This is a genomic window from Cellulomonas fimi (assembly GCF_028583725.1).
Classification (GTDB): domain Bacteria; phylum Actinomycetota; class Actinomycetes; order Actinomycetales; family Cellulomonadaceae; genus Cellulomonas; species Cellulomonas fimi_B.
Map to the genome: position 1 here is coordinate 2,585,781 of NZ_CP110680.1, position 57,671 is coordinate 2,643,451.

The 57,671-nt window shown below is 74.5% G+C and carries 54 protein-coding genes, 1 pseudogene and 1 riboswitch (2 of these 56 cut by a window edge); of the genes and pseudogenes, 11 read left to right on the forward strand and 44 right to left on the reverse strand.

Going from position 1 to position 57,671, the window contains the following annotated elements; genetic code table 11:
• From OOT42_RS11695 to argC, 11 genes are all read right to left on the reverse strand, one after another.
• A protein-coding gene (locus OOT42_RS11695; protein ID WP_273651385.1) for a DNA-3-methyladenine glycosylase crosses the window boundary here: on the reverse strand, positions 1-42 show its 5' portion. 660 nt of this gene lie to the left of the window's left edge; the window shows 42 of its 702 coding nt (coding positions 1-42); the start codon lies at positions 40-42; its stop codon lies beyond the left edge, outside the window.
• Between the two features lie 76 nt (positions 43-118).
• Positions 119-691: a uridine kinase family protein gene (locus OOT42_RS11700; RefSeq protein WP_273651386.1), complete on the reverse strand. Its 573-nt coding sequence runs from the start codon at positions 689-691 to the stop codon at positions 119-121.
• Positions 692-729: 38 nt separating this feature from the next.
• A complete protein-coding gene (locus OOT42_RS11705) occupies positions 730-2,010 on the reverse strand; it encodes a methyl-accepting chemotaxis protein (RefSeq protein WP_273651387.1) in 1,281 nt (426 codons plus the stop codon).
• 105 nt (positions 2,011-2,115) lie between these two features.
• Entirely contained in the window at positions 2,116-3,543 is a 1,428-nt protein-coding gene (gene argH / locus OOT42_RS11710) for an argininosuccinate lyase (protein ID WP_273651388.1), read from the reverse strand.
• Entirely contained in the window at positions 3,536-4,777 is a 1,242-nt protein-coding gene (locus OOT42_RS11715; RefSeq protein ID WP_273651389.1) for an argininosuccinate synthase, read from the reverse strand. Before OOT42_RS11715 ends, argH begins: the two co-directional genes overlap by 8 nt.
• Before the next feature lie 42 nt (positions 4,778-4,819).
• Complete coding sequence (locus OOT42_RS11720; protein ID WP_273651390.1) at positions 4,820-5,404, reverse strand: arginine repressor; 585 nt, start codon at positions 5,402-5,404, stop codon at positions 4,820-4,822.
• Positions 5,383-6,315, reverse strand: coding sequence for an ornithine carbamoyltransferase (gene argF / locus OOT42_RS11725; protein WP_273651391.1), 933 nt, complete (start codon positions 6,313-6,315; stop codon positions 5,383-5,385). Before argF ends, OOT42_RS11720 begins: the two co-directional genes overlap by 22 nt.
• Positions 6,312-7,619 (reverse strand): acetylornithine transaminase, encoded by a 1,308-nt coding sequence (locus tag OOT42_RS11730; protein ID WP_273651392.1) that lies wholly within the window; start codon positions 7,617-7,619, stop codon positions 6,312-6,314. Before OOT42_RS11730 ends, argF begins: the two co-directional genes overlap by 4 nt.
• Positions 7,616-8,602 (reverse strand): acetylglutamate kinase, encoded by a 987-nt coding sequence (argB, locus tag OOT42_RS11735; protein ID WP_273651393.1) that lies wholly within the window; start codon positions 8,600-8,602, stop codon positions 7,616-7,618. Before argB ends, OOT42_RS11730 begins: the two co-directional genes overlap by 4 nt.
• Positions 8,599-9,816, reverse strand: a complete 1,218-nt coding sequence (gene argJ, locus OOT42_RS11740) for a bifunctional glutamate N-acetyltransferase/amino-acid acetyltransferase ArgJ (RefSeq protein WP_273651394.1) — start codon at positions 9,814-9,816, stop codon at positions 8,599-8,601. The genes argB and argJ overlap by 4 nt, the downstream gene beginning before the upstream one ends.
• A gap of 49 nt (positions 9,817-9,865) precedes the next feature.
• On the reverse strand, positions 9,866-10,930 hold the full coding sequence (gene argC / locus OOT42_RS11745; RefSeq protein ID WP_273651395.1) for an N-acetyl-gamma-glutamyl-phosphate reductase: 1,065 nt from the start codon (positions 10,928-10,930) through the stop codon (positions 9,866-9,868).
• An 82-nt stretch (positions 10,931-11,012) separates the two neighbouring features.
• On the opposite strand from argC, the gene OOT42_RS11750 reads away from it, so the two are divergent.
• The 3 genes from OOT42_RS11750 to OOT42_RS11760 are packed head-to-tail and all read left to right on the forward strand — an operon-like array spanning position 11,013 to position 14,130.
• Positions 11,013-11,996 carry a quinone oxidoreductase family protein gene (locus OOT42_RS11750; protein ID WP_273651396.1) on the forward strand — a complete coding sequence of 328 codons (984 nt, stop codon included), beginning with the start codon at positions 11,013-11,015 and terminating at the stop codon, positions 11,994-11,996.
• Entirely contained in the window at positions 11,993-12,772 is a 780-nt protein-coding gene (locus OOT42_RS11755; protein ID WP_273651397.1) for a DsbA family oxidoreductase, read from the forward strand. Before OOT42_RS11750 ends, OOT42_RS11755 begins: the two co-directional genes overlap by 4 nt.
• A 47-nt stretch (positions 12,773-12,819) precedes the next feature.
• Positions 12,820-14,130 carry a TrpB-like pyridoxal phosphate-dependent enzyme gene (locus tag OOT42_RS11760; RefSeq protein ID WP_273651398.1) on the forward strand — a complete coding sequence of 437 codons (1,311 nt, stop codon included), beginning with the start codon at positions 12,820-12,822 and terminating at the stop codon, positions 14,128-14,130.
• Between the two features lie 46 nt (positions 14,131-14,176).
• Here the strand turns inward: OOT42_RS11760 and thiD are convergent, their stop codons facing one another.
• The 12 genes and pseudogenes from thiD to infC all read right to left on the reverse strand — a co-directional run.
• Entirely contained in the window at positions 14,177-15,673 is a 1,497-nt protein-coding gene (gene thiD, locus OOT42_RS11765; protein ID WP_273651399.1) for a bifunctional hydroxymethylpyrimidine kinase/phosphomethylpyrimidine kinase, read from the reverse strand.
• Positions 15,670-16,419 (reverse strand): thiamine phosphate synthase, encoded by a 750-nt coding sequence (thiE, locus tag OOT42_RS11770; RefSeq protein WP_273651400.1) that lies wholly within the window; start codon positions 16,417-16,419, stop codon positions 15,670-15,672. Before thiE ends, thiD begins: the two co-directional genes overlap by 4 nt.
• Entirely contained in the window at positions 16,416-17,279 is an 864-nt protein-coding gene (gene thiM / locus OOT42_RS11775) for a hydroxyethylthiazole kinase (protein ID WP_273651401.1), read from the reverse strand. The genes thiE and thiM overlap by 4 nt, the downstream gene beginning before the upstream one ends.
• A riboswitch (TPP riboswitch) is annotated at positions 17,273-17,384 on the reverse strand. Its footprint overlaps the gene before it by 7 nt.
• A gap of 94 nt (positions 17,385-17,478) precedes the next feature.
• Complete coding sequence (locus OOT42_RS11780; RefSeq protein WP_273651402.1) at positions 17,479-17,700, reverse strand: hypothetical protein; 222 nt, start codon at positions 17,698-17,700, stop codon at positions 17,479-17,481.
• A 113-nt stretch (positions 17,701-17,813) separates the two neighbouring features.
• Positions 17,814-22,775: an ExeM/NucH family extracellular endonuclease gene (locus OOT42_RS11785; RefSeq protein WP_273651403.1), complete on the reverse strand. Its 4,962-nt coding sequence runs from the start codon at positions 22,773-22,775 to the stop codon at positions 17,814-17,816.
• A 234-nt stretch (positions 22,776-23,009) separates the two neighbouring features.
• On the reverse strand, positions 23,010-25,571 hold the full coding sequence (gene pheT, locus OOT42_RS11790) for a phenylalanine--tRNA ligase subunit beta (protein ID WP_273651404.1): 2,562 nt from the start codon (positions 25,569-25,571) through the stop codon (positions 23,010-23,012).
• A complete protein-coding gene (gene pheS / locus OOT42_RS11795) occupies positions 25,571-26,617 on the reverse strand; it encodes a phenylalanine--tRNA ligase subunit alpha (protein ID WP_273651405.1) in 1,047 nt (348 codons plus the stop codon). Before pheS ends, pheT begins: the two co-directional genes overlap by 1 nt.
• A 307-nt stretch (positions 26,618-26,924) precedes the next feature.
• Entirely contained in the window at positions 26,925-27,572 is a 648-nt protein-coding gene (thpR, locus tag OOT42_RS11800) for an RNA 2',3'-cyclic phosphodiesterase (RefSeq protein ID WP_273651406.1), read from the reverse strand.
• Between the two features lie 47 nt (positions 27,573-27,619).
• Positions 27,620-28,444: a TrmH family RNA methyltransferase gene (locus OOT42_RS11805; protein WP_273651407.1), complete on the reverse strand. Its 825-nt coding sequence runs from the start codon at positions 28,442-28,444 to the stop codon at positions 27,620-27,622.
• Positions 28,445-28,488: 44 nt separating this feature from the next.
• Positions 28,489-28,872 carry a 50S ribosomal protein L20 gene (gene rplT, locus OOT42_RS11810; protein WP_273651408.1) on the reverse strand — a complete coding sequence of 128 codons (384 nt, stop codon included), beginning with the start codon at positions 28,870-28,872 and terminating at the stop codon, positions 28,489-28,491.
• Positions 28,873-28,936: 64 nt separating this feature from the next.
• On the reverse strand, positions 28,937-29,131 hold the full coding sequence (gene rpmI, locus OOT42_RS11815) for a 50S ribosomal protein L35 (RefSeq protein ID WP_013770804.1): 195 nt from the start codon (positions 29,129-29,131) through the stop codon (positions 28,937-28,939).
• 461 nt (positions 29,132-29,592) lie between these two features.
• Positions 29,593-30,222 (reverse strand): annotated as a pseudogene (gene infC, locus OOT42_RS11820) (translation initiation factor IF-3); the annotation flags it as partial.
• Between the two features lie 401 nt (positions 30,223-30,623).
• On the opposite strand from infC, the gene OOT42_RS11825 reads away from it, so the two are divergent.
• The 3 genes from OOT42_RS11825 (at position 30,624) to OOT42_RS11835 (ending at position 33,151) form a co-directional block, all read left to right on the forward strand.
• Positions 30,624-31,052 carry a Fur family transcriptional regulator gene (locus OOT42_RS11825; RefSeq protein WP_273651409.1) on the forward strand — a complete coding sequence of 143 codons (429 nt, stop codon included), beginning with the start codon at positions 30,624-30,626 and terminating at the stop codon, positions 31,050-31,052.
• Positions 31,053-31,144: 92 nt separating this feature from the next.
• Positions 31,145-32,647, forward strand: coding sequence for a catalase (locus tag OOT42_RS11830; RefSeq protein WP_273651410.1), 1,503 nt, complete (start codon positions 31,145-31,147; stop codon positions 32,645-32,647).
• A gap of 108 nt (positions 32,648-32,755) precedes the next feature.
• The gene (locus tag OOT42_RS11835) at positions 32,756-33,151 is read left to right on the forward strand and encodes a DUF1844 domain-containing protein (protein WP_273651411.1); all 396 of its coding nucleotides are present in this window, start codon (positions 32,756-32,758) and stop codon (positions 33,149-33,151) included.
• Between the two features lie 130 nt (positions 33,152-33,281).
• Here the strand turns inward: OOT42_RS11835 and OOT42_RS11840 are convergent, their stop codons facing one another.
• On the reverse strand, positions 33,282-34,619 hold the full coding sequence (locus OOT42_RS11840) for an MFS transporter (protein WP_273651412.1): 1,338 nt from the start codon (positions 34,617-34,619) through the stop codon (positions 33,282-33,284).
• Positions 34,620-34,797: 178 nt separating this feature from the next.
• Here OOT42_RS11840 and OOT42_RS11845 point away from each other — a divergent pair, with 178 nt between their 5' ends.
• From OOT42_RS11845 to OOT42_RS11855, 3 genes are read left to right on the forward strand one after another with little or no spacing between them, the layout of a single operon-like run.
• Positions 34,798-35,658, forward strand: coding sequence for a hypothetical protein (locus OOT42_RS11845; RefSeq protein ID WP_273651413.1), 861 nt, complete (start codon positions 34,798-34,800; stop codon positions 35,656-35,658).
• Positions 35,655-36,386, forward strand: coding sequence for a S1C family serine protease (locus OOT42_RS11850; protein WP_273651414.1), 732 nt, complete (start codon positions 35,655-35,657; stop codon positions 36,384-36,386). The genes OOT42_RS11845 and OOT42_RS11850 overlap by 4 nt, the downstream gene beginning before the upstream one ends.
• A gap of 45 nt (positions 36,387-36,431) precedes the next feature.
• Complete coding sequence (locus OOT42_RS11855; protein ID WP_273651415.1) at positions 36,432-36,854, forward strand: spore germination protein GerW family protein; 423 nt, start codon at positions 36,432-36,434, stop codon at positions 36,852-36,854.
• 57 nt (positions 36,855-36,911) lie between these two features.
• Here the strand turns inward: OOT42_RS11855 and OOT42_RS11860 are convergent, their stop codons facing one another.
• The 6 genes from OOT42_RS11860 to OOT42_RS11885 form a co-directional block, all read right to left on the reverse strand.
• Positions 36,912-37,646 (reverse strand): SseB family protein, encoded by a 735-nt coding sequence (locus OOT42_RS11860; protein WP_273651416.1) that lies wholly within the window; start codon positions 37,644-37,646, stop codon positions 36,912-36,914.
• Positions 37,647-37,652: 6 nt separating this feature from the next.
• Complete coding sequence (priA, locus tag OOT42_RS11865; RefSeq protein WP_273651417.1) at positions 37,653-38,393, reverse strand: bifunctional 1-(5-phosphoribosyl)-5-((5-phosphoribosylamino)methylideneamino)imidazole-4-carboxamide isomerase/phosphoribosylanthranilate isomerase PriA; 741 nt, start codon at positions 38,391-38,393, stop codon at positions 37,653-37,655.
• 44 nt (positions 38,394-38,437) lie between these two features.
• Complete coding sequence (gene hisH / locus OOT42_RS11870; protein ID WP_273651418.1) at positions 38,438-39,085, reverse strand: imidazole glycerol phosphate synthase subunit HisH; 648 nt, start codon at positions 39,083-39,085, stop codon at positions 38,438-38,440.
• A 62-nt stretch (positions 39,086-39,147) separates the two neighbouring features.
• Entirely contained in the window at positions 39,148-39,795 is a 648-nt protein-coding gene (locus tag OOT42_RS11875; protein WP_273651419.1) for a hypothetical protein, read from the reverse strand.
• The gene (gene hisB, locus OOT42_RS11880) at positions 39,792-40,412 is read right to left on the reverse strand and encodes an imidazoleglycerol-phosphate dehydratase HisB (RefSeq protein ID WP_273651420.1); all 621 of its coding nucleotides are present in this window, start codon (positions 40,410-40,412) and stop codon (positions 39,792-39,794) included. The genes OOT42_RS11875 and hisB overlap by 4 nt, the downstream gene beginning before the upstream one ends.
• The gene (locus OOT42_RS11885) at positions 40,409-41,551 is read right to left on the reverse strand and encodes a histidinol-phosphate transaminase (RefSeq protein ID WP_273651421.1); all 1,143 of its coding nucleotides are present in this window, start codon (positions 41,549-41,551) and stop codon (positions 40,409-40,411) included. The genes hisB and OOT42_RS11885 overlap by 4 nt, the downstream gene beginning before the upstream one ends.
• A gap of 188 nt (positions 41,552-41,739) precedes the next feature.
• On the opposite strand from OOT42_RS11885, the gene adhP reads away from it, so the two are divergent.
• A complete protein-coding gene (gene adhP, locus OOT42_RS11890; RefSeq protein WP_273654830.1) occupies positions 41,740-42,768 on the forward strand; it encodes an alcohol dehydrogenase AdhP in 1,029 nt (342 codons plus the stop codon).
• Positions 42,769-42,834: 66 nt separating this feature from the next.
• Here adhP and hisD read toward each other — a convergent pair whose 3' ends face one another.
• The gene (gene hisD / locus OOT42_RS11895; RefSeq protein WP_273651422.1) at positions 42,835-44,157 is read right to left on the reverse strand and encodes a histidinol dehydrogenase; all 1,323 of its coding nucleotides are present in this window, start codon (positions 44,155-44,157) and stop codon (positions 42,835-42,837) included.
• An 83-nt stretch (positions 44,158-44,240) separates the two neighbouring features.
• On the opposite strand from hisD, the gene OOT42_RS11900 reads away from it, so the two are divergent.
• Positions 44,241-44,459 carry an RNA-binding S4 domain-containing protein gene (locus tag OOT42_RS11900; RefSeq protein ID WP_273651423.1) on the forward strand — a complete coding sequence of 73 codons (219 nt, stop codon included), beginning with the start codon at positions 44,241-44,243 and terminating at the stop codon, positions 44,457-44,459.
• Positions 44,460-44,462: 3 nt separating this feature from the next.
• Here the strand turns inward: OOT42_RS11900 and OOT42_RS11905 are convergent, their stop codons facing one another.
• The 13 genes from OOT42_RS11905 to murC all read right to left on the reverse strand — a co-directional run.
• Positions 44,463-44,975: an SRPBCC family protein gene (locus tag OOT42_RS11905; protein ID WP_273651424.1), complete on the reverse strand. Its 513-nt coding sequence runs from the start codon at positions 44,973-44,975 to the stop codon at positions 44,463-44,465.
• Positions 44,972-45,352, reverse strand: a complete 381-nt coding sequence (locus tag OOT42_RS11910; RefSeq protein ID WP_273651425.1) for an ArsR/SmtB family transcription factor — start codon at positions 45,350-45,352, stop codon at positions 44,972-44,974. Before OOT42_RS11910 ends, OOT42_RS11905 begins: the two co-directional genes overlap by 4 nt.
• 67 nt (positions 45,353-45,419) lie before the next feature.
• Positions 45,420-48,959 carry a DNA polymerase III subunit alpha gene (gene dnaE / locus OOT42_RS11915; protein WP_273651426.1) on the reverse strand — a complete coding sequence of 1,180 codons (3,540 nt, stop codon included), beginning with the start codon at positions 48,957-48,959 and terminating at the stop codon, positions 45,420-45,422.
• Positions 48,960-49,091: 132 nt separating this feature from the next.
• A complete protein-coding gene (locus OOT42_RS11920; protein ID WP_273651427.1) occupies positions 49,092-50,030 on the reverse strand; it encodes an RluA family pseudouridine synthase in 939 nt (312 codons plus the stop codon).
• Positions 50,023-50,640 carry a signal peptidase II gene (gene lspA / locus OOT42_RS11925; RefSeq protein ID WP_273651428.1) on the reverse strand — a complete coding sequence of 206 codons (618 nt, stop codon included), beginning with the start codon at positions 50,638-50,640 and terminating at the stop codon, positions 50,023-50,025. Before lspA ends, OOT42_RS11920 begins: the two co-directional genes overlap by 8 nt.
• 20 nt (positions 50,641-50,660) lie before the next feature.
• Complete coding sequence (locus OOT42_RS11930) at positions 50,661-51,122, reverse strand: TraR/DksA family transcriptional regulator (RefSeq protein WP_162351747.1); 462 nt, start codon at positions 51,120-51,122, stop codon at positions 50,661-50,663.
• Positions 51,123-51,270: 148 nt separating this feature from the next.
• Positions 51,271-51,930: a DivIVA domain-containing protein gene (locus OOT42_RS11935; protein ID WP_273651429.1), complete on the reverse strand. Its 660-nt coding sequence runs from the start codon at positions 51,928-51,930 to the stop codon at positions 51,271-51,273.
• A 154-nt stretch (positions 51,931-52,084) separates the two neighbouring features.
• Positions 52,085-52,375, reverse strand: a complete 291-nt coding sequence (locus tag OOT42_RS11940; RefSeq protein WP_273651430.1) for a YggT family protein — start codon at positions 52,373-52,375, stop codon at positions 52,085-52,087.
• 1 nt (position 52,376) lies between these two features.
• A complete protein-coding gene (locus OOT42_RS11945; protein ID WP_273651431.1) occupies positions 52,377-52,862 on the reverse strand; it encodes a cell division protein SepF in 486 nt (161 codons plus the stop codon).
• A 179-nt stretch (positions 52,863-53,041) separates the two neighbouring features.
• Positions 53,042-53,791 (reverse strand): polyphenol oxidase family protein, encoded by a 750-nt coding sequence (locus OOT42_RS11950; RefSeq protein ID WP_273651432.1) that lies wholly within the window; start codon positions 53,789-53,791, stop codon positions 53,042-53,044.
• Between the two features lie 3 nt (positions 53,792-53,794).
• Entirely contained in the window at positions 53,795-55,051 is a 1,257-nt protein-coding gene (ftsZ, locus tag OOT42_RS11955) for a cell division protein FtsZ (protein ID WP_162351742.1), read from the reverse strand.
• 341 nt (positions 55,052-55,392) lie between these two features.
• The gene (locus tag OOT42_RS11960) at positions 55,393-56,133 is read right to left on the reverse strand and encodes a cell division protein FtsQ/DivIB (protein WP_273651433.1); all 741 of its coding nucleotides are present in this window, start codon (positions 56,131-56,133) and stop codon (positions 55,393-55,395) included.
• A 380-nt stretch (positions 56,134-56,513) separates the two neighbouring features.
• Positions 56,514-57,671, reverse strand: partial view of a UDP-N-acetylmuramate--L-alanine ligase gene (murC, locus tag OOT42_RS11965; protein WP_273654831.1) — the 3' portion only. The gene runs 213 nt beyond the window's last position; the window shows 1,158 of its 1,371 coding nt (coding positions 214-1,371); its start codon lies off the right edge, out of view — the gene reads right to left on this strand; it ends in the stop codon at positions 56,514-56,516.

The window sequence follows — 57,671 nt, forward strand, 5'->3', positions numbered from 1 at the left end:
GGCCGCGTCCGGGGTCGTCGGTGCGTCGCTCGGCAGGGTCACGCGCTCATCCTGCCGCACGACCGGCGCGGGCGGATCGCCGATCCGGTGCGCGGACCGTGCCGGCGGGGCGTCGGTGTCAGCGCTCCACCAGGCGCCCGACCGCGTCCACGTGGACGTCGGCGCGCTCCCGCGTGCGCTCACGGGTGAAGTGCTCCTGCTCGGACCGCATCCACGCGACCCAGTTGTCGCGTGCGTCGAAGCCGTCGCGCGCGAGACCGCGGGACAGCCGCAGGTCGCGCGCCGCCTCGACCCAGACCTTCACGGCGGCGACCGGGTCGGCCGCCGTGCGCGCGGAGCCGCAGCCGTCGAGGACCAGGACGTCGGGCACCGGGACGTCGTGCCACTCGGCGAACGCGCCCGCGACCCAGTCGTAGCGCTGGTAGCGACCCGGCCGCCCGGCCGCGAGCGGGTCGAGGACCTGGGCGGCCAGCCTGTCCCACACGCCCTCGAGACCGGACCAGCCCGCGAGCAGGTCGTCGAGGTGCAGCACGGGCGCGTCCAGCGCCGCACCCACGCGACCGGCGAGCGTCGACTTGCCGGAACCGGCGGGGCCGTCGACGCACACCAGCCGGACGGGTCCGAGACGCGGCTGCGCGGCGCGGGTCAGCGCCACGACGACGGCGACGGCGTCGGACGGATCAGCGGGCACGGGGTCACCTCTCTGCGCGGGGATCCACATCATGCCCGTCAGATGCGGAAGGCCGCCGTCGACGACGCCAGCCGCTCGGAGACGGCGGCGATCGAGCCGACCGTGACGCTCTCGCGCTCGAGGGCGTCCGTCGTCTCGCCCGCCCCGCCGGCGACCGACGACACCGCCGTCGCGATCTCGCCGACCCCGGTCGCCGCCTCGCTCACGCCCCGCGTCATCGCGACGGTCGTCGCCGTCTGCTCCTCGACGGCCGCGGCGATCGTCGACTGGTAGTCGTTGATGGCCGCGATCACGCCGGTGATCCGGCCGATCGCGTCGACCGCGGCCGCGGTGTCGGCCTGGATGGCGTCGATGCGACGCGCGATCTCGTCGGTGGCGCGCGAGGTCTCGGCCGCGAGCTCCTTCACCTCGTTCGCGACGACGACGAACCCCTTGCCCGCGTCGCCCGCACGCGCGGCCTCGATGGTCGCGTTGAGGGCCAGCAGGTTCGTCTGCTCCGCGATCGAGGTGATGAGCCGCACGACGGCGCCGATCTGCTCCGAGGAGTCGCCGAGGCGGCCGACCGTGACCACGGCCTCGTCAACGGCACTCGTCGCGTCGCTCGCGACCCGCAGCGCCTCGCTCGCGTTCCTCGCGATCTCCCGGATCGACGACCCCATCTGGTCGGCACCGGCGGCGACGCCGCGAACCGTGGCCGAGACCTGGCCCGCGGCGGTGGCGGCGGCGTTCGCGTCGTCGCTGGCGCGCTCCGCGGTCGCCGACAGCCTCCGGTTGCCGTCGTCGAGCTTCTGCGCGACGTCGTTGAGGACGACGACCTCGTCGGCGACCACCCGCAGCGAGCGGTGCAGCGCGTGCAGGCCCGTGTCGAGCGCGCGGCCCGCGCGGCCGATCTGGTCCCGGTTGTCGAGGTTCGCGCGCGTCGTGAGGTCGCCCGCCTCCACGGCGGCCGAGACGCGGAACAGCCGGCTCAGCTCGCGGTCGATCGCGTGCGCGCCCCACGCGGTGAGGCCGCCCGCGAGGACGGTCGCCGCCACGCCGAGCCCGAGCAGCGTGCGTCGCGTGCCGGCGACGTGCTCGGTCACGGCCGGGTCCCCGTCCGCGAGCGCCGCGACCTCCGTGCCGTCCGCCCACGCGACGACGAGCACGGCCAGCACCATCGTCAGCATCACGAGCGCGAGGCAGAGGACCTTCGACCGGACCGACAGGTTCGCGAACCATCGTTGGAAGCCGTTGAGCGTGCTCAGGTACGGGCGGTCCTGCGTGGCCGTGCGCCCGCGCCCGCCGGCGTCCTGTCTCACGTCGGTGCTGACGGTGGTCACCGGGGCGTCGCTCCTCGTCCTGCGAACCGTGCCCGGGCACGACCGTGCGCGGGGTTCTCAGGGCCCATCGGCAGGCGGGCCCCCGCGATGAGGACCCGCCCGCCGTCAGATGTGCGCGAACCGCGTCCGCAGCGCCGCCGCGGCGTCACGGGCGGCCGCGAGCTGCTCCGCGACGCGCACCGGCGCGGTGCCGCCCGTCGCGTCGCGCGACGCGAGCGAGCCCTCGACCGACAGGACCGAGCGGACCGCCGGGGTGAGGTGCGGCGAGATCGCCGCGAGCTCGTCGTCGGTGAGCTCCCAGAGCTCGATCGCGGGCTCGTGCTGCTCGCACGCGCGGACGCACGCGCCGGCGACCTCGTGCGCGACGCGGAACGGCACGCCCTCGCGCACGAGCCACTCGGCGATGTCCGTCGCGAGCGAGAACCCCTGCGGCGCGAGCGACGCCATGCGGTCGGTGTCGAACGTCAGCGTCGCGACCATGCCCGCGAACGCCGGCAGCAGGACCGTGAGCTGGTCGACCTGGTCGAACACCGGCTCCTTGTCCTCCTGCAGGTCGCGGTTGTACGCGAGCGGGAGGCCCTTGAGGGTCGTGAGCAGACCGGTGAGGTCGCCGACCAGACGGCCCGCCTTGCCGCGCGCGAGCTCGGCGACGTCCGGGTTCTTCTTCTGCGGCATGATGCTCGACCCCGTCGAGTACGCGTCGTGCAGGCGCACGAACCCGAACTCCTTGGTCGACCAGAGCACGACCTCCTCGGCCAGCCGCGACAGGTCGACCGCGAGCATCGCGGCGACGAACGCGAACTCGGCGACGACGTCGCGCGACGCGGTGCCGTCGATGGAGTTCTCGACCGGTCCGGCGAACCCCAGCTCGGCGGCCACCGCCGCGGGGTCGAGCCCGAGCGACGAGCCCGCGAGGGCGCCCGAACCGTACGGCGAGCTCGCGGCGCGCGCGTCCCAGTCGACCCAGCGCCCGACGTCGCGCAGCAGCGGCCACGCGTGCGCGAGCAGGTGGTGCGCGAGCAGGACGGGCTGCGCGTGCTGCAGGTGCGTCCGGCCGGGCATCGGGGCGTCGCCCGCCGCGCTCGCCTGCGCGACGAGCGCGTCGACGACGTCGAGGACCAGACCCGACAGGACGCGCGCCTGCTCGCGCAGGTACATCCGCACGAGCGTCGCGATCTGGTCGTTGCGCGAGCGCCCGGCCCGCAGCTTGCCGCCGAGCTCCGTGCCCGCGCGCTCGATCAGGCCGCGCTCGAGGGCCGTGTGCACGTCCTCGTCGTCGGGCGCCGGGCCGAACGCCCCGGACGCGACGTCGGCGCGCAGCCGCTCGAGCGCGTCGACCATGCCGTCGAGCTCGTCGGCGGTCAGCAGGCCCGCGCGGTGCAGGACGCGCGCGTGCGCGACCGACCCCGAGATGTCGTGGTCGGCGAGCCGCCAGTCGAAGTGCGTCGACCGTGACAGGTCGGCGAGCGCGGCGGCCGGTCCGGACGCGAACCGGCCGCCCCACAGGGCCAGCGGCGCCTGCTCGTCAGACACTGCCGATCCCGCCCTGCGAGCCGAGGTCCTCGGCGTTGCCGAAGCGCACGTCGCGGGCCGCGGCGAGCTTGGAGGACAGGCCGTAGATCTCGATGAAGCCCTTCGCCGCGGACTGGTCGAACGTGTCGCCCGTGTCGTAGGTCGCGAGGTTGAAGTCGTAGAGCGACGCGTCGGAGCGGCGGCCCGAGACGGTCGCGCGACCGCCGTGCAGGACGAGGCGGACGTCGCCCGAGACGTACTTCTGCGTGTCGTCGATGAAGACGTCGAGCGACTTCTTGAGCGGCGAGAACCACTGGCCGTCGTAGACGAGCTCGGTCCAGCGCTGCTCGACGCCACGCTTGAAGCGGGCCTGCTCGCGCTCGACGGTGACGTTCTCAAGCTCCTGGTGCGCGGCGATGAGCGCGATCGCGCCCGGCGCCTCGTACACCTCGCGGGACTTGATGCCGACGAGGCGGTCCTCGACGATGTCGATCCGGCCGACGCCCTGGGCGCCCGCGCGGCGGTTCATCTCCTGGATGGCCTGCAGCGGCGTCACCGGGACGCCGTCGAGCGCGACGGGCACGCCGGCCTCGAACGTCACGACGACCTCGTCGGCGACCGGCGGGAACGTCGGGTCGTCGGTGTAGGTGTAGACGTCCTTCGTCGGGGCGTTCCAGATGTCCTCGAGGAAGCCGGTCTCGACCGCGCGGCCCCACACGTTCTGGTCGATCGAGAACGGGTTGTGCTTGGTCGTCGCGATCGGGAGGTTGTGCTTCTCGGCGAAGTCGATCGCCTTGTCGCGGGTCAGCGCGAGGTCGCGGACCGGCGCGAGGCACGTGAGGTCGGGCGCGAGCGACGTGATGCCGACCTCGAAGCGGACCTGGTCGTTGCCCTTGCCGGTGCAGCCGTGGGCGACGGTCGTCGCGCCGAACTGGCGGGCCGCACGCACCAGGTGCTTGACGATGACCGGCCGCGACAGCGCGGAGACCAGCGGGTAGCGGTCGAGGTACAGGCCGTTCGCCTTGAGGGCGGGCATGCAGTACTCGGCGGCGAACTCGTCGCGCGCGTCGGCGACGTACGCCTCGACCGCGCCGCAGTCGAGCGCGCGCCGGCGGATGACCTCGAGGTCCTCGCCGCCCTGGCCGACGTCGACCGCCACGGCGATGACCTCGGCACCGGTGGCCTCGGCGATCCAGCCGATGCCGACGGACGTGTCCAGGCCGCCGGAGTACGCGAGGACGACACGCTCAGTCATGGAACTTCTCTCTTCTCAGGGGGTGTGCGGGTCTGGGGTTTCTCAGTCGAGGGTGCGCGGGCGCGACTCGGGTCGTGCGTCGGTCGCGAGCGCGAGGAAGCGGGCGGCGAGCGCCGTGCCCGCGGCCGTCGGCCCGCCGGGGTCGTCGCCCTCGCGGGCGATGACGAGCACGGTGTCATCGCCGGCGATGGTGCCGAGCACGGCGGGCAGCACCGAGTGGTCGATCGCCGACGCGAGGAACTGCGCCGCTCCCGGCGGGGTGCGCAGGACGACGAGGTTGCCCGACGCCTCGGCCGTGACCAGCAGCTCCGCGCACAGGCGCGCGAGGCGCGCGGCGAGCATCTCCTCGTCGACGCCGGTCGTGGCGGCGCGGTTGCCGCCCTCGGCCGGGACCGCGTAGGCGAGCGCGCCGGACGGCGTGCGGACCTTCACGGCCCGCAGCTCGACGAGGTCGCGCGAGAGCGTCGCCTGCGTCACGGTCACGCCCTCCGCGGCGAGGAGCTCGGCGAGCTGCTGCTGCGAGTGGACCGTGCCGCGGGTCAGCAGCGACTGGACGAGCGCCTGCCGCGCCGCCTTCGTCGACGGGACCGCCCCGGACGCGACCGTCACGACCGCTCCAGCAGCCACGTGAGGAGCGCCTTCTGCGCGTGCAGGCGGAACTCGGCCTCGTCCCAGACGACCGACTGCGGGCCGTCGAGCACGTCCGCGGTGATCTCCTTGCCGCGGTAGGCGGGCAGGCAGTGCAGGACGATCGCGTCGGGTGCGGCGAGCGCGAGCGCGGCCGCGTCGACGCGGAAGGGCACGAACGGCGTCTCGCGCTCGGCCGCCTCGCCCTCCTGGCCCATCGACACCCACGTGTCGGTCGCGACGACGTCCGCGCCCTTCACCGCCTCGGCGAGCGAGCCGACGACCGTCACGGACCCGCCGGTGCGCTCCGCGACCGCCGCCGCGTCGGCGAGGACCGACGCGTCGGGCTGGTAGCCGTCGGGCGTGCCGATGCGCACGTGCAGCCCCGCGGTCGCGCCGCCGAGCAGGTAGGAGTGCGCCATGTTGTTCGCGCCGTCGCCGACGTAGGCGAGCGTCTGCCCCGCGAGGCGACCGACTCCCCCGCGGTGCAGGGCGATCGTCGCGAGGTCGGCCAGGATCTGGCACGGGTGGAACAGGTCGGTGAGCGCGTTCACGACGGGCACGCCCCCGTGCAGCGCCATCTCCTCGAGCCGCTCCTGCGCATAGGTGCGCCAGACGACCGCGGCGACCTGCCGGCCGAGGACCCGCGCGGTGTCGGCGACGGACTCGCGCACGCCGATCTGGGCGAGCGAGCCCTCGACGAGCAGCGGGTAGCCGCCGAGCTCCGCGATGCCCGTGGTGAAGGACACCTGCGTGCGCAGCGTCGGCTTGTCGAAGATCACGGCGACCGCGCGCGGGCCGACGAGCGGGCGGCGGACGTAGCGGTCGTCGCGGAACGCGAGCGCGAGCTCGAGCACCTCGCGCTGCTCCGCGGGCGTGAGGTCGTCGTCGCGCAGGAAGTGCCGGGTCATGCCTCCACCCCCAGGTCCGCCGGGAGTGTCGCGAGGAAGTCGACGAACGTCCCGGCCTGCTCCTCGGTGAGGACGAACGGCGGGGCGAGCCGGATCGTGGTCGGGGTGCAGGGGTTCACGACGAAGCCCGCCTCCAGTGCGAGCGCCGCGACCTGAGGCGCGACCGGCCGCGCGAGCTCGATCGCGATCAGCAGACCCTGGCCGCGCACGTCGGTCACGAGCGGGTGCCCGAGGCCCGCGATCCGGCCGCGCACCGTGGCGCCCAGCGTCCGGACGTGGCCGAGCAGGCCGTCGCGCTCGATGACCGCGATCGTCGCGAGGCCCGCCGCCGCGGCGACCGGGTTGCCGCCGAACGTCGTGCCGTGCTGGCCGCGGCCGAGCAGCGTCGCCGTCCGCTCGCCGTACGCGACGAGCGCGCCGACCGGGAAGCCGCCGCCGAGGCCCTTCGCGAGCGTCACCGCGTCGGGCACCACACCGCCCCCGATCTCCGGCTGCTGGTGGGCGAGCCACGAGCCCGTCCGGCCCATGCCCGTCTGGACCTCGTCGAGGATCAGCAGCACACCGTGCTCGGCCGTCAGGCGCCGTGCGAGGGCGAGGTAGCCGGGCGGCAGCGGCCGGACGCCCGCCTCGCCCTGGATCGGCTCGACGAACAGCGCGGCGACCGTCGCGCCGGCGCCGTCGGCGAACGCGGCCTCGAGCGCGGCGGAGTCGCCGAACGGCAGGAACTCGACACCGCCCGGCAGCGGCTCGAACGGCTCGCGGTACGCGGCCTTGTGCGTGAGCGCGAGCGCGCCCATCGACCGGCCGTGGAACGCGCCCTCGAGTGCGAGGACCCGCGGCCTGTCCGGGCCGCCGTTGCGCCGCGCGAGCTTGAACGCCGCCTCGTTCGCCTCGGTGCCGGAGTTGGTGAGGAAGACCCGCGAACCCTCCGGCGCCTGCGCGAGCTCCAGCAGCCGCTCCGCGAACGCGATCTGCGTCGGGCTCGCGAAGAAGTTCGAGACGTGGCCGAGCGTGCCGAGCTGCGCGCTGATCGCGGCCGTCAGGGTCGGGTGGGCGTGGCCGAGCGAGTTGACCGCGATCCCGCCGAGCAGGTCGAGGTAGCGGCGGCCGTCGGCGTCCCAGACGTACGGGCCCTCGCCGCGCACGAGGACGCGCTGCGGCGCGCCGAACGTGTCCATCAGCGCGTGCGTGTACCGCTCGGTCCACTGCGCGACCGAGCCGTCGACGGCCTGCACCGGCAGCGACGCGTCGGGCGCCGCCGCGGCCCGGTGCCGCGCACCCGAGGGCGTGACGTCGGTGCTCATGCGGTGACCTCCGGGGTGGGCCGGACGGCCGGCACGGGGGCGGTGAACGGGGCGTCGGCGGGCTCCTCGTCGGGCAGCACCATCGTGCCGATGCCGTCGGACGTGAAGACCTCGACGAGGATCGAGTGCGGGGCGCGACCGTCGATGACGTGGGCGCGGCCGACCCCGCCCTCGACGGCGCGCCAGCACGCCTCCATCTTGGGGCGCATGCCGGCGTCGAGCGTGGGCAGCAGCTCGGCGAGCTCCGCCGCGCGCAGGCGCCGCACGAGCGACGTGCGGTCGGGCCAGCTCGTGTAGAGGCCCTCGACGTCGGTGAGCACGATGAGCTTGCGCGCGCCGAGCGCGACCGCGAGCGCCGCGGCGGCCGTGTCGGCGTTGACGTTGAGCACCTGGGTCGGGTCCTCGATGTCCGGGGCGACCGTCGAGACGACCGGGATGCGGCCCGCGTCGAGCAGGTCCTGCACGGCGCTCGGGTTCACGTGCACGACGTCGCCCACGAGGCCGATGTCGACGTGCTCGCCGTCGACGACCGCCGTGCGCCGGCGCGCCTGGAACAGGCCGCCGTCCTCGCCGGACAGCCCGACGGCGTGCGGTCCGTGCGCGTTGAGCAGGCCGACGAGCTCGCGGGACACCTGCCCCGTGAGCACCATCCGGACGACGTCCATGGCCTCGGGGGTCGTGACGCGCAGGCCGCCGCGGAACTCGGACTCGATGCCGAGGCGGTCGAGCATCGCGTTGATCTGCGGGCCGCCGCCGTGCACCACGACCGGCCGCAGGCCGACCTGGTGGAGGAACACCATGTCCTCGGCGAAGGCGCGCTTCAGCGTCTCGTCGATCATGGCGTTGCCGCCGTACTTCACGACGACGAGCGCACCGTTGAACTTCTGCAGCCACGGCAGGGCCTGGATGAGGACCTCGGCCTTCTGGTCGGGGCGCAGGTCGGTCCGGGTGTCGAAGACGAAGTCGTCGGGGATGCCGCTCATGTGGAGTACGCGCTGTTCTCGTGGACGTAGTCGTGCGTGAGGTCGTTGGTCCAGATCGTCGCGAGCTCGCTGCCCGCGTGGAGGTCGATGAGGACGTGCACCTCGCGGTTCGCGGCGAGGTCCACCTCGGTGCGCGGTGCGTGCGCTCCTCCGGCCCGGCACACCTGGACGCCGTTGATCGTGACGTCGAGGAGGTCGGGGTCGAACGCGGCGACGGACTCCGGGACCGTCCCGACCTGCGCGAGCACGCGGCCCCAGTTGGGGTCGTTGCCGAAGATCGCCGCCTTGAAGAGGTTGGACCGTGCGACCGCGCGACCGACCGCCACCGCGGCGTCCTCGGTCTCGGCGCCCACGACGGTGATCGCGATGTCGTGCGTCGCCCCCTCGGCGTCGGCGACGAGCTGCCGCGCGAGCTGACCGCACACGGCGGTGAGCGCGGCCGCGAAGCCCGCCGGGTCGGGGGTCGCACCGCTCGCACCCGAGACCAGCAGGGCGACCGTGTCGGAGGTCGACATGCAGCCGTCGGAGTCGACGCGGTCGAAGGTCGCGCGTGTGGCCGTGCGCAGCGCGTCGGCGGCGACGTCCGCGTCCACGACCGCGTCGGTCGTGATGACGCACAGCATCGTCGCCAGGCCGGGCGCGAGCATGCCCGCACCCTTCGCCATGCCTCCGACGGTGAACGTCCCGAAGTCGCCCGGGACCGTGACGTGCGCGGTCTTGGCGACCGTGTCGGTCGTCATGATCGCGGTCGCGGCGTCGGGGCCGCCCTCGCCGTGCAGGGCGGCGGCGGCGTCGTCGACGCCCGCGAGGAGCTTCTCGATCGGCAGCCGCTCGCCGATCAGGCCGGTCGACGCGACGACCACGTCGCCCGCGGACACGCCGAGCACGTCGGCGACCTTCTCGGCCGTGCGGTGCACGTCGGCGAACCCGTCCGGGCCCGTGCAGACGTTGGCGCCGCCCGAGTTGAGCACGACGGCCGAGACCGTGCTGTCGGCGACGACCTGGCGCGACCAGACGACGGGCGCGCCGACGACGCGGTTCGTCGTGAAGACGGCCGTACCGACCTGCAGCGGGCCGTCGTTGACGACGAGCGCGAGGTCGGGGCGGCCGGACGCCTTGAGCCCGGCGGTCACGCCGGACGCGCGGAAGCCCGCGGCGGCGGTCACGCCCGGCGAGGCGAGGTCGTCGGTGTCGACGGCGGTCTGCTGACCCATCAGTCCTCCTGGTCCACGGTGCGGCCGGTGACCGCGCTGGTCACGGCGCTCACGGTGCCACGCCCTCGACCGGGAGGCCGAGCGTCTCGGGCAGGCCGAGCGCGAGGTTGAGCGACTGCAGCGCACCGCCCGCGGTCCCCTTGACGAGGTTGTCGATCGCCGTGACCGTCACGACGCGGCCGGCGCGCGCGTCGACCGCGACCTGCACGAGCGCGGTGTTCGCGCCCAGCGTCGCAGCCGTGGTCGGCCACTGCCCCTCGGGCAGCAGGTGCACGAAGGGCTCGTCGGCGTAGGCGGCCTCCCACGCGGCCCGCACCGCGGCCGGGTCGGTGCCCTCGACGAGCCGGGCGGTCGCCGTCGCGAGGATGCCGCGCGACATCGGGACGAGCGTCGGGGTGAACGAGATCGTCACGTCGGGTGCGCCCGCGGCCTGGAGGTTCTGGGCGATCTCCGGGATGTGCCGGTGCGTGCCGCCGACGGCGTACGGCTGCGCGGAGCCGAGGGCCTCGCTCGCGAGGAGGTGCGACTTGAGGGTCCGACCGGCGCCGGAGTAGCCGACGGCGAGGACCGCGACCACGTCGACGGGCTCGATCACGCCCGCGGCGACGCCGGGCTGCAGGCCCAAGGTGACGGCGGTGACGTTGCAGCCGGGGACGGCGATGCGCCGGGCGGCCGCGAGCGCTGCACGCTGGGCGGCGGCGGTCCGCTCCCCGGCGTGCAGGAGCTCGGGCAGGCCGTAGGGCCAGGTCCCGGCGTGCGCGCTGCCGTAGTACGTCTCCCACGCGACGGGGTCGACGAGGCGGTGGTCGGCGCCGAGGTCGACGACGACCGCGTCGTCCCCGCGCGCGGCGAGCTCGGCGGCGACGGCTCCACTGGCGCCGTGCGGCAGGGCGAGGACGACGACGTCGTGGCCGGCCAGCGCGTCGACCTCGGTCGGCGCGAGGACCCGGTCGGCGAGCGAGCGCAGGTGCGGCTGCAGCCCGCCGAGCGCGGCCCCGGCGTTCGAGTGGGCGGTCAGGGTGCCGATGCGGGCCTCGGGGTGCGCGAGGAGCACCCGGAGCATCTCGCCCCCGGCGTACCCGCTGGCCCCGGCGACCGCCACGCTGAACGTCATGTGCATGAACATACACGGTGCTGCACGAAGATACGTGCAGTATTCCGGGATGACGGGCCGCGGCGGACGCGTTGCGGCAGACGTGCGCGCCATCCTCGCCACCGCCGCCGGCGGTCCCGACGTCCTCGAGCTCCGCGACGTGCCCGACCCGGAGCCGGCACGCGACCAGGTGCTGGTCCGCGTCGCCGCGGCGGGCGTCAACTTCATCGACACCTACCGCCGCAGCGGTGTCTACCGGGTGCCGTACCCGCACGTGGTCGGCGCCGAGGGGTCCGGCGAGGTCGTCGCCGTCGGTGCCGACGTCACACTCGTCGCCCCCGGTGACCGCGTCGCGTGGGCCGCCTCCCCCGGCGCGTACGCCGAGCTCGCGCTCGTCGCCGAACGGGACGTGCTGGTCGTGCCCGACGGCGTCGACGACCAGGTCGCCGCCGCGCTCCCCTTGCAGGGCATGACCGCGCACTACCTCGTGACGTCGTCGTTCCCCGTCGCGCCCGGCCACGACGTGCTCGTGCACGCCGCTGCCGGCGGCGTCGGGCTCCTGCTCACACAGCTCGCCGCCCAGCGCGGCGCACGGGTGATCGCGACCGTCGGCACCGCCGAGAAGGAGGCACTCGCGCGCGAGGCCGGTGCCGCCGACGTCATCCGCTACCGCGAGCTCGGCGACCTCACGGCCGAGCTGCCCGCGCTCGTGCGCGACCTCACCGGCGGGCGCGGCGTGCACGCCGTCTACGACTCGGTCGGCAAGGACACCTTCGACGCGTCGCTCGCGTCGCTCGCCCGGCGCGGCACCCTCGTCCTGTTCGGCGCGTCGTCAGGGCCGGTGCCACCGTTCGACCCGCAGCGCCTCAACTCCGGCGGCTCGCTCTTCCTCACCCGCCCGACGCTCGGCGACCACACCGCCACGCGCGACGAGCTCGAGTGGCGCGCCCGCGAGCTGTTCGACGCCGTCCGGGCGGGCACGCTCGACGTGCGCGTCGGCGCCACGTTCCCCCTGGCCGACGCGGCCGACGCCCACCGCGCGCTCGAGTCGCGCGCCACCACCGGAAAGGTCCTGATCCTCCCGTGACCACCCTCCCCACCCTCGACCACGTCGACGGGTCCGTCGTCGGCCCGCGCGCGCTCCACGTCGAGGTCTGGTCCGACATCGCGTGCCCGTGGTGCTTCATCGGCAAGCGCCGGTTCGCGTCCGCCCTGGCCGAGTTCCCGCACCGCGAGCACGTGCGCGTCACCTGGCGCTCCTACGAGCTCTCCCCCGACACGCCGACCGGCCCGGGACGTCCCGAGGTCGACGCGCTCGTCGAGCACAAGGGCCTCCCGGCCGACCGCGTGCGCGAGATGTTCGCGCACGTCACGGCCGTCGCCGCGGGTGAGGGTCTCGCGTACGACTTCGACCGCGCGCTCGCGTTCAACACGTTCGACGCCCACCGGCTCGTGCACGTCGCGGCCGAGGTCGGCGGTGCACCGCTCGCGGACGCGCTCGTCGAGACGCTGTTCTCGGCGCACTTCGAGCACGGGCGCGACCTCGGCGACCCGGCGACGCTCGTCGAGCTCGCGGGCGCGGCAGGGTTCGGCGCGGCGGGGCTCTCCGACGACGCCGTCCGCGAGGTGCTCGACGGCGACCGCGCCGCCGACGCGGTGCGTGCCGACGAGGCGCAGGCCCGCCTGCTCGGCGTCACGGGCGTGCCGTTCTTCGTCGTCGACCGCCGCATCGCCGTGTCCGGTGCCCAGCCCGCCGCCGTGTTCACGCAGCTGCTCGAGGCCGCCTGGCGTGAGGCGAACCCGCTGACGGTGCTGGGCGACGCCGACGCGGCGGCCTGCACGGACGACTCCTGCGCGATCTGAGCGCCGATCCCCTCCCGGGGCGCCGTCGTCCGGCCTAGGGTCACGCCATGACCACCACGCCCGACGACGTGCGCCCCGCCCCCCGGACCGACCCGCTCGGGATCACCGTCCCCTCGACGGTCCCGACCCACTGGTACAACCTCGCGGCCGACCTGCCCGAGCCGTGCCCGCCCGCGCTGCACCCCGGCACGCGCGAGCCGCTCACGCCCGACGACCTCGCGCCGCTGTTCCCGATGGCGCTCATCGCGCAGGAGGTCACGACCGAGCGCTGGGTCGAGATCCCGCAGACCGTCCGCGAGCTGTACGCGCTGTGGCGGCCGTCGCCGCTGGTCCGGGCCGTCCGGCTGGAGCGTGCGCTGGGGACGCCCGCGCGGATCTACTACAAGTACGAGGGCGTGAGCCCGGTCGGGTCGCACAAGCCGAACACGGCCGTCGCGCAGGCGTACTACAACGCCGTCGAGGGGATCAGGAAGCTCACGACCGAGACCGGGGCCGGCCAGTGGGGCGCGTCGCTGTCGATGGCGTGCGCGCTGCTCGGGCTCGAGTGCGAGGTCTGGCAGGTGCGCGCGTCCTACGACGCCAAGCCGTACCGCCGCATGCAGATGGAGACGTACGGCGGCGTGTGCCACCCGTCCCCGTCCAACCTCACCGAGGCCGGTCGTGCGATGCTCGCCGCCGACCCCGACACCACCGGGTCGCTCGGCATGGCGATCAGCGAGGCCGTCGAGGCCGCCGCCACGAACCCGGCGGCGCACTACGCGCTCGGGTCGGTGCTGAACCACGTGCTGCTGCACCAGTCCGTGATCGGTCAGGAGGCCCTCGCCCAGCTCGACGAGATCGGCGAGACCGCCGACGTCGTGTTCGGCTGCGCGGGCGGCGGGTCGAACCTCGGCGGCCTCGCGTTCCCGTTCCTCGGCCGCAACCTGCGCGACGGCGCCACGACGCGCGTCGTCGCGTGCGAGCCCGCCGCGTGCCCGTCGATGACGCAGGGCGAGTACCGGTACGACTTCGGCGACGTCGCCGGGCTCACGCCGCTGCTCAAGATGCACACGCTCGGGAAGGACTTCGTGCCGCCGCCCATCCACGCCGGCGGCCTGCGCTACCACGGCATGGCGCCCATGGTGTCGCACGCCTACGAGCTCGGGCTGCTGTCCGCGATCGCCGTCGAGCAGGAGGACGCGTTCGCCGCGGGCGTCGAGTTCGCGCGCGCCGAGGGGATCATCCCCGCACCCGAGTCGACGCACGCCGTGGCCGGCGCGATCGCGCACGCGCGCGCCGCGACCGAGGCGGAGACGATCGTCATCGGTCTGTCGGGCAACGGCATCCTCGACCTGCCCGCGTACCACCAGTACCTCTGAGGTGGCGCCGCGGCCCGGGCGACGTGTCCCGGGCCGCGGCGGCACGTCACGGCACCGCGAGGACGACCGGCCGCTGCTTTCCCGTCACGGCGACGGTGACCTGGCCGAAGAACGCGACCTCGTGCCGGCACGACGCGTCGAAGGCGGCGACCATGCGCTCCCGGGTCGCCGGGTCGGCGTGCTGCGCGGCGGCGTCGGCGAGCCGGCACGCGTGCGCGGCGTGGTCGGTGAACGGTGCGCTGCCGTACGTCGCGACCCAGTCGCGGTACGGGTGACCGGGGACGGCGTCCGCTGTCGCGAGCAGTGCGACGCCGACCTCCGCGTACACCCAGTAGCAGGGCAGCACCGCGGCGACGACCTCCGCGTACGAGCCGTGCGCCGCGACGGCGGCGAGGTGGTCGACGTACGCGCGCGTGACCGCCGACGGCGGCGACGACGGCCGGACCGCCGCCCGCGCGAGGTACGTCTCGTGCAGGCTCCGCTCGACCGCGAGCGACGAGTGCGCACCGCGCGCGAAGAACTCCTGCGCCTCGCCCGACGGCGCCAACGACGACGCGCGCGCGAGGACGCGCGAGTACGCCGTCAGGTAGATCGCGTCCTGGTGGAGCTGCTCGACGAACGCGTCGGCGGGCAGGCTGCCGTCGGCCAGACCGCGGACGAGCGGCTGCGCGAGCGACTGCGCGCACGCGGCGGCGAGCGTGTCGCCGACCTCGTCGGTGAACACGGGCAGCCCGAGCGACGGTGCGTGGTGGAAGTGGTCGACGGGACCGTGGCCGGAGCCGACGCGCAGCGCCTCCCCCGCCGCGATCGCACCGCCGAGCCAGCGCTTCGCGTCGCGCGCCGCCGAGACCCAGTCCGGCCTCCGGGGACGCAGCGCCGCGAGCGCCGCCGACAGCGAGCAGCCGGTGCCGTGCGTGCTCGTCGTCACGACGCGTGCGCCCGGCAGCTCGACGACCCGCTCGCGGTCCACGAGCGCGTCCGGGCTCTCCACGCCGGGGAGGTGGCCGCCCTTGACCAGCACCGCGACACCCGTCGCGCGCGCGAGCCTCGATGCCTGCTGCACCGCGTCCGCCCACGTGCCCGCGACCGGCTCACCGGCGAGCACGGCCAGCTCCGGCAGGTTGGGCGTGACGACGTCGGCGACCCCGAGCAGGCGGCGGACCGCGGCGACGGCGTCGTCGTCCAGCAGGCGGTCGCCGCTCGACGCGACCATCACCGGGTCGAGCACGACGAACGGTGGCCGGTGCAGCGCGAGCCAGTCGTGCACCGTGTCGGCCACCGCCGCCGTCGCGAGCATGCCGACCTTCACCGCGTCGACCGTGACGTCGTCCGACACGGCGTCGAGCTGCGCGCGCAGGAACCCGACGTCCGGCACGAGCACGTCGCGGACGCCCCGGGTGTTCTGGGCGACCAGCGCGGTGACGACCGCCATGCCGTACGCGCCGTGCGCGGCGAACGACTTGAGGTCGGCCTGGACGCCGGCTCCTCCGGTCGGGTCCGTGCCGGCGACCGAGAGGACCCGCGGGCGTGCAGCCGCGGTCACCGGGTCACCCTCGCCGCCGCGCCCGACGCGGTCGCTGCCGACGCCGTGACGTCCGTCGCCGCCGCGGTCCCCACCGCCGCGGCCGTCGCGCGCCCCGCACCCGTCCACGCCGCGACCAGGGCCGCGGACGCGCGCGCGGGGTCCGGGGCCGCGCAGACCGCGGACACGACGGCGATGCCGTGCGCCCCCGCGGCGCGCACCTCGGCCACGTCGGCGACGCCGAGGCCGCCGATCGCGACGACCGGCAGCGGGCTGAGGTCCGCCGCGACGCGCAGGCCGTCGAGCCCGAGCGGCGGTCCGGCGTCGGGCTTGGTCGCGGTCCCCCGGACCGGTCCGACGCCGACGTAGTCGGCGACGTCCGCGTCGACGCGCGCGAGGTGCTCCGCGGTCGCGGCGGACACCCCCACGACGGCGTCGTCACCGAGCAGCCGTCGCACGTCGGCGACATCGAGGTCGCCCTGGCCGACGTGGACGCCGGCGACCGCGCAGCCGCGCCCACGGGCCGCGAGCGCCACGTCGACGCGGTCGTCGACGATCACCAGCGCGCCGGTGCCGTCGACGGCTCGGGTCACGTCGACCGTGAAGGCGACGAGGTCGCGGACCGGGGCACGCTTGGCGCGGACCTGCAGCACGCGCACCCCGGCCGCGACGGCGACACGCGCCACGTCGGCGGGGCGGCGCGCCGCCGCGGCGCACGTGTCCGCGTCGACCACGAGGTACGGCCCGGGCGGCAGGGCGCGCGTCACGCGGGCACCGCCGCGCGCTCGACCGTCGCCGCCGTGAGGACGCGCGCCGCGAGGTCGTCCGGCGCGAGCGCGAAGAGGTGGTCCACGAGCGCCACCTGGAAGGACGCCGGACCGGCGGCGCCCTCGGCCGCGCGCTCGGCGGCGAGGCCGAGGGCGGTCGACGCGCCCACGGCGGCGACGAGCGGCTCGGTCACGGCGGCGAACGCGGCCACGAGGCCGCCGAGCGCGCATCCGGCACCGGTGATCCGGGTGAGCAGGGGGTGCCCGACGGTCAGGCGCACGTCGTGTGCGCCGTCGGTGACGAGGTCGACCGGTCCGGACACGGCGACGACCGTGCCGTGCCGGGCCGCGAGGTCGGAGGCGGCCGCGCGAGCGCTGTCGACCGCGTCGCGCGCGTCGACGCCTCGCCCCGCGGAGAGTCGACCCGCGAGCGCGCGCACCTCGCTCGCATTCCCGCGGACGACCGCCGGACCCTGCGCGACGAGCCGGGCCGCGAGGCGCGTCCGCACCGAGAGGACGCCCACCGCGACGGGGTCGAGCACCCAGGGGGTGCGCGCGCCGCTCGCGGCGGCGACGGTCGTCTCGACGCACGCGCGCAGGTCGGGGTCGGGGGTGCCGAGGTTGACGAGGACGGCGCCCGCGGCGCCGGCGAGCTCCTCGGCCTCGCCCGGGACGGCCGCCATCGCGGGCGACGCGCCGATCGCGAGCAGCGTGCTCGCGACGAGGTGGGTCGTGACCTCGTTCGTCAGGCACTGGACGAGCGGCGTCGCCGCGCGGAGGTCCGTGAGGGCCTCCCCGGCGGCGTCGGCGAGCGCGAGCGCGTCGCCGTGCGGGTCGGTGGACGGGTGGGCAGACGTCATCGCGACGACATCCCTTCGCTAGTACGAACTAGATCAGGTTCGGCGGGTGTGATCTCAGCCCTCGGCCGCCCTCTCGGGCGGTGCGGGGCACCCCGTGTCAGTGCGCTCAGGCTAGCCACGACGCCGACGACCCGTCGGCCCACGGTTCACCAGGTGGACCGACGGGTCGTCGGGCGTCGTCGGGTGTCGTCGGGCGGGGCTACCGCGCGGTGCCCCAGGTGTGGCCGCCGGTGGGGCCGCGGTGCTCGAACCAGACGACGCGGTCGTCGGGGTCGACCCAGCCGGCGACCGCGGGCACGGCGAGGGGGTCCGGCGCCCAGACACCGCCCGGCGTGTGCCGCTGCTCGGGCGGCTGCCAGGGCTGCGGTCCGGAGGTGACGCGCGGGAGCGGGCGTCGGTCGGTGCGCGACTGATCGGCCATGGGACCAGCGTCCCCCTTCCGGCGTATGCGGCACATGGGACAAAGGGCCGTCATGCGACGACGGCCCGGCCACCGCCCTCGACGGGCGGACGGCCGGGCCGTCGACTGCTGCGTCAGCGCGTGACGCGGACCGTCACCGGGTCGCTCGTGCTGGGCGCGACGTTCGGGTCGCTCGGCACGAAGGTCGCGGTGTAGGTGTGCGTCCCGACGGGCGCGTCGTGCGGCACACGACCGATCGCGACACCGAGGACGACGTCGTGGCGGCTGACCACGGTGGTGCCCTCACGGATCTCGACCTTCCCGGACGGGATCCGCAGGTTCTCCTGCACGACGCCCGCGACGAGCAGCGTCGGCAGGAGCGAGCCCTGCTTCTGCGTCGTGCGGGTGGCGAGCAAGCCCGTGTGCGTCTTCACCTGGGTGACGGTGACCGTCACCGGCTCGGACTGCGACGGCGCCACGTCGGCGGTACCGGCGAACCGGGCGACGACCTCGTAGGTCCCGGCGGGCGTGCTCGCCGGGAGCGTGAAGGTCGCCTTGCCCTGCTTCGACAGGGTCTCGGCGCCGAGGACGGTGTCACCGGCGACGAACTCGACGGTGGCCCCCTTCACGGCCGCGTCGGACGTGACCGTCGCGGTGAGCTTGGCCTTCGACTTGCCGAAGACCTGGCTCGTCGGCTTCGCGGTGAGCGTCGTGGTGGACGACGCCCGGCCCTCCTCGACCGTGAGCGGCAGCGTCACGGTGGTGCCGCTGGGGCTCGCGACGAGCGTGAGGACGTGCGCCCCGGCGGGGGTGCCCTCCGGGACGGTCACGGCGACCGTGGCCGCGCCGTTCGTCACGGCAGCCGTGCCGATCGACTGGCCGTCGACGCGCACGTCGAGCGACGTGTTGAGCGGCGAGCCGAGGCTCGTCAGGTCGAGCCCGGTGACGTCGAACGCGAGCTGACCGCCCGCCTCGACGGTCGTCGGCACGTCGGCGAGGCCCACGGCCTGCCGCGCGAAGTCCGGCGACAGGTTCGGGTGCGCCTGCAGGTAGGCGATCCACGCGTCCCGGTCGATGAGACCCGAGTCCGCCGTGTCGGCGCCGTCCTCGAACACCCGGAAGTTGTCGCCGCCCTGCGCGAGGAACGAGAACGTGCCGATGCGGTACTCGGCCTCCGGGTCGAGCGGCTCGCCGTTCACCGTGACCGACGTGATGTGCGACCCGAGCGGTGCATCGGGGTCGTACGTGTAGGTGACGTTCGACGACAGGCCGAGCTGCAGGTAGGGGCGGCTCGGGATGGTGCCGTCCCGGTTGGTCTGCCACTGCTGCTCGAGCATCGTCTTCACCTGGTCGCCCCTGAGGGTCGTGGTCCAGAGGTTGTTGACGAACGGCAGGACCGCGTTGGCCTCGGCGTAGGTGATGACGCCGTCGGGCGCGTAGAACAGCTCGTTGCGCATGCCGCCCGGGTTGACGACGCCGATGTCGGCACCGCCACGCTCGGGTGCGGCGAGCGTGTCGAGCAGCGAGTTCGCCACCAGGCCGCCGAGCGTCGACTCCTTGGACCGGTCGTCGCGGCCGGTGCTGGGCAGCGGGCCCGAGCCGACGTAGACGCCGTTCACGTAGGAGCCGCCGGAGTACGCGGTCGTGATGTCCGCGGTCACGGAACCGACGGGCTGGTTGCCGACGACGGCCGCGTACGCGAGCGCGTCGGTGACGATCTGGTTGACCGCCGCGACGCGCGGGAACGTGCTGATGAGCGTCGCGTCGGCGTCCGTGGTGCGCGGCACGTTGGTCTGCGTGTGCGCCGTGACCTCGTCCGTCTCCGGGTCGTACGTCAGCACGACCTTGCCGATGAACTCGCCGTAGGAACCGGTCTGGACGATCGGCCGCGTCCGGTCGGCGTCACCGGGGATCGGACCCTCCCACGCGTACTGCTTGTGGGTGTGGCCGGTGAAGATCGCGTCGACCGCGGCCGACGTGTCCTCGACGATCGCCGCGAAGGCGCCGCCGGCGGCGACCTCCTCCTCGAGCGTCGCGCCGTCGGGCGTGCCGGCGCCGGCGCCCTCGTGGTACTCGGCGACGAGCACGTCGGCCTCGCCGTTCGACGCGTCGCCGTCGGTGAGCTGCGCCGCGACGCGGTTGACGGCCTCGACGGGGTCGCCGAAGTCGAGCGTCGCGATGCCGCCCGGGGTGACGAGCGTCGGGGTCTCCTCGGTGACGGCGCCGATGACGCCGACGGTCACGCCGCCCATGTCGAGCAGCGCGTACTCCGGCAGCGCCGGGGTCGTCGTGCCCTTCTGGTAGACGTTCGCGCCGAGGTAGGTGAAGTCCGCCGCCGGGACCACGCGCCCGGTGAGGTCGCTGAACCCGCCGTCGAACTCGTGGTTGCCGACCGCGGACGCGCGCAGCTCGAGCGCGTTCAGCACGTCGATCGTCGGCTGGTCCTGCTGGACCGCCGACGCGAACAGCGAGGCGCCGATGTTGTCGCCCGCCGACAGGAACGCGACCGGGCCGGGGGCCGCCGCGCGCTCCTTCTCGACCGTCCCCGCGAACTTCACGGTGTTGGCGTCGATGCGCCCGTGGAAGTCGTTGATGTTGAGGAACGTGAGGTCGACCGGGCCGGTGTTGTCCCCGGCGGTGAGTCCGACGACGACCGGGTCGTGGTCGGACGACCGGTACACGTCGTCCGCGTAGAAGAGCGTGCCGTGGTAGTTGTACCGGCTGTACTCCAGCGCGATGGACTCCTCGGCGTTGATTTCCCACACGTCGGCCCCTGTCGCGCGCTCACGCGCGGCGGCGTTGAGGAGCACGTGGTCGAGCGAGCCGGACAGCCCGGAGAACGTGTACGACCACTGCCCCGGCGCGAGCTGGTCGACCGCGTCGACGTAGCCGGCGTCGTACAGGACCTGCAGCGGGTCCTCGTGCGTGTACGCGTTGAAGTCGCCGACGAGCGCGACGGCCTCGGTGTCGCCCTGGATCGTCGGCACCCAGTCCCGCAGCGCGGTCGCCTGGCGGACGCGCGACTCGTTCGACGCGCCCTGCCCGTCGCCCGCGTCCGCGTCACCGGGCCACGGACCGGCCGAGCCCTTCGACTTGAGGTGGTTGACGACGACGAGCACCGGCTCGCCGCCCGCGACGGGCGTGAACGCCTGTGCGATCGGCTCGCGCGCGTTCGCGAACGCCTGGCCGTCGGCGCTGGCCGTGCCGAGCGCGCGGGCGTCGCCCGTCCGCTCGACCGACGCGGTGCGGTAGATCAGCGCGTTGGTGATGGTGTCCTGCAGCTCGACCGCCGGCAGGTCCGCCGACGACGGGACGAACGCCCACGTGCCGGCCCCAGCCTCGGCGTTGAGCGCGTCGACCAGGGTGCCGAGCGCCTCGTCCGCGACGCCGTCGACGACCGCCGAGTTCTCGATCTCGAGCAGGCCCACGACGTCCGCGTCGAGCGCGTTGATCGCCGCGACGATCTTGTCCTGCTGACGCTGGAGGTCCGCTGGGTCCCACGCACCGCGCTGCGCGCAGCCCTCGTCGACCGTGACGGGGTCACCCGTGCGGTCACGGAACGGCACGCACGTCGCGCCCTGCGCGCCGAGGGTCGTGAAGTAGTTGAGCACGTTGAACGACGCCACCTTGACGTCGCCGCCGACGTCGGCGGGCGATGCGGTGCGGTCGTTCTCGAACGTCACCGGCGCGGTCCCGCCCGCCACGTACTGGCTGGTCGGGTTGAGCTTCCACGCGTTGTTGCGGTAGTCGACGATCACGGGCGCCTGGAACGTCGCGGCGGCACCGACGCGGACCGGGTTCGTGAGCGAGACGTACGGCGGCGTCTGCGACTGGTTCGCCGACGACAGGAAGTTCGTCGTCGCGCCGTCGTCGAGCACGACGCCGCGCGCCGCGTCGTCCGCGACGGTCGCCGTCGCCTCCGCGGAGCCCGGACGCCCGACCTCGGTCGGCTGGAGCAGCGGCGTCGTGCCCGCCGCGAGGCCGACCTCGCCGTACTGGTTGGTGGAGAACGTGTTCGCGACGGTGAAGTCACCGGTCGGCGCCAGCAGCATCGACTCGATCGCCTCGCGCGCCTCGGCCGTCGTCGGCCAGCCGCCGCTCAGCGGCGTGACCGCGCCGGGCGTGGCGAGCGCCTCGACGCCACCCGCCGCGACCGTGATCTCCGTGAGCCCGTTGAACTCGCTCACGACGCCCGTGACCTCGACGTGGTCGCCGATCGCCACCGAGCCGACGGTCGCCGACGAGAACACGAAGATCGCGTCCGACGCCGTGCGCGTCGGGTCGAGCGCGCCGCCCGTGCCGGCCGTCTGGATCACGTAGCCGTTGAAGCCGCCCGTCGGGTACGCCGCCGTGACGACACCCGTCGTCGTGACCGTCGCACCCTGCAGCGGCGACGCCGCGCCGGTGCCCTGGATCTCCGCGATCGTGTACGCGCCGTCACCCGGGTCGCCCGGGTCGCTGCCGTCGCCGGACTTCTGCGGCGTGGGCGTCCCGGCGGTGAAGTCGGCCGCGTTGTCCGCGGTGTTCGTGTGGGTCGCGTTGCGCGACACCGAGGTGGTGTTGGACGCCGCGGGGGCCGCCCCCGTGCCGCTGAAGTCGGTCGCCGTGCCGTAGCCGACGAGGTCGACGACCGCCGCCTGCGTGCTGCACGGGTTCGCGGCGGCTCCGCACGTGAGCGCGGTCGCGCTCGACGTCAGCGCGACCTTGCCGTTCGACGCGCCCATGAGCGTCGTGCCCTCGACGTCGACCTCGAACGCGGCCCCCGTCGCGCCCGAGCCCATGCCGACGAGCAGGCTGTCCCCGGCGGCCACGGACCCCGACAGGGCCGTGACCTGCCAGGACGTCCCCGTCGCCGACGCGTACTGCACCGCCCACCCGTCGACGCTGACGGGTGCCGTGGTCGTGTTCACCAGCTCGACGAAGTCGCGGTTGAACGGCGCGCCGGAGTTGCCGCCCCCGCCGTACACCTCGTTGATGACCAGGGGCGCCGTGGGTGACGGCGCCGCTGCCGCCTGTGTCGCCGCGGCCAGTGACCCGGCCGCCGCCAGCGCGAGGGCTGCGAGGCCCCCGGTCGCCGACTTCACTCCTGCGTGCACGTCGAGCTCTCCTTCATCGGGGGCACAAGAGATGCCCGCTCGTGGCGGGCCACCAGCCACCTTCGCCTTTCCGTCCGATTCACGGCAACTACTCGTCGGTAACCGTTTGGTGAACTCGTCCCACGTCCGACGACTTCGTCCGGGTTCAGCCGGGTGCCTGGACCGGCCCCGGAGACGACGACGGCCCCGCGACCGTGGCAGGTCGCGGGGCCGTCGCTGCTGGTCAGCGGGTCGTCAGGCCCGCAGGGTCGCCCCGAACCGGCGCTGCGCCTCGGCGACGACGGCCTCGCGGACGCCCGCCGTCTCCTGAGCCGTCAGTGTCCGGTCGGCCGCGCGGAGCCGCAGCGAGAACGCGAGCGACCGCGTCCCGTCCGGCACCTGGTCACCGACGTACACGTCGAACAGCCGCACGTCCTCCACGACGTCCCCGGCAGGCCCGGCGGCCGCGCCGGTGCGGACGGCGTCGAGCACGTCGGCGGCCGGCACCGTCGCGGGGACGACGAGCGCGACGTCCTCCTTCGCGAGCGGGAACGACGACACCGGGTGCGCCTGCGTCGGCTCGGTGGGCGCGGCCGCGAGCAGCACGTCGAGGTCGAGCTCGAACGCGGACGCCCGCGAAGGCAGCCCGTGCGCCACGACGACGTTCGGGTGCAGCTCGCCGGCGTGCCCGACGAGCGTGCCGTCGGCGAGCGCGATCCGCGCACAACGACCCGGGTGCCAGGGCAGGTGCTCGGCGTCGGCCGTGAGAACGACGTCGACGCCCACGACCTCGGCGACCCGACGGGCCGCCGCGATCGCGTCGGTGTGGTCGGCCCGACGGCCGCTCCCCCACCACCCGGCGGGCTCCGCGGCGCCCGCGAGCACGCCCGCGACGCGACGCGGCTGCGCCGGGACGGCGGCCTCGATCGCGGCGAGGTCGTCGTCGCTCGGGCGCACGCCGCCCGGCAGGCGCGGAGCCGCCGGGGCGTCGGGGGCCGGTCGCGTGACGAGCCCGATCTCGAAGACCGCGAGGTCGCTCTGGCCGCGACCGACGTTGCGGCGCGCCGCGTCCAGCAGCGTCACCAGCAGGTTCGTCCGCAGGTACGGGTGCGACTCCGCGAGCGGGTTGACCAGGCGGGCGGCGCGGCGACGGTCGTCTTCCTCGGGGAGCGCGAGCGCGTCGAGCTGCTCCGTCGACACGAACGGGTACGTCAGCACCTCGACGAAGCCCGCCTCGGCGAGCGCGCGCGCGACCGAGCGGCGCGTCCGCTGACCGTCGGTCAGCCCGCGACCGGCGGGCGCGACCGGCAGCGTCGACGGGATCGCGTCGTAGCCACGCAGGCGCGCGACCTCCTCGACGAGGTCGACCGGCACGAGCAGGTCAGGGCGCCACGACGGCACGCGCACCGCGAGCGCGTCGTCCCCCGCGTCGGACACCACGGCGCCGATCCGGGTCAGCACCGTGCGCACCTCGTCGACCGTGTACGGCACGCCGACCAGGCGACCCGGAAGGTCGACGGGCAGCGTGATCGTCGGCGGCTCGGACGTCCGGTCGACGTCGGTGAGGCCGTCGTCGGGGACGCCACCGCCGTGCTCGACGAGCAGCTCCACGACGCGCGCGACCGCGACCCGCGGCAGCTGCGGGTCGACGCCTCGCTCGAACCGCTTGGCGGCCTCGCTCGACAGCTTGTGCCGCCGCGACGTGCGCGCGACCGACACCGGGTCGAAGTGCGCCGCCTCGATCAGCAGGTCCGTGGTGTCCTCGCCGACCTCGCTGTCCCCGCCGCCCATGACGCCCGCGAGCCCGAGCACGCGTCCGGCGCGCTCCCCGGTGCTGTCGGTGATGAGCAGGTCCTCGGGGTCGAGCGCACGGTCGACGCCGTCGAGCGTGACGAGCCGCTCGCCCGCGCGTGCGCGCCGGACGACGACGGGCGCGGTGACCTTCGCGAGGTCGTATGCGTGCGTCGGCTGCCCGAGGTCGAGCATGACGTAGTTCGTCACGTCGACCGCGAGCCCGAGGGGCCGCATGCCGGCCTGCGTCAGTCGCCGCTGCATCCACTGCGGCGACGGGTCGTTCGCCCGGACGCCGCGCACGACCTGCGCGACGAACCGGTCCGCGCCGGGCACGCCGTGGACCGGCGCGTCGTCCTCGAGCTCGACGGCGACGCCGCCCGACGCGGGCTCGCGCTGCTCCGGCGTCGGCAGCCCGCGGTCGGTGAACGTCGCACCCGTGGCGTGCGCGTACTCGCGGGCGACCCCGCGCATCGAGAACGCGTACCCGCGGTCGGGCGTCACGTTGATCTCGAGCACCTCGTCGCCGAGCCCGAGCAGCTCGCGCGCGTCGGTACCGACGGGAGCGTCGATCCCGAGCGTGGACAGCACGATGATGCCAGCGTGGTCGTCGCCCAGGCCGAGCTCGCGCGCGGAGCAGATCATGCCGTCCGACACGTGGCCGTACGTCTTGCGCGACGCGATCGGGAACGGCCCGGGCAGCACCGCACCGGGCAGCGCGACGACGACCTTGTCGCCCACGTCGAAGTTGTGCGCGCCACACACGATCCCGCGCGGGGACCCGCCGGGCTCGTTGTGCTCCGGGCCCACGTCGACGCGGCACCAGTTGATCGTCTTGCCGTTCTTCTGCGGCTCGGGCGTGCGCTCGACGACCTCGCCCACGACCAGCGGCCCGGTGACGGCGGCCGGGTGGATCGCCTCCTCCTCGAGCCCGACGCGCACGAGGTCGGCGGCGAGCTGCTCGGCGGTGAGGCCGGCGGGCAGGTCGACGTGGTCGGCGAGCCACGTCAGGGGAACGCGGGGCATCAGATCTCCGTCCCGAACTGCGTGGAGAAGCGCACGTCGCCCTCCACCATGTCGTGCATGTCGGCGATGCCGTGGCGCAGCATCAGGGTCCGCTCGATGCCCATGCCGAAGGCGAAGCCCGAGTAGACGTCGGGGTCGACGCCGCACGCCCGCAGGACGTTCGGGTTGACCATGCCGCACCCGCCCCACTCGATCCAGCCGGGCCCGCCCTTCTTCTGCGGGAACCACAGGTCCATCTCGGCGGACGGCTCGGTGAACGGGAAGAACGACGGCCGCAGACGCGTGCGCGCCTCGGGACCGAAGATCGCCTGCGCGAAGTGGTCGAGCGTGCCCTTGAGGTGCGCCATCGTCAGGCCCTTGTCGACCGCGAGGCCCTCGACCTGGTGGAACACGGGCGTGTGCGTCGCGTCGAGCGCGTCCGTGCGGAACACCTTCCCGGGGCACGCGATGTACACCGGCAGGTCCCGCTCGAGCAGCGTCCGGGCCTGCACCGGCGAGGTGTGCGTGCGCAGCACGAGTCCCGACTCCGGCGGGTCGACGAAGAACGTGTCCTGCATCTGCCGCGCCGGGTGGTCGACGCCGAAGTTCAGCGCGTCGAAGTTGAACCACTCCGACTCGAGCTCGGGCCCCTCGGCGATCTCCCAGCCCATCGCGACGAAGATGTCCGCGATGCGCTCCTGCAGCGTCTCCAGCGGGTGCCGCGCACCGCGCGGACGCCGGTCGACGGGGAGCGTCACGTCGACGGTCTCCTCGACGAGCACGCGCGCGTCGCGCTCCGCCTCGAGCTGCGTCTGCCGCTCCGCGAGCGCCTGCTGCAGCCGCCCACGGGCGCTGCCCAGGAGTCGGCCCGCGACGCCCTTCTCGGCGGGCGCGAGGCCGCCGATCGCACGGTTCGCGAGCGCGACGGGGCTGTGCTCGCCGAGGTGCGCGAGGCGTGCGGCCTTGAGCTCGTCGAGGTCGCCGGCCGCCGTGAACGCGGCCAGGGCCGCCTTCACCGCGAGGTCGACGCCCGCCTCGTCGAGCGGGGACAGGGGTGTGTCGGTCATGCGGACCTTCCAGGGGAGAAGCCGGAGCCCGCGTCCGCGCCACGGACGGACGGGCCCTGACCGGGCGCGCGACAGCGCACCGGCCAGCAGGGAAGTCTAGTGGCGCCCGTCCCGGGCCCTCGTGCCCGTCCGCTCGTCGGCGGTCAGGTCACGCGCGCGTCAGCGCAGCCCGAGGACGGGCCGCGGAAATCGGCGACCACCGGCCGCCCGCGCACGTGCTGACATGGGGTTCATCGTGCCACGCACGCCCCGTCCCGCACGACCTCGATCCCGCGTGCCGCGGACAGCTGCCCGCCGCCCGCGTCCGTCACACGAACGCGAACGTCTCGACGACCTCGTACAGCGGCCCGCCGCCCCGCCCGGCCCCCGGCCGCGAGGCGACCAGGCACACCTCGTCGACCGTCCACGACGGCCCCTCGTACACCGCCAGCGCCCGTGCGACGCCGCGTGCCACGTCCTGGTCCGTGACCGCGACGTCGGCGCCGGGCTCGCCCGGGCCACGACCCCGTGCCGGCCGCGACGACCCGCGCCGCGGCGGTCGGGCGCCGGGGCGGATCCGGGCGACGGTCAGGTGGGGCCGCTCACGCGGTCGTCGGTCCGGCGCGGCTCCCGCCTCGACGCCCGCGTCGACGCACGCGGCGCTGAGCCGCCGTTGCGCCTCGACGTCACCCCCGACGCCCACCCACATCGTGCGGTGCGAGAACACGCCGGCGCCGCGCAGGGTCAGCGTGAACGGCTCGCGGTCGTGGGCGACGCCCGCCAGGTCCGCGGTGAGCCCCGGGACGGCACCGTCCGGCAGCTCGCCGTAGAAGGCGACCGTGAGGTGCCACGTCTCGCGTGCCGACCACCGCACCGCGGCCGAGCCTCCCGCGGGGCCGCCGCGCACGGTCGCGAGCGCGAGGTCGAGGTGGTCGAGGACGTCGTCGGGGGGCCACACGGCGGCGAACAACCTCATGCACCCACCCTGCCAGGCCGGACGGTCCGCGCGGCGGCGGTCAGCGCTCAGCGCTGCGCGCGGGCGCTCGCGTAGAGGCAGACCGTGGCGGCGGTCGCGAGGTTGAGCGACTCGGCGCGACCGCGGATGGGCACGCGCACGACGGCGTCGGCGAGCGCGCGGTCCTCGTCGCGCAAGCCCCACGCCTCGTTGCCGAACACCCACGCGGTGGGCGCGGCCAGGTCGGGCACACCGGCGGGCGCGTTCCCGGCGACGTCCAGCAGGTCGTCGATGTCGTGCTCGCCCGTGCCGTCGGCCGCGAGGACGGTCACGCCGCGCTCGCGCAGCGCCGCGACGGCCGTCACGAGGTCGGCTCCGGTCGCGACGGGCAGGTGGAACAGCGACCCGGCGGTCGAGCGCACCACCTTCGGGTTGTGCAGGTCGACGCTCTCGCGCGTGAGGACGACGGCGTCGGTGCCCGCGGCGTCGGCGGCGCGCACCACGGTCCCGGCGTTCCCCGGGTCGCGGACGTGCGCCAGGAGCGCGACGAGCCGCGGCCGGCTCGCGAGCACGTCGTCGAGGCCGACGTCGACCTGGTCGGCGACCGCCACGACGCCCTGCGCGTCGGCGCTCATCGCGTCGAGCACCTCCGGGGAGCCCGTGCGGGCCGCGATCCCCCGACCGGCCGCGGCCACGACGATCTCGCGGTACCGCTCGGCGGCCGCGTCCGTGACGTACAGGTCGTGCACGCGCACGTGGTCGGCACGCACGGCCTCGCGGACGGCCTGCGGCCCCTCGACGAGGAACCGGCCCGACCGCGAACGCGCCGGACGCCCGGCCAGCGCCCGCACTGCCTTCACCCGCTCGGCGCGGGGATTGGTCAGCTCGGGCATCGGCCGGGCGTCCGGGGAGGTGCTGTGCTGCTGCGAGGCAGTCGTCACGCAGCCGACGGCGCGTTGACGTCGGCGGGCAGTGCGTCCTTGGCGACCTGGACGAGGGCGTTGAACGCCGCCGCGTCGTTGACCGCGAGGTCCGCGAGGACACGACGGTCGACCTCGACACCCGCGAGCTTGAGGCCCTGGATGAGGCGGTTGTACGTCAGGCCCTGCTCGCGCGACGCCGCGTTGATGCGCTGGATCCACAGCTTGCGGAAGTCCGCCTTGCGGACCTTGCGGTCGCGGTAGGCGTAGACGAGGGAGTGGGTGACCTGCTCCTTCGCCTTGCGGTACAGCCGCGAGCGCTGGCCGCGGTAACCGCTGGCGCGCTCCAGGGTCGAACGACGCTTCTTCTGGGCGTTGACCGCCCGCTTCACGCGTGCCACGTGATGCTCCTTGCTTGTCTAGGGCTCGAGTGCCCCGGGGTCGCTCGTCGCGTCCCCGGACGGGTCACTTGCCGAGCAGCTTCTTGATCTTCGGGGTGTCAGCGGCGGAGACGACGACGTCGCCGGCGATGCGGCGGGTGCGACGGCTCGACTTGTGCTCGAGGAGGTGACGGCCGTTGGCCTGCTCACGCATGACCTTGCCGCTGCCGGTGATCCGGAAGCGCTTCTTGGCACCGGAGTGCGTCTTGTTCTTCGGCATGGCTGCCGTGTCTCCTTGTCCATCTCATCGCGCGCGGATCGTGCGCGACTCGTCGTCGTGCGGCTCGGCGGGGAACCGGGCCGGCGTGATCAGGTCGGTCAGCCGGACTGTCCGGGGGCCTGCGGCCGGGGCCGCGGGGCCGGGCGAGGTGCCGGCGGCTTGGGGGTGGCCGACGCGGGCGCCGGCCGGGGTGCTGCGGGCCGAGCCGCGGGAGCCGGTGCGGCCTGCGCCGCGCGAGCGGGCGCGGGACGCGGGGCCGGCGGCCGGGGAGAGGCCGGACGCGGCGTGGCCGGGCGAGGCGTCGACGACGTCTCGGCCGGGGCCGCGGGAGCAGCGGGCGCCGGAGCCGCGGCGGCCGGAGCCGGAGCAGCGGCCCGAGCCGGAGCGGCGGCCGGAGCAGCGGCAGGTGCCGGGGTTGCGGCAGGTGCCGGGGAAGCGGCAGGTGCCGGGGCTGCGGCGGGTGCCGGTGCAGCAGCGGCCGGGGCCGGCGCCGCAGGCGCCTCGGCGGGCGCCCCGTCCTCGGCCTCGGCGGCGCGCGCAGCGGCCTGCGCCGCACGACGCTGCTCCTGCTTCTGGTCCGCCTTCTTCTTGGTCGGGCCGAGGACCATGATCATGTTGCGCCCGTCCTGCTTGGGCGAGCTCTCGACGAAGCCGAGATCGGCGACGTCGTCGGCGAGGCGCTGCAGCAGGCGGATGCCCATCTCCGGGCGCGACTGCTCGCGACCGCGGAACATGATCATGACCTTGACCTTGTCCCCCGCCTTGAGGAACCGCTCGACGTGGCCCTTCTTGGTGCCGTAGTCGTGCGGGTCGATCTTCAGGCGGAAGCGGATCTCCTTGAGGACCGTGTTGGTCTGGTTGCGCCGGGCCTCGCGGGCCTTCATGTCTGCTTCGTACTTGAACTTGCCGTAGTCCATGATCTTGCAGACGGGCGGGCGGGCGTCCGGGGCGACCTCGACGAGGTCGAGGTCGGCGTCCTGGGCCAGGCGCAGTGCGTCTTCCACGCGGACGATGCCGACCTGCTCGCCGTTGGGGCCGACCAGGCGGACCTCGGCGACGCGGATCCGATCGTTGATGCGGGGCTCGCTGATGTGTGCTCCTCAGGTTCGTCGTGGCGGACCGTCAGGAACGAGGAAGGCCCCCGTCCTGAGCACAGGAGGAGGCCTCGTACAGCTCCGCCCCGCGCACGACCGTGCGGTCGCCGCGAGTCGCGCCGAACGGCAGAGCCGTCGACGTGCGGACTGGTGACCCGGTCCCTGTCGCCGGTCGAGCCGGTCGGTCGAGACCCAGGTGGGAGGTTCTCCACTTGTGCCCCTGGACCGCCGGTCGCCGTCCCGTGAGGGTCGAGTCGCGCGCGGTCGCAGGTCAGTCGTGGACAAGGTTACCAGACGACGGTGCACCCCTCGTCCGAGAGGCGCCCGCCGTCGGGTCCCACGATCTGGAACCGTTCCGATACTTGAATGATTCCAGATTCGATGGTTGGGTGGAGGACGTGGACGACACCGCACTCCTGCGCGACCACGGCCTGCGCGTCACGAGCCCGCGTCTGGCCGTGCTCGACGCGCTGCGCCGCAGCCCGCACGCCGACGCGGACACCGTGCTGCGGCTCGTGCGCGCCGGCGTCCCGTCGGTGTCCGTGCAGGCCGTCTACGACGTGCTCGGTGCGCTCACGACCGCCGGGATCGTCCGGCGCATCGAGCCCGCGGGCCACCCTGCACGCTACGAGCGGCGCGTCGGCGACAACCACCACCACGTCGTGTGCCGGTCGTGCGGTGCCGTCGACGACGTCGACTGCGTCACCGGCCACGCACCCTGCCTGATCCCCTCCTCCACGTCCGGCTTCGCGGTCGAGACGGCGGAGGTCACGTTCTGGGGCCTGTGCCCCACCTGCGCGGCGGCCGCGGCCACCGCCGACGACTGACCGGCCGCCCGGTGACCGCCGGGCACGCCGGCCCTGACGGGCACCCGGTACCCGGGTCGCCCGTCGCACCACCCACCCTGGAGAGGACACCCATGTCTCACGTGCCCCCGACGACGACGAACAGCGGCGCCCCCGTCGCCTCCGACGCGCACTCCCTCGCCGTCGGCGCCGACGGCCCGATCGTCCTGCACGACCACTACCTCGTCGAGAAGCTCGCGCAGTTCAACCGCGAGCGCGTCCCCGAGCGCGTGGTGCACGCCAAGGGCGGCGGTGCGTTCGGCACGTTCACGACCACGGGCGACGTCTCCGCCTACACCCGCGCGGCGCTGTTCCAGCCGGGCGTGCAGACCGAGATGCTCGCGCGCTTCTCGTCGGTCGCCGGCGAGAACGGCTCGCCCGACACGTGGCGCGACCCGCGCGGGTTCGCGCTGAAGTTCTACACGACCGAGGGCAACTACGACCTCGTCGGCAACAACACCCCGGTGTTCTTCCTGCGCGACGGCATCAAGTTCCCCGACTTCATCCGCTCGCAGAAGCGCCTGCCCGGCTCGCACCTGCGCGACAACGACATGCAGTGGGACTTCTGGACGCTGTCGCCCGAGTCGGCGCACCAGGTCACGTGGCTCATGGGTGACCGCGGCCTGCCGTCGTCGTGGCGGCACATGGACGGCTTCGGCTCGCACACGTACCAGTGGGTCAACGCGGCGGGCGAGCGCTTCTGGGTGAAGTACCACTTCAAGACCCAGCAGGGCATCGACAACCTCACCGCGGACGAGGCGGCACAGCTCGCCGGGTCCGACGCCGACCACCACATCCGCGACCTGTTCGGCCACATCGAGGCCGGCGACTTCCCGCGCTGGACCCTGTCGGTCCAGGTCATGCCGTACGAGGACGCGAAGACCTACCGCTTCAACCCGTTCGACCTGACGAAGGTGTGGCCGCACGCGGACTACCCGCTGATCGAGGTCGGCGTCATGGAGCTCAACCGCAACCCCGAGAACTACTTCGCGCAGATCGAGCAGGCGACGTTCGCGCCGTCGAACTTCGTCCCCGGCATCGGTGCCAGCCCCGACAAGATGCTGCTCGCGCGGATCTTCTCCTACGCGGACGCGCACCGGTACCGCGTGGGCACCAACCACGCGCAGCTGCCCGTCAACGCGCCGCACGCCGAGGTCCACTCGTACTCCAAGGACGGCCAGGGCCGGATCGCGTTCCCCGCGCCCGACGTCCCGGTCTACGCCCCGAACTCGGTGGGCGGCCCCGCGGCCGACCCGGCGCGGGCGGGCGAGTCCGGCGGCTGGGAGTCCGACGGCGCGATGGTCCGCGCGGCCGCGACGCTGCACGCCGAGGACGACGACTTCGGCCAGGCCGGCACGCTCTACCGCGAGGTGTTCGACGACGCCGCGCGCGCCCGGTTCCTCGACACCATCACCGGTCACGTCGGCGGGGTGCGCCGTGAGGACATCCGCGAGCGGGCGATCCAGTACTGGACCCAGGTCGACGCGGGCCTGGGCGCCCAGCTCCGCGCCGCTCTCACCGGCACCGCGCCGGTCGAGACCGGCGAGCCGGCGACCGCGAGCGTCCCGGTCGCCTGACCGGCACGCCCGACACGACGAGGCCCCGTCCTGCCGCCCGGCGGGACGGGGCCTCGTCACGTCGGCGCACGGTCGGGGGCACGCACGCCGGGTGAGAGGATCGGGACCATGACCGACTCCCCCACCGCCGACGCCCCCGACGACGCCGACCGCGCGGACGGCGCCGTGACCGGCGCGACGCGCGACATCGCGGACGTCGCGGCCGTCGAGGTCATCACGACCGCCGCGGTGCACCTCATGAGCGCCGCCGCCGTGAAGTGCGGGCTCGCCGAGGACGGCCCCGACGGCGCCGGGGCCGAGTACCTCGACCTCGACGAGGCGCGCAAGCTCATCACGGCCCTCGCGGCGCTCGTGACGGCCGCGGCGCCCGACATCGGCAACCAGCACGCGCGGTCGCTGCGCGACGGTCTGCGGACCCTGCAGCTCGCGTTCCGTGAGGCGTCCGTCATCCCCGACGCGCCCGGCGAGGGTCCCGGCGAGAAGTTCACCGGCTCGGTCGTCTGACGGCGGTCGTCCGACCGCGGGAGTCGGGCGGCCACCCGGGCGACACCGCGACACAGCCTCGCACGGGCCACCGAGGCGACCGGGCTGTGTCGACCGCCTGCGCACGACGGTCCCGGGTCAGACCCCGACGTCAGACGGCCGCCGGGTCCTTGGCGGCCACGCCCTCGGTCGCGAGCGTCCCACGCGGGGCCACGAGCGCGGGCTCGGCGTCGGCCGGGTCGCCCGTCCGCGACGCCGGCATTTCGGCGCCGTCGCCCGCAGGCTGCACGAGGCCGTCCGCCGGGCCACCGCGACGGGACGCGGCGACCCGCAGGACCACGAGGCCGCCGACCGCGACCGACCCGCCGACGGCCGCGGCCGTCAGGAACCCGTGACCGGGCGTGCCGTGGTCGATCACCCAGCCGCACAGCGGTGCGCCGAGCGCGTTGCCGACGGTCGACATCGTGCCGCTCCAGCCCATGACCTCGCCGCGGCGGTGCTCCGGCACGAGCCGCACGAGCGTCGCGTTGATCGACGACAGCGCGGGCGCGCACGGGAGCCCGGCGAGCACCACCGCGAGCGCCAGCCACACGGGGACGGGCGCGAAGGCGGCGGGCACGGTCGCGAGCGCGAGGATCGCGACGAGCGCGAGCGGCGACGGCGAGCGGTGCCGGGCGCCGTGCACCAGGCCGCCGACGACCGAGCCGCCCGCCCAGAGGGCGATCATCCAGCCGACGTCGGCCGCCCGCCCCTCGTCGTTGAGCGCCGCGACCAGCGACACGTCGGTGCCGATGAGGACGAACGACGCCGCGAGCGCGGCGAGCAGCACGACGACGAGGTCGGGCCCGAGCACGCGGGCGCGCGCACCGCCGACCGCCGGCGCGGCGTCGAGCGGGGTCGCCGAGCGCGTCGGCGGGTTCGCCCAGAACAGCAGGACGCCGGCGAGCACCGTGGTGCTGCCGACGACGGTCAGCGCCACGGACGTCGACACCTGGGTCGCGAGCACGACGCCCAGCACCGGCGCGAGCATGAAGGTCACCTCGACGGCGACCGAGTCGAGCGCGAACGCCGACCGCTGCTGCGCGAGCGGGACGATGACGGACAGCGACTGCCGCGTCACGGAGAAGACCGGGACGAGGAACAGTCCCGCGACTGCGGCGGCGACGACGAGCGCCTCGTAGGACAGGTGCGGCGCGACGACCCACACCGCCGACTCGACGACGATCGACGGCGCGATCGCGCGGCGCAGTCCGAGCCTGTCGACGAGCCGCCCGCGCCAGGGGGCGCCGATCGCCATCCCCACGGTCATCGCGCCGGCGACGAGCCCCGCCTGCGCGTAGCCGCGGTCGAGCGCCGTCACGACGTGCAGCGTGAGGACGACGCCGGTCATGGCGTGCGGGATGCGGGCGACGAACGACACGGCGAACAGCCGCCCCACCCCCGGGAGGCGCAGCAGGGCGCCGTAGGGGAAGCGGGACACGGGGTCCATTGTCGCCCGGGGCGAACGGTGCTCCGACCGAATATCAGGCGCCGGGCGAGCGGGCGGGGCACGGGGACGACCGCCTCGACCGCTCGCGTCCGGACGGACCGGACGAACCCCCGCGACCGGCGCCGGCTCACCCGGAACGGTCGATCCCCGCGTCCCGGGGCGCTCGTATCCTGGGGCGATGCCGACCGACAACGCCCCCGCCGGCTGGCCCGAGACCCCACGAGCGGGCGCCGGCGCGCCGGGCCCGTCCGACGCACCGGCGGTCCCGCCCGCGACGGCCGCGCCGACCGCTCCCCTGCCGCCCGCGACGGCCGCGCCGACCGCTCCCCTGCCGCCCGTGCGTGCCGACGAGGCGCCGGCCCCGCGGCCCACCCCCGGGTCGGCCGCCGCGGGCGCACCGGCCGCGCCGCCACCGCCCGCACCGCCACCGCCCGCACCGTGGAACCCGACCGCGCCGCAGGTCGTGCCGCCGGTCGTGCCGCCGCCCCCGGTCACGGGGACCGGTGCGGTCGCACCCGGCGCACCCGCGCGCCGTCGCGGCGTCGTCGCGCTCACGATCGCGCTCGTGGCGGTCGTCGTCGTGGCCGCGGTCCTCGCCGTCTACCTGATCCGCACGACGACCGCGTGGCAGCGGACGGCGTCGCAGTGGGAGGACCTCGCGCGCACGCACGGCACCGAGCTGGCGCAGGCGCAGACCGACCTCGAGGCCGCGCAGGCGGAGCTCACCGACACCCAGACGCAGCTCGCCACCGCGCAGCAGCGCATCACCGAGCTCGCCGACGAGAAGGCCCGGCTCGGGGACACGAGCGCGTCGCAGCAGCAGCTCGCCGACTACCAGGCCCGCGTCTCACAGGCCGCTGGCCAGGTCGCGACGGCGCTCGCGAACTGCATCGACGGCCAGCAGCGGCTCATCGGGTACCTGCGCGAGGCGGACCAGTACGACCCCGCGGACCTCCAGCGCTTCGCCGACGACGTCGACCGCGTGTGCGGTGCGGCGACCGACGCCAACGCGGCCCTGCAGCGCGAGCTCGACCGGTGACGCGCCCTGGTCTGCGAGCGGTCGTCGGCCTCGCGCTCGCGGCGTCGGTCGGCGGGTGCGCCGTCCTGCCGGCGATGCCCGCGCCGGTGCCGACGAGCGTCGTCCCGAGCCGCGCGCCCGCGCCCGCGCCGACCTCCTCAGGCAACCTGTCGCCCGACGGGTTCGACTCCGCGCAGCGCATGGCCGTACGCATCCGCAACATCGGGTGCGGCTCCGTGTCGACGGGCTCGGGCTTCGCGATCGACGCGAACACGCTGGTGACGAACCGGCACGTGGTCGAGGACTCGTCCGCGCTGCAGCTGAGCACCTACGACGGGCGCGACGTCGGTGCGACGGCGGCCAGCACGGCGGGCCTCGCCGATCTCGCGATCGTCCGGACCGCGGAACCGCTGCCGGCCGCGCCCGAGCTCGCCGACGCCGACCCCGCGACCGGCGACGCCGTGACCGTCGTCGGGTACCCGCTCGGGCAGCGGCTGACCATCACGACCGGCACGGTGCTCGGCGCCACGACCGACCCCCTCAACGTCAACCTCGGCGAGGTCCTGGTGACGGACGCCCCCGTCGAGCCGGGCAGCTCGGGCTCCGCGGTCCTCGACGAGGACGGCCGCGTCGTCGGTGTCGTCTACGCGAAGGACGCCGAGGGCCACAGCTTCGTGGTGCCCGTGAGCACCCTGCGCGCCATGCTGGACGACGAGTCGGCCTTCGCGGCCGCACCCACCTGCACCTGATCCGCTCGACCTGCCCTGACCGACCGAGAACGCACGGAGGACCGGATGTCCGACGCACCTCGTTTCGACCCGACGCAGCTCGCCGGTGCCGCCAACGACAACCTCACCGTCCGCCGGGTCTTCGGCGAGGCGTACGAGCGCGACGGCACGCTCGTCATCCCCGTGGCCCGGGTCTCGGGTGCGGTCGGTCTCGGTGCCGGTGACGGCGAGGGCGACCTGCCGTCGGCGCCGGCGTTCGGGCGCCGCACGGGCGACCCGGAGCCGCACCACGGGCACGGGGGCGGGCACGGCGGGGGCGGCGGGTACGCCGCGCACGTCAAGGCCGTCGGGGTGTTCGTCGTCGACCAGTCGGGCGTGCAGTGGCGGCCGACGCTCGACCTGAACCGGGTGATCCTCGGCGGCCAGCTCGTCGCGGCCACCGCGGTGACGGTCTTCGCGTTCGCCTGGGCGCTGCGCCGCCGGCACTGACCCCGCCGGGCTCCCCCGGCGCGCGGTGCGCCCGGTGGGCCGCGCCGTGTCGGCGGGTCAGCCCGCCGCGCGGGCGCGCAGCTCGAGCGAGTCGACGCGCGACGTCACGGTGTCGTCCGCGGCCAGCGCCGCGTTGACCTGCGCGAGCACGGCGTCGAGGCGTGCCCGGTCGAGCCCCGGGACGAGTCCCAGGACCACCGCGACCTCGGCCCGCCGTCCGGGCACGGGTGTGACCTCGACGACGTCGCCGACCGGGGCGAGCGCCCGGCGCACGGCGTCGGCGACCTCGCCGTCGACCGCGCCGTCCACCACGGCGGGCCGCCACGGCTGCCCCTGCGCGAGCGCCCACACCGCGGTACGAGGCACCAGGACCGTGACCGGTCCGCCCGCGTCGACGACGAGCACCTCCCAGCCCTCGTCGACCGCCGACAGGGCCGCGCGCGCCACGTCGGTCGGCACGGGTCGCGCGTCGGCACGCCACGCCGCCATCGCCGCGACGCTCGTGAACACCGGCAGGGCCGTGCGGCCGTCCGGGGTGCGCAGCGCCACGATCCCCGCGGACGCCTCCTTGTCGACCGTGTGCGCGTGGCCGTCGTGCACCACGACGTCGGCTGCCTCGAGCTCCGCGAGCACCGGCACCAGCACGCGCGTGCCCGCGAGCGCGTCGACCACACCGGCGACCGTCCCGTCGCCCCGGCCGTACGCGGAGAGCGCCGACGCGACCCGCGGGTCGGCGGACCCGTCGTCACCCGCGAACGGCGACGACGGCGGCAGCGCGCGGCCGGTGCTCACGGGGTGTCAGGGACGGCCGGCGACGTCGAGCGCCTCCGGCAGCGTGAACGCGCCGGCGTAGAGCGCCTTGCCGACGATCGCGCCCTCGACGCCGACGGGGACGAGCTCGCGCAGCACGCGCAGGTCGTCGAGGCTCGACACGCCGCCGGACGCCACGACGGGCGCGTCGGTGCGCGCGCACACCTCGCGCAGCAGGTCGACGTTCGGGCCGCGCAGCGTGCCGTCCTTGGTCACGTCGGTCACGACGTAGCGGGCGCAGCCGGCGGCGTCGAGGCGCGCGAGCACCTCCCACAGGTCGCCGCCTTCCTGCGTCCACCCGCGCGCGGCGAGCGTCGTGCCGCGCACGTCGAGGCCGACGGCGATCTGGTCCCCGTGCTCGGCGATGACGCGCGCCGTCCACTCCGGGTCCTCGAGCGCGGCCGTGCCGAGGTTGACGCGCGTCGCGCCGGTCCCGAGCGCGCGCGCGAGCGACGCGTCGTCGCGGATCCCGCCCGACAGCTCGATCTTCACGCCCTTGCCGGACAGGTCCTGGGTGACCTCGGCGAGCAGGTCGGCGTTCGAGCCGCGCCCGAACGCGGCGTCGAGGTCGACGAGGTGGATCCACTCGGCACCGCCGGTGTGCCAGTCCAGCGCCGCGGCGAGCGGGTCGCCGTAGCCGGTCTCGGAGCCGGCCTCCCCCTGGACGAGGCGGACGGCCTGGCCGTCGGCGACGTCGACGGCGGGCAGCAGCTCGAGGCGGTCGGTCATGGGTGTCCTCCGGGAGGTGGTGCGGTGTTCGGTGCCGGTCGGGGTCAGCGCAGGGAGTCGACCCAGTGGGTCAGCAGCTGTGCGCCCGCGTCGCCGGACTTCTCGGGGTGGAACTGGGTCGCGGCGAGAGGGCCGTTCTCGACCGCCGCGACGAACCGGTCGCCGTGCGTGGCCCACGTGACGAGCGGTGCGCTGAACGGCGTGGCGCTCTGCTCCTCGTCGGTCAGCGGGAACGACCGCGCCGCGTACGAGTGCACGAAGTAGAAACGCTCGTCCTCGAGCCCGTGGAACAGCGTGCTGCCCGCGGGGGGCTCGACCGTCGCCCAGCCCATGTGCGGCACGACGTCGGCCTCGAGTCGGTCGACGACGCCCGGCCACTCGCCGAGCCCGTCGGTGCGGTCGCCGTGCTCGACGCCCTCCGCGAACATGACCTGCATCCCGACGCAGATGCCCAGCACAGGGCGGCCTCCGGCGAGGCGGCGGTCGACGACCTGGTCGCCGCCCACGGCACGCAGCCCGCCCATGACGGCGGCGAAGGCGCCGACGCCCGGCACGACGAGCCCGTCGGCCTCCGTCGCGGCGTGCTTGTCTGCCGTCAGCTCGACCTGGGCGCCGACGCGCTCGAGCGCGCGCACCGCGGAGCGGACGTTGCCGAAGCCGTAGTCGAGCACGACGACGCGGGGGGTGGACACCGCGTCAGGGTACCCGGCACGCGTGCACGACGCGGGTCGCGGTCGCGCGACGAGACGGCCCCTCAGCGGCCCTTGCGGCCCGCCGCGAGCGCGCGCATCGCCTGCCACCGGGACATGCCGACGCTCGACACGACGCCGGGGACGTCGGCCGCGGCCGCGTCACCGAGCAGCAGGTCCTCGAGCACCGACGGGGCGTCGGACAGCACGAGCCCGGGCGGCAGGTCCGCGACCCGCTCCCCACCGGTCCACCGGCCCGCCGAGATCTGGCCCTCGCGCCGTTCGAGGAGGATGACCGGCAGCGTCCGCAGGAAGCGGGAGATCGCCTCCGCGCCGGCCGGGCCGCTCGCCGGGTCGCGCAGCACCGCGATCGCACCGACCGACGACGGGACCGCGTCGACGTCGACCTTCGCGAGCGCGCACGCGGCGGCGAGCGGCGCCGCGGCCGCGACCTGCGTCACGACGAGCGCGACCGAGGGCTGCTCGGTGCCGCCGTCCGTCAGCGACGACAGGTCGTCCGGGACGACGGGGGTGTCGGTCGAGGCAGCGGTGTCCGGCCGGGCCGGCGGCTGCTCGGCCGGACCGTCGAGCAGGGACGACGCGTCGTCGGGGACCGCCGCTTCCGTCGTGCCGTCGAGGAGCGACGACAGGTCGTCCGGCACCACGACGTCGTCCGGCTCGTCGGGCGTCCGCCCGGTCGGCTGGTCGGTCACAGCGCGCCCTTCGTCGACGGGATGCCGTCCACCCGGGGGTCGAGCGCCACGGCGAACCGCAACGCACGCGCGAGCGCCTTGAACTGCGCCTCCACGATGTGGTGCGGGTCGCGGCCCGCGAGCACGCGGACGTGGATGCTGAACGCCGCGTGGTGCGCGATCGACTCCAGGACGTGCCGCGTCAGCGAGCCCGTGAAGTGACCGCCGATCAGGTGGTACTCCTGCCCCGCGGGCTCGCCCGAGTGCACGAGGTACGGGCGGCCGGACACGTCGACGACGGCCTGCGCGAGCGCCTCGTCGAGCGGGACGGTCGCGTCGCCGTACCGGGAGATGCCGCGCTTGTCGCCGAGCGCCTGCCGGAGCGCCTCGCCGAGCGTGATCGCGACGTCCTCGACCGTGTGGTGCGCGTCGATGTGCGTGTCGCCCGTCGCGCGGACGGTGAGGTCGATGAGCGAGTGCTTGCCGAGCGCGGTGAGCATGTGGTCGTAGAACGGCACCGTCGTCGAGATGTCGGTCCGGCCGGTGCCGTCGAGGTCGAGCTCGACGACGACGCTCGACTCGCTCGTCGTGCGCTCGACCCGCGCCGTGCGCGGGGCCGCGGTCGTGCCAGTGCTCACCGGTCCTCCTCGCTGCCGGTCGCGGCCAGTCCCGCGACCTGCGTCAGGGCGTCCTTGAACGCCGCCGTCTCCTGCGGTGTGCCGACCGACACCCGCAGCCACCCCGGCGGCCCGACCTCACGGATGAGGACGCCGCGGTCGAGCAGACCCTGCCAGACGGCCCGCCGGTCGTCGAACGTGCCGAACAGGACGAAGTTGGCGTCGGAGTCCGCGACGCGCAGCCCGCGCGCCCGCAGCCACCCGACCAGCGCGTCGCGCTCGTCGCGCAGCGACCCGACCTGGGCCATGAGCGCCGGCGCGTGGCGCAGCGCCGCCCGGGCGACCGCCTGCGTCACCGCCGACAGGTGGTACGGGAGCCGCACGACGCGCAGCGCGTCGACGAGCGTCGTGGACGCCGTCAGGTAGCCGACGCGCGCGCCCGCGAGGCCGAACGCCTTGGACATGGTCCGGCTCACGGCCAGGTGCGGGTGGTCGGCGAGCAGCTCGAGCGCCGACGGCGTGCCGCGGCGACGGAACTCGCCGTACGCCTCGTCGACGACGACGACGCACCCGCCGGGCACGCGGGCGGCGGCGTCGAGCACCGCGCGCACCGTGGCGGCCGGCAGTGCGGTCCCGGTGGGGTTGTTGGGGCTGGCCAGCAGCACGACCGACGGCGCGTGCTGCTCGATCGCGGCACGCGCGGCGTCGGGGTCGAGACTGAAGTCCTCCGCGCGGCGGCCCTCGACCCACGCGGTCGACGTGTCCCGCGCGTACTCCGGGTACATCGAGTACGTGGGCGCGAACGACAGGGCCGTGCGCCCCGGACCGCCGAACGCCTGCAGGACGTGCAGCATGATCTCGTTCGACCCGTTGGCCGCCCACACCTGCTCGGGGGCCACGCGGACGCCGGACTCGACCGCGAGGTAGTCCGCGAGGTCCGCGCGCAGCGCCGCGAAGTCGCGGTCCGGGTAGCGGTTGAGGGTGCGCGTCGCCTCGGCCACCGAGCGGGCGACGTCCTCGACCACCGCGTCCGACGGCGCGTACGGGTTCTCGTTGACGTTGAGCAGCACGGGCACGTCGAGCTGGGGCGCGCCGTACGGCTCCAGCCCGGCGAGCTCGGGTCGCAGCGGCAGCGCGGGACGAGCGAGGTCGGCGGTCACGCCACCGATTCTAGGGAGCGGCCGCGCGCGACCGGCTCGGGCGTCCGCAGGGTGGGGACCAACGTCCCCACCGCGGCCGGTCCCCGGCGACCTACCGTCGAAGAGGTGGCACGTCACGCACGTGCGACACCCCCGGTGCTCGCACCCCCGGGCACCGCGCACCGTCGAGGAGGACGCTGATGCGCACGATGCACGCGGCCGTGGTCCGCTCGTTCACCCGTGACCTGGACGTCACGGAGATCCCGGTCCCCGAACCCGGACCGTTCCAGGCGCTCGTCCGTGTCGAGTACTCCGGCGTCTGCCACACCGACCTGCACGCCGCGCGCGGCGACTGGCCCGTGAAGCCCGTCCCGCCGTTCGTGCCCGGCCACGAGGGCGTCGGCACCGTCGTGGCCCTCGGCACGGGCGTGACGCGGGTCGCGGTCGGCGACCGCGTCGGCAACGCGTGGCTCGCGTCCGCGTGCGGCGAGTGCGCCTACTGCGTGTCCGGCCGTGAGACCCTCTGCCCGCAGCAGCGCAACAGCGGGTACAGCCTCGACGGGTCGTTCGCCGAGCACATGCTGGTCGACTCGCGGTACTGCCCGATCATCCCGCCCGGTGTCGACCCCGCCGCCGCCGCTCCCGTGCTGTGCGCCGGCGTGACCGTCTACAAGGGCCTCAAGCAGACCGACACCCGGCCCGGCGAGTGGGTGCTCGTGTCCGGGATCGGCGGGCTGGGACACCTGGCCGTCCAGTACGCCGTCGCGATGGGACGCCGGGTCGTCGCGGTCGACGTCGACGACGCGAAGCTCGACCTCGCGCTCAAGCACGGCGCCGAGGTCGGCGTGAACGTCCGCGACGTCGACGACCCGGTGGCGCAGGTCGAGCAGCTCACCGGCGGCGTGCACGGCGCGCTCGTGACCGCCGCCGACGAGCGGGCGTTCCCGCAGGCCGTCGGGTCGCTGCGGTCCGGTGGCACGGTCGTGCTCGTCGGGCTGCCGCCCGCCGCCTTCCCGCTCGACATCTTCTCGACGGTGCTGCGCGGCCTCACCGTGCGCGGCTCGATCGTCGGGACACGCGTCGACATGGCCGAGGCGCTCGACTTCTTCGCGCGGGGCAAGGTCGGTCCGACGTTCACCGTCCGGCCGCTCGCCGACGTGAACACCGTGCTGCACGAGCTCGAGCACGGGCGCGTCGACGGCCGGGTCGTGCTCGACATGGGCACGGGCACCGCCTGAGACGGACTGCGACGGCCGGCGCCCGGCAGAGGGCACCGGCCGTCGCGGACGTGCGCGCGGAGCACGTCAGAAACGCGCGCGGACCGCCTCGCCGTGCGCCGGCAGACCCTCGGCCTCCGCGAGCGCCACGATGCGGTCGGCCACCTCCGTGAGCGCGTCCGCGTCGTACTCGACGACCTGGACGGCCCGGAGGAAGGAGTGCACGCCGAGCCCGCTCGCGAAGTGCGCGCACCCGCCCGTCGGCAGGACGTGGTTCGACCCCGCCATGTAGTCGCCGAGCGAGACCGGCGAGTACGGCCCCACGAAGACCGCGCCCGCGCTCGTCACGCGGTCCGCGAGCTCGGCGGCACCGACGGCCTGGATCTCCAGGTGCTCGGCGCCGTACGCGTTCACGACGTCGAGGCCGGCGTCGAGGTCGTCGACCAGCACGATCGCCGACTGCGTCCCGGTGAGCGCCGTCGTCACGCGCTCGCGGTGCCGCGTCGCGTCGACGCGGTCGACCAGCTTCGCCTCGACCGAGCCCGCGAGCTCGACGGACGGCGTGACGAGGACGGCGGCGGCCAGCGGGTCGTGCTCCGCCTGCGAGACGAGGTCGGCGGCGACGTGGTTCGCGTCGGCCGTCCCGTCCGCGAGGATCGCGATCTCGGTGGGGCCCGCCTCCGCGTCGATGCCCACGACACCGCGCACGAGGCGCTTCGCGGCGGCGACGTACACGTTGCCGGGTCCGGTGATGACGTCGACGGGCTCGCACAGGGTCGCGCCGTCCTCGTCCTGGGACCCCGCGGCGCCGTACGCGAACATGGCGACCGCCTGCGCACCGCCGACGGCGTACACCTCGTCGACCCCGAGCAGCGCGCAGGTGGCGAGCACGACCGGGTCGGGCAGCCCGCCCTCGTCCTTCTGCGGCGGCGACGCGACCGCGAGCGACCCGACACCCGCTTCCTGCGCCGCGACCACGTTCATGACGACCGACGACGGGTACACCGCGAGACCGCCCGGGACGTACAGCCCGACACGGCGCACGGGCAGCCAGCGCTGCCGGACCGTCGCACCGGGCGCGACCTGGACCGTGAAGTCGTCGGGCCGCTGGGCGGCGTGCACCTGGCGCACGCGGCGGATGGTCTCCTCGAGCGCCGCGCGCACCTGCGGGTCCAGCCGGTCGACGGCGGCGGCGACCGACGCGGCCGGGACGCGCACGTGCTGCGGCCGGACGCCGTCGAACCGCTCGGCGAGGTCGCGCAGCTCCGCGGCTCCGCGCTCGCGCACGGCGGCGATGATCGGCGCGACCGCCTCCGCGGCGTGCTCGACGTCGACCTCCGCGCGAGGCAGCTCCGCGAGGAGCTCACGACGGGACAGCACGCGACCGCGCAGGTCGATTCGGGTGATCACGGCCACGAGTCTACGAGCGGACGCCTCCCCTTTCCGGTGCGCCCACGCACCGGTCGCGCCCGCCGGCGCGGCAGACTGCTGCCATGACGCAGGTGCCCATCGCCGACGACTCGATCCGCCTCGGCCAGTTCCTCAAGCTCGCCGACCTCGCCGAGACGGGCGCGCAGGCGCGCGAGCTGCTCGACGACGGCGCGGTGACCGTCAACGGCGAGCCGGAGTCACGGCGCGGACGGCAGCTCGTGCGCGGCGACCGCGTCGACGTCGACCTGCCCTCGGGCGTGGCCAGCGCGACCGTCGGCTGACGGTCAGCCGGCCGCGTCCGTGCGGTAGAGGGCCTGTCGCACACCGAACAGCTCGTCCCACGACCGGACGTCACGGCCGGCCAGGTGGTCGTCGAGGCGGTCGAGGCACGTGTGCCACCCGCCGCCGTAGCCCCGGGCCGCCCGCTCCCCGAGGTCGTGGTGCTCGAGCACGAGCACGGTCGCACCGTCGTCGCCGGACAGCGTCGCCGAGAGGCGGGTGACCGGCTCCCCGGGGAACGACCACGTGACGTCGAGCCGGTGCGGGCGGTCGCACACGAGCACGTCGCCCGTGGCGTTCTGCGGCGAGTCGTCGACGTCGTCACCCATCCGCACCTCGAACCGGCCACCGACCCGCAGGTCGCCGAGCAGAGGCCCGAGCCATCGGGCCACGCGGTCCGGCTCGGTGAGGCACGACCAGAGGTCGTCGACGTCGGTCGCGTACCGGCGCTCGAAGCGGACGGTGGTGCCGGCCGGCGTCGACGTCAGGACGCCGCGCACGTCGGTGCTCTCGGTCATGGGTTCCTCCCGTGCTCCTCGTCCGGCCGGTCGGCCGGGGCGGTCGACGCGAGGCGGCGCAGCCGTGCGCCACGGGCGACCTCGGTGGCGAGGGCGTCGAGCCGGGGCTCCCAGTACCGACGCACGTCGCGGGCCCAGCGCTCCACCTCGGCGAGCGGCTCCGGGCGCACGGAGTAGAGCCGCACCGGGCCCTGCGCGCGGGACTCGACGACACCCGTCTCGCGCAGCACGCGCAGGTGCCGCGACGTGGCGGGCTGGCTGATGCCGAACTCCGCGCCCACGGCGTCCGCGAGGTCGCCCGCGCTCCGCCCGCCCTCGGCGAGCAGCTCGACGAGCCGCCGCCGCACCGGGTCGCCGAGCGCGTCCATCACGTCCATGCACCGATATTTGCACTGTGAGTTATATAACGCAAGGGTTACATCGGGTACCCCGGGGGGGTCCTGATCAGGCGGACAGGCAGCTCGGCCCGAGCAGCGCCTTGAGGTCCCCGAACAGCGACGGCGAGCGCTCGACGCGCAGCCCGTCGCCGAGCCGCATCACCGTGGCCCGGCCGGGACTCGTGAGCCGCAGGTGCACCTCCGTGATGCCCGGATGTGTCGACAGCACCTCGCGCAGCCGCTCGACCAGCGGTTGCGTGCAGCGCGCGACGGCGAGGGAGACGACGACGGGCGCGTCCGCGACCTGCGACACGTCGGGCAGCGACACCTCCATCGCCTGCAGCGACATCGACTCGTCGCGGCGCCGCACCCGGCCCTTCACGACGACGACCGCGTCCTCGGCGAGCACCGTCGAGTACGCGAGGTACGTCTCGCCGAAGAACATGATCTCGACCGAGCCCTCCATGTCCTCGATCGTCACGGCCGCCCACGGGTTGCCCTGCTTCGACATCTTGCGCTGGAGCGACGTCACGAGCCCCGCGATCACCACCGTCGACCCGTCCGGCCGCGCCTCGTCCGCCAGCAGGGTCGCGATCGACACGTCCGCCGAGGCGGCGAGCACGTGCTCGATGCCCGACAAGGGGTGGTCTGAGACGTAGAGGCCGAGCATCTCGCGCTCGAACGCGAGCCGTTGCTTCTTGTCCCAGTCGGGCAGGTCGGGGATCGCCACCGCGAAGCCCGGGCCGGCGTCGTCCCCGCCCATGAGGTCGGCGAACAGGTCGAACTGGCCCTCCGCCTCCTTGCGCTTCACGCCGATGACCGAGTCGACCGCCTGCTCGTGCACGAGCAGCAGCGCGCGGCGCGGGTGGCCGAGCGAGTCGAACGCACCGGCCTTGATGAGCGACTCGATGGTCCGCTTGTTGCAGACGACCGCCGGCACCTTCTCCAGGAAGTCGGTGAACGACGTGAACGCGCCCTTCTCCTCGCGCGTCCGCACGATCGCCTCGACGACGTTCGCGCCGACGTTGCGGACCGCCGTGAGGCCGAAGCGGATGTCCGCGCCGACGGCCGTGAAGTTCGCGGCCGACGAGTTCACGTCGGGCGGCAGGACCGTGATGCCCATGTGGCGGCACTCGCCGAGGTACAGCGCCGACTTGTCCTTGTCGTCCTTGACGGACGTGAGCAGCGCGGCCATGTACTCGACCGGGTAGTTCGCCTTGAGGTAGGCGGTCCAGTACGACACCACGCCGTACGCGGCCGAGTGCGCCTTGTTGAACGCGTAGTCCGAGAACGGCAGCAGGATGTCCCACAGCGTCTGCACCGCGGCCATCGAGAAGCCGCGCTCCTGCATGCCCGCGGAGAAGCCCTCGAACTGCTTGTCCAGCTCGGACTTCTTCTTCTTGCCCATCGCGCGGCGCAGGATGTCGGCCTGTCCGAGCGAGTACCCGGCGACGCGCTGGGCGATCGCCATGACCTGCTCCTGGTACACGATCAGGCCGTACGTCGTGCCGAGGATGTCCTCGAGCGGCTCGGCCAGCTCGGGGTGGATCGGCGTGACCTCCTGCGCGCCGTTCTTGCGCAGCGCGTAGTTGGTGTGCGAGTTCGCGCCCATCGGGCCCGGGCGGTACAGCGCGCCGACGGCCGAGATGTCCTCGAAGTTGTCGGGGCGCATGAGGCGCAGCAGGGTCCGCATGCCGCCGCCGTCGAGCTGGAACACGCCCAGGGTGTCGCCGCGGCCGAGCATCTCGTACGTCTTGCGGTCGGTGAGCTCGAGCTCCTCGAGCACGACCGGGTCCTTGCCGTTCGCGACGATGTTGTCGAGCGCGTCGTCGAGGATCGTGAGGTTGCGCAGCCCCAGGAAGTCCATCTTGATCAGGCCGAGGCCCTCACAGGTGGGGTAGTCGAACTGCGTGATGACCGCGCCGTCCTGCGGGCGCCGCATGATCGGGATGATGTCGATGAGCGGGTCGGACGACATGATCACGCCCGCCGCGTGCACGCCCCACTGCCGCTTCAGGCCCTCGATGCCCTTCGCGAGCTCGACGACGCGCTGCGCGTCCGGGTCGGCGGCGTGGACCTGACGGAACTCCTCGGCCTCGTGGTACCGCTTGTCCGCGGGGTCGAAGATGCCCGTGAGGCTGATGTCCTTGCCCATGATCGCGGGCGGCATCGCCTTGGTGAGCTTCTCCCCCATCGCGAACGGCATGCCGAGGAGCCGCGCCGAGTCCTTGAGGGCCTGCTTGGCCTTGATCGTGCCGTACGTGACGATCTGCGCGACGCGGTCCTCGCCGTACTTCTCCGTCACGTACCGGATGACCTCGCCGCGCCGGCGCTCGTCGAAGTCGACGTCGAAGTCGGGCATCGAGACGCGGTCGGGGTTGAGGAACCGCTCGAAGATCAGGCCGTGCTGCAGCGGGTCGAGGTCCGTGATCTTCATGGCGTACGCCGCCATCGAGCCCGCACCGGAACCACGTCCCGGACCCACCCGGATGCCGTGGTCCTTCGCCCAGTTGATGAAGTCGGCGACCACGAGGAAGTACCCCGGGAAGCCCATCTGCGTGATGACCTCGGTCTCGTACGCCGCCTGCTTGCGCACCTCGTCCGGGATCCCGCCGGGGTACCGGTGGTGGAGGCCCTTCTCGACCTCCTTGACGAACCAGCTCGTCTCGTCCTCGCCGGCGGGGACCGGGTAGTTCGGCATGTAGTTGGCCGAGGTGTTGAACGAGACCTCGCACTGCTCCGCGATGCGCAGCGTGTTGTCGCACGCCTCGGGCAGCTCCGCCCAGATGCGCCGCATCTCCGCCGCGGACTTCACGTAGTAGCCGTCGCCGTCGAACTTGAACCGGTCCGGGTCCGAGAGCGTCGAGCCCGAGTTGATCGCGAGCAGCGCCTCCTGCGACGCCGAGTCCTCCTGGCGCGTGTAGTGCAGGTCGTTCGTCGCGACGAGCGGCGCACCGATCGTCTCCGACAGCCGCAGCAGGTCCTTGAGGACGCGGGTCTCGATGTCGATCCCGTGGTCCATCAGCTCGACGTAGAAGAACTCCTTGCCGAAGATGTCCTGCAGCTCGCCGGCCACCCGGACCGCCTCGTCCCACTGGCCCAGGCGCAGACGGGTCTGGATCTCCCCCGACGGGCAGCCCGTCGTGGCGATCAGTCCCTTGCCGTACGTCTCCAGCAGGTCGCGGTCCATGCGCGGCCACTTGCCCATCTGGCCCTCGAGCGACGCGAGCGACGACGCGCGGAACAGGTTGTGCAAGCCCTCGTTGTTCCGCGCCAGCATCGTCATGTGCGTGTACGCGCCGCGCGCCGACACGTCGTCGGCCTCCTGGCCCTGCTGGCCGAACCGCACGCGCGTCTGGTCGAACCGGCTGGTCCCCGGCGTGACGTACGCCTCGACGCCGATGATGGGCTTGATGCCCGCCGCCGTGCCCTTCGACCAGAAGTCGAACGCGCCGAAGAGGTAGCCGTGGTCCGTGGTCGCGATCGCCGTCTGGCCCTGCCGCTCGACCTCCGCGAACAGCTCGGTCAGACGGGCCGCGCCGTCGAGCATCGAGTACTCGGTGTGCACGTGGAGGTGGACGAAGTCGGAGCCTCCAGCAGATGCCATGCGGGCCATCCTAGGTGGCCCCGCCGACACCTCCGGACGCCCGACGGCCGTGTCGGAGGTGGCGTGCGCGACACGCCGGGCGACCCGCTGCGAGTCGGCTCGGAGCGCCTTCGCGGAGCCCGCGGCGCGCCGTCAGCGGTAGCCCGCGCCGAGCGTCTCGAGCGCGTGCGCGAGGTCGTCGGGGTAGGTGCTGGTGACCTCCAGCCAGTCCCCCGTCGCCGGGTGCTCGAACCCCAGCCGCACCGCGTGCAGCCACTGCCGGGACAGCCCCGTGCGCGCCGCGAGCGTCGGGTCCGCGCCGTACGTCAGGTCGCCCACGCAGGGGTGCCGCAGGGCCGCGAAGTGCACGCGGATCTGGTGCGTCCGGCCGGTCTCCAGGTGCACCTCGACGAGCGACGCCGACGGCAGCATCTCGAGCACCTCGTAGTGCGTCACCGACGGCTTGCCGTCCGCGACGACCGCGAACTTCCAGTCCGCCGACGGGTGCCGCCCGATCGGGGCGTCGATCGTGCCCGTCGTCGGCTCCGGGTGGCCTTGCACGAGCGCGTGGTACACCTTCTCGACCGTGCGCTCCTTGAACGCCCGCTTGAGCACCGTGTACGCACGCTCGCTCTTCGCGACGACCATGAGCCCCGACGTCCCGACGTCGAGCCGGTGCACGACACCCTGCCGCTCGGCCGCCCCCGACGTCGAGATGCGGTAGCCCGCCGCGGCGAGCGCGCCGACCACCGTCGGCCCCGTCCAGCCCGGCGACGGGTGCGCGGCGACGCCGACCGGCTTGTCGACGACCACGACCTCGTCGTCGTCGTGCACGATCCGCATGCCCGGGACCGGCTCCGGCACGACCGCCGGCGTCGACGGTCCTTGCGGGTCGGGGATCTCCACCTCGAGCCAGCCACCCGCGACGAGCCGGTCCGACTTGCCGACCGAGCGGCCGTCGACGCGGACACCGCCGCCCGCGGCGATCTCCGCCGCCCGGGTCCGCGAGAGGCCGAGCATGCGGGACAGCGCGGCGTCGACGCGCTCGCCCGCGAGGCCGTCCGGCACGGGCAGGGCGCGGACCTCAGGCACCGGGACGCTCCGCCGGGGTGTCCGCGCGGTCGCCGGTCGCGTCGTCCGCGGGGTCGGGGTCCGCGTCGGGCGCGGCGTCGCCGTCGCGCGTCCCGTCCAGGTGCACGCCGCGCGCCGCGAGCAGCACGATGAGGCCGGCCGCGACGACGATGGCGATGTCGGCGACGTTGCCGACGAACCAGTTCGCGTACGCGATGAAGTCGACGACCTCGCCCCGGGCGAACGCGGGCTCCCGCGCGAAGCGGTCGACCAGGTTGCCGACCGCACCGCCGAGCAGCAGGCCGAGGGCCACCGCCCACATGGCCGAGCCGATCCGGCGGGACGCGCGCACGACGACCACGACCACCACGGTCGCCACGAGCGTGAGCACCCAGGTCATGCCCGTCGCGATGCCGAGCGCAGCCCCGGGGTTGAAGACGAGCTGCAGCCCGAGCAGGTCACCGACGAGCGGGTGCCGGACGCCTTCCTCGAGCGACGCGAGCGCCCACTGCTTCGTGAGCTGGTCGACGAGCAGGACGGCGACGGCGATGACGACCAGCGTCGTCACGAGCCGCCGGCGACGCGCGGGAGTGGTCTCGGCCGCGTCGGGTCCGGGAGTCGTGGAAGGCACCGCAGGAGTCTACGGGCGCGTCAGCGACGCTCCTCCCGCTGCTTGCACTCGACGCACAGCGTCGCGCGCGGGAACGCCTGCACGCGCGCCTTGCCGATCGCACGCCCGCACGACTCGCACGTGCCGAACGTGCCGGCCGAGATACGTCCGAGCGCGCGCTGCGTCTGCGCGAGCAGGTCGCGGGTGTTGTTGACGAGCGTGAGCTCCTGCTCGCGCTCCAGCGCCGACGAGCCGGAGTCGGCCTGGTCGTCCCCGGCGCCGTCGCCGGAGTTGCGCAGCAGGTCCGAGAGCTCCGCGTCCGCCGCCGCGAGCTCACCCGTCAGGCGGTCGATGTCCGAGGTCAGCTCGTCCGCGACCTCCTTGACCTCGGCCGCCGTCCAGGGCGTCTCGCCGTCGCGCACGGGGAACTGCTTCACGCGCTCGTCCAGATCCTTCGTGTCCGCCGCCACGGCGACGTCGCTCAGTGCGTCGTTGATTGCCACGTCCTGGTCCCCCCCAAGTCGTCAAGTCCCGCGACTTTATGCGTGGATACGTCCGGAGACAACACACCACGCCGGGTGAATCCCCGGCGTGGTGTGTCGTGCGAGTACTGCCCTGACCTGTGACGACGCGGCCCGGCGCCGTCGAGGGTCAGATGTTCTGGCCGTCCCCGACGGGCTGCACCTGACCGGAGCGCGGCGGGAGCGCGTTGCCCCGGTTGTCGAGGTCACCGAGCAGGTTCTCGAGGTAGCTCTTCAGTCGCGTGCGGTAGTCGCGCTCGAACACGCGCAGCTCGTCGATCTTGCGCTCGAGGAGCGACCGCTCCTGCTCGAGCTGGCCGAGGGTGCGCTGCGACGTCTCCTCCGCCTCGCGGACGATGCGGTTGGCCTGCGACTTGGCCTCCCCGATGAGCCGGTCGCTCTCCTCCTGGCCGCTGCGGACGTAGTCGTCGTGCAGCTTCTGCGCGAGCGCGAGCATGCCGGTCGCCGACTCGGGCTCGCTCGGCCGCTGCGGGGCGACCGGCGCGACGGGGGCCACCACGGGGGCGGGCTGCGGCTTCTGGAGCTCGGGGACCGGCTCCGGCTTGGGCGCGGGAGCGGCCTGCTGCGCGCCGGCCCGGCTCAGCTCGGCGATGCGGCGCTCGGCCGCGGCGAGCTTGGTCTTGAGGTCCTCGTTCTCGTTCTGCAGCTCGCGCAGGGTGTTGACGACCTCGTCCAGGAAGTCGTCGACCTCGTCCTGGTCGTACCCCTCGCGGAACTTCGTCGCCTGGAACTTCTTGTTCAGGACGTCGTCTGCGGTCAGCAGTGCCATCGTCGTCACCTCTGTCGGTCGAGCTCGGTCGGGCCGTGGCGGTCGACCGACCGCCTCGGGCCACCGTAGCGGAGATTGCAGCGGGGGCACGTCCCCCGACACACGTGTGGAACCGGTGCGGACACGGTCCGTCCGTGCGTCGTGGAACGCGCGATCATGCGGACAGGTTGCCCAGCAGCGCCATCAGCAGGGAGCACCCGAGGACCAGCACGAAGAAGGCCAGGTCGAGGCGGATCGAGCCGATCCCGACGGGCGGGAGGACCCGACGCAGCGCCTTGAGCGGCGGGTCCGTCACGGTGTACGTCGCCTCGGCGATGACGAGGGCCACACCGCGCGGACGCCAGTCACGCGCGAAGAACTGGACCCAGTCCAGCACGAGGCGCACGAGGAGCAGCAGGAAGAACGCGAGGACGACCAGGTACAGGACGCTGAAGATCAGGCGCACGTCAGCTCTGGTTGTAGAAGCCGGACCGCCCGGCCGGCTGCTCCGAGGCCGCCGCGTCGCCGGCCACCTCGACGTGCGCGGGCGAGAGCAGGAAGACCTTGCTCGTCACGCGCTCGATCGCGCCGTGCAGCCCGAAGATCAGGCCCGCGGAGAAGTCGACGAGGCGCTTGGCGTCGGCGTCGTCCATGTCCGTCAGGTTCATGATCACCGGCGTGCCCTCGCGGAACGCCTCGCCGATCTTGCGCGCGTCGTTGTACGAGCGCGGGTGGATCGTGGTGATGCGACGCAGGTCGTGCGCGACCGGGGCCGGGGCCGGCGCCGGTGCGGGGGTGCGCGGCACCGGGCGGTGCAGCGGCGTGACCTGTGCCTCGTACTCGTGCTCCACGGCGACGTCCCCTCCGTCGAGGTCCTCGAGGTACTCCTCGTGCTCGGACCGGTCGTCGGCCAGACCGAGGTACAGCATCGTCTTGCGCAGCGCTCCGGCCATCGCCTGTGGCTCCCTCCCCGGATCTCTCCGGCCTTCCCGGTACCGCCGTCCGGGACCGGGGATGCCGGTACCGGGAGCGACGGGCTCCCTCCGACGGTCACGCTAGCAACGCGTCCGCGGAGCGCCACCGCGACACGCCCGCGACGCGCCGGTCTCGCCCGATCGGGTCGCGGCGCTGGTCAGCCCGGAGCCCGGACGACCCCGGCGAACCGTCCCGTGGTGCCGTCACGACGGAAGGAGAAGAGGTCGGGGTCGGTGTACGTGTCGCGCCCGACGCGCTGCACGTCGTCCACGCCGACGCGGCCCAGCACCGCCGCGACGCCCGCGGGCAGGTCGAGCGCGGGCGTGCCCCACGACGTCGTGGCCGCGGTCTCCGGGACGGCCGCGGCGACCTCGTCGCGCAGCTCCGCCGGCACCTCGTAGGACGGTCCGGCGATGGACGGGCCGATCGCCGCCCGCAGCCGCGAGCGGTCCGCACCGGCGTCCACGAGCGCCTCGACGGCCGCCTCGACGACGCCCGCGACGAGCCCGCGCCGACCCGCGTGGACGGCGGCGACGAGCCCGGCCTGGGCGTCGGCGAGCAGCACGGGCACGCAGTCGGCGACGAGGACCCCGACCGCGACGCCCGGGCCCGCGCCGACGAGCGCGTCGACCTCACCGACCGACGCCAACGGGTCGGCCGCACCGACCGGGACGAGCACGACCGCGACCGCGCGCCCGTGCACCTGCGTGCCGTACGCCACCGGTCCCCCGGCCCACCGCGCGACGAGCCCGCGGTTCGCCGCCACGGCGGCCGGGTCGTCCGCGACGCCCGCACCGAGGTTGAGCGCGTCGTACGGCGCGCGGCTCACGCCGCCGGCTCGCGTCGTGAACCCCGCCCGGACGCCCGGGCCGAGATCCACGGCGAGCACGACGAGCTCGCGCGGCACCGCTTACTTGAGGAAGTCGGGGACGTCGAGCTCCTCGCGCTCGCGGCGCGGCGCGTCCTCGGTGAAGATGCGCGGCACCTCGAGCGCGCCGGTGATCGGAGTGGGCTCGGCCTCGGTGGACAGGAACGCGGGCACCTCGGGCTGCGCCGCGGGGCGCACGGTGCGCGACTGCCCGTACGCACCGACGGGCAGGACTTCGTCCTCGGGGTCGACGACGGGACGCGGCGTGGGCACCGACGGGACGGACGGGACCGACCGGACGGACGCACCGCTGACCTGGCCGAGCGCGCGCGAGTCGCGGCGCACGACGGGGCCGCCGCCGTCGAAGCCCGCGGCGATGACGGTGACGCGGACCTCGTCGCCCAGGGCGTCGTCGATGACCGCACCGAAGATGATGTTGGCCTCGGGGTGCGCGGCCTCCTGCACGAGGCGCGCGGCCTCGTTGATCTCGAACAGGCCGAGGTCGGAGCCGCCCTGGATGGAGAGCAGCACGCCGTGCGCGCCGTCGATGCTCGCCTCGAGCAGCGGCGACGAGATCGCCATCTCGGCGGCCTGCACGGCACGGTCCTCGCCGCGCGCGAAGCCGATGCCCATGAGCGCCGAGCCGGCGCCCTGCATGACGGACTTCACGTCGGCGAAGTCGAGGTTGATGAGGCCCGGGGTGGTGATGAGGTCGGTGATGCCCTGCACGCCGGACAGCAGCACCTGGTCGGCGGAGTGGAACGCGTCGAGGACCGACACGTTGCGGTCGGAGATCGACAGCAGGCGGTCGTTCGGGATGACGATGAGCGTGTCGACCTCGGCGCGCAGCGCCTCGATACCGGTGTCGGCCTGGACCGAGCGACGGCGGCCCTCGAACGTGAACGGGCGCGTGACGACACCGATGGTCAGCGCGCCGAGCGAGCGGGCGATGCGCGCGACGACCGGCGCGCCGCCGGTGCCCGTGCCGCCGCCCTCGCCCGCCGTCACGAAGACCATGTCGGCGCCGCGCAGGACGTCCTCGATCTCCTCGGCGTGGTCCTCGGCCGCCTTCTTGCCGACCTCGGGGTCGGCGCCGGCGCCGAGACCGCGCGTGAGCTCGCGGCCGACGTCGAGCTTGACGTCGGCGTCCGACATGAGCAGGGCCTGGGCGTCGGTGTTGACGGCGATGAACTCGACACCCTTGAGGCCGACCTCGATCATGCGGTTCACGGCGTTGACGCCGCCGCCGCCGATGCCGACGACCTTGATGACCGCCAGGTAGTTCTGCGGAGCTGCCACGGTGGGTGCCTCTCGTTCCGAGCCGGTCGCGGGGTGCTGCCCGCGAGGGTGACCGCGACACGCCGCGGTCGGGATTCAACCTTCAGGTTCAGGTTGAGGGTTAGAGTTATGTCAGGTGCCTTGTCAGTGCGTGACGCTAGGTGCCGCACGCGCCGTGTTCAACGCACCACGCCGCGTGTCGCGGCACGTGTTGCGGACCTGTTCCTGACGCGCCGGCGCCGGCGCCTGCCCGCGGACCGGAGACCCCGTCGGGGACCACGCGCACCGCCGGCGCTGCCCTGTGCGCTCAGGCCCGGGTCGGCCCGGCGACGGTCGGGTCCGCACGGTGCCGACGGCGCAGTTCAGCGGGTGATCGGCAGCCGCGGCGCGGACACGTCGACCACCGTCGCCCCCGCCGCCGCACCTGACGACCGGAGCGTGGCGAGGACCGCGATCTTGAGCGGCGTCTCCGCCGCGGAGCCCCAGTCGACGCGCACGCCGTCGCGCAGCTGCATCGTCACGGTGTCCTGCGTCCGCGCCGACACGCCCTGCACCTGGGCCAGCAGGTCGGCCGGGAGCTGCTCGAGCACGGTCAGCACCGCCGAGAGCGTGCGCGCGTCGCCCACGGGGACGTCGACGACCGGCAGCCCGTCGGGTGCCGCGTCGACCCGCCCGACCTGCACGCCCTCCATGTCGAGCAGCGCGAAGCCGCCGGCCTCGGGCTCGGGCACCGCCGCGACCGGCTCGCGCGCCACGAGCACGACCAGCAGCCCGTGCGGCCAGCCCCGCGTCACGCGAGCCTCCCGCACCCCCGGGACCTCGAGCACCTCGTCGCGCAGCCCGACCGTGTCGAGCCGCGGCAGCGGCACCCCCGCGTGGGCGTCCACGACGTCGAGCACCTGGTCCACCGCGACCACGGTGCCCGCACCCTCGACGCGGACGTCCTGCGGGTCGAGCGCGAGCACCGGGGACAGCAGCAGCAGCCACCCCAGAGCACCTGCCGCCGCCGCTCCCCCGGCGACGGCCGCGGCCTTGCGGCGCGAGCGGGAGCGGCGCGCCCGCGCGCGCTCCTCGAAGCGGGCGACCGAGCTCGGCGAGACCACGGGTGGCGCGACCGGGCCACCCCGGCCCGAGAGGCCCCGGCCGCCCGAGGTGTACGTGGTGACCGCGCGGCCGAAGGCCGCCGGCGAGTCGCCCGTCCCCGACGCGTCGGCCGTGCGCGGCCGCGTGGCAGGTGCGGCACCGGCACCGGCACCGCGGCTCGCACCGCTCGTCGGCCGCCCCGGCGAACCGTCCGCGGGTCGCGACGGACGGCCCGGCGCGCCGGCCCCGCGCGTCCCGGTCGACGGGCCCGCGCCGGGAGCGCGTCCGGTCGCCGGCGTCGCCGGTCCCGCCGCGCCGTCCTGACCCTCCGGCCGCGCCGTCGGCACCGCGCGCGGCCGGGGCGTCGGCGCCACGCGGGGCTTCGGCGGGCGCGACGGGCTCACGGCCGTCCCCCTCCCGGCGACGGCAGGGCACGGAGCGTCTCGAGCACGACCGGTGCGAGCGCGGTCACGTCGCCGGCACCGACCGTGAGCAGCAGGTCGCCCGGGCGGGCGGCGGACGCGATCGCGCGGGCCGCATCGAGCCGGTCGGGCACGAACGACGCCCGACCCGGGGTGGGCACGTGGTCCACGAGGAGCGCACCCGTGACGGTCGGGTCCGGGTCCTCGCGCGCCGCGTACACGTCGGTGACGACGACGACGTCGGCCAGGTCGAGCGCGGCCCCGAACTCGCGCGCGAACGTGCGCGTGCGCGAGAAGAGGTGCGGCTGGAAGAGCACGAGCACGCGGCCGCCGCCGGCGACCGACCGCGCGGCGCGCAGCAGCGCGGCGACCTCCGTCGGGTGGTGCGCGTAGTCGTCCACCACGCGCACCCCGCCGGCCGTGCCGCGGTCCTCGAACCGGCGACCCGTGCCGCGGAACTCACCGAGGCCGTCCGCCACGGCGAGCGGGTCGGCACCGAGCGCGCGCGCCGCAGCCCACGCGGCCGCCGCGTTCAGCGCGTTGTGGTCGCCCGGGACGGCGAGGCGCACGGTCACGGCGGCCGTGCCCGTCGCGAGCTCGACCGCCCAGCGGCCGCCGTCGGCGCGCAGGTCACCGACGCGCACGTCGGCGCCCGGCGACCTGCCGTAGGTCACGACCGTGACCGACGCCGCCGCGAGCTCCGCGGCCGCCGCGGACGCGAGCCGGGCGGCGCCCTCGTCGTCGGCGCACGCGACGAGCACGCCACCCGTCCGGATCCGCCGCGCGAACGCGACGAAGGCGTCCTCGAACGCCTCGCGCGAGCCGTAGTGGTCCAGGTGGTCGGGCTCGACGTTCGTCACGACCGCCACGAGCGGCTCGTAGGCGAGGAAGGACCCGTCGGACTCGTCGGCCTCGGCGACGAACGCCGGGCCGCTCCCGCTGCGGCCGCCGCCGAGCGGACCGTCGACCGTCAGGACCGTGCCGCCGATCGCGAACGACGGGTCCGCGCCCGCGTGCAGCAGCGCCGTGGCGACCATCGCCGACGTCGTCGTCTTGCCGTGCGCCCCGGCGACCGCGACGGCGTCCCGGTCGGCCATGAGCGCGGCCAGCGCCTCGGACCGGTGCAGCACCCGCAG

Coding starts and splice junctions, on each gene's coding strand:
- thpR (WP_273651406.1), bottom strand. CDS start 27,572: ATGAGGTTGTTCGCCGCCGTGTGGCCCCCCGACGACGTCCTCGACCAC.
- OOT42_RS11840 (WP_273651412.1), bottom strand. CDS start 34,619: ATGGACCCCGTGTCCCGCTTCCCCTACGGCGCCCTGCTGCGCCTCCCG.
- OOT42_RS11945 (WP_273651431.1), bottom strand. CDS start 52,862: ATGGCCGGAGCGCTGCGCAAGACGATGCTGTACCTCGGTCTGGCCGAC.
- thiM (WP_273651401.1), bottom strand. CDS start 17,279: ATGACGTCTGCCCACCCGTCCACCGACCCGCACGGCGACGCGCTCGCG.
- OOT42_RS11760 (WP_273651398.1), top strand. CDS start 12,820: ATGACCACCACGCCCGACGACGTGCGCCCCGCCCCCCGGACCGACCCG.
- OOT42_RS11900 (WP_273651423.1), top strand. CDS start 44,241: ATGACGCAGGTGCCCATCGCCGACGACTCGATCCGCCTCGGCCAGTTC.
- OOT42_RS11830 (WP_273651410.1), top strand. CDS start 31,145: ATGTCTCACGTGCCCCCGACGACGACGAACAGCGGCGCCCCCGTCGCC.
- adhP (WP_273654830.1), top strand. CDS start 41,740: ATGCACGCGGCCGTGGTCCGCTCGTTCACCCGTGACCTGGACGTCACG.
- OOT42_RS11730 (WP_273651392.1), bottom strand. CDS start 7,619: ATGAGCACCGACGTCACGCCCTCGGGTGCGCGGCACCGGGCCGCGGCG.
- OOT42_RS11715 (WP_273651389.1), bottom strand. CDS start 4,777: ATGACTGAGCGTGTCGTCCTCGCGTACTCCGGCGGCCTGGACACGTCC.
- dnaE (WP_273651426.1), bottom strand. CDS start 48,959: ATGGCATCTGCTGGAGGCTCCGACTTCGTCCACCTCCACGTGCACACC.
- argJ (WP_273651394.1), bottom strand. CDS start 9,816: ATGGGTCAGCAGACCGCCGTCGACACCGACGACCTCGCCTCGCCGGGC.
- argB (WP_273651393.1), bottom strand. CDS start 8,602: ATGAGCGGCATCCCCGACGACTTCGTCTTCGACACCCGGACCGACCTG.
- argC (WP_273651395.1), bottom strand. CDS start 10,930: ATGACGTTCAGCGTGGCGGTCGCCGGGGCCAGCGGGTACGCCGGGGGC.
- OOT42_RS11780 (WP_273651402.1), bottom strand. CDS start 17,700: ATGGCCGATCAGTCGCGCACCGACCGACGCCCGCTCCCGCGCGTCACC.
- pheT (WP_273651404.1), bottom strand. CDS start 25,571: ATGCCCCGCGTTCCCCTGACGTGGCTCGCCGACCACGTCGACCTGCCC.
- OOT42_RS11935 (WP_273651429.1), bottom strand. CDS start 51,930: ATGGCACTGCTGACCGCAGACGACGTCCTGAACAAGAAGTTCCAGGCG.
- argF (WP_273651391.1), bottom strand. CDS start 6,315: ATGACCCGGCACTTCCTGCGCGACGACGACCTCACGCCCGCGGAGCAG.
- OOT42_RS11835 (WP_273651411.1), top strand. CDS start 32,756: ATGACCGACTCCCCCACCGCCGACGCCCCCGACGACGCCGACCGCGCG.
- priA (WP_273651417.1), bottom strand. CDS start 38,393: ATGACCGACCGCCTCGAGCTGCTGCCCGCCGTCGACGTCGCCGACGGC.
- OOT42_RS11910 (WP_273651425.1), bottom strand. CDS start 45,352: ATGGACGTGATGGACGCGCTCGGCGACCCGGTGCGGCGGCGGCTCGTC.
- rpmI (WP_013770804.1), bottom strand. CDS start 29,131: ATGCCGAAGAACAAGACGCACTCCGGTGCCAAGAAGCGCTTCCGGATC.
- OOT42_RS11805 (WP_273651407.1), bottom strand. CDS start 28,444: ATGCCCGAGCTGACCAATCCCCGCGCCGAGCGGGTGAAGGCAGTGCGG.
- OOT42_RS11845 (WP_273651413.1), top strand. CDS start 34,798: ATGCCGACCGACAACGCCCCCGCCGGCTGGCCCGAGACCCCACGAGCG.
- OOT42_RS11905 (WP_273651424.1), bottom strand. CDS start 44,975: ATGACCGAGAGCACCGACGTGCGCGGCGTCCTGACGTCGACGCCGGCC.
- pheS (WP_273651405.1), bottom strand. CDS start 26,617: ATGACCGACACACCCCTGTCCCCGCTCGACGAGGCGGGCGTCGACCTC.
- OOT42_RS11855 (WP_273651415.1), top strand. CDS start 36,432: ATGTCCGACGCACCTCGTTTCGACCCGACGCAGCTCGCCGGTGCCGCC.